Genomic DNA, 57,671 nt, shown 5'->3' on the forward strand with positions numbered 1-57,671 from the left:
TGTTCGACGCCGCGTCCGCCACCGACCAGGCGCTGTTCGTACCCGTGAAGCTCGACCTCGCCGCACTGCGTGCCGGCGGGCTGGTTCCGCCGCTGCTGAGCGGACTCGTCCGGGCCCCCGCCCGCCGCGCGGCCCGAGGTGGCTCGGCCCCGGCGGGCAAGCTCGCCCGGCAGCTGGCCGCGCTGACGGCGGACGAGCGGTCTGTGGCCGTGCTGGAGCTGGTCCGCAACCAGGTCGCGGCCGTGCTCGGCTTCGCCGGGCCCGAGGCCGTCGATCCGGCGCGCTCGTTCAGTGAGGTCGGCTTCGACTCGCTGACAGCCGTCGAGCTGCGCAACCGGCTCGGTGCGACGACCGATGTACGGCTGCCCGCCACACTCGTCTTCGACTACCCGAACCCCGCGCTCCTGGCCGACTACCTCTGTGGTGAACTCCTGGGCGGGGCGGAAGCGGCGGCCACCGTGGCAGCCAGCACCGCCCGTGACGACGAGCCGATCGCGATCGTGGCGATGGCCTGCCGCTTCCCCGGCGACATCCGGTCCCCCGAAGATCTGTGGGGAGCCGTCCTGGCGGGCCGGGACGCCATCTCGGACATGCCGGACGACCGTGGCTGGGACGTCGAAGCCCTCTTCGACCCCGACCCCGACCGGCCCGGCACCAGCTACAGCAGGGCCGGCGGATTCCTGCACGACGCCCACCACTTTGACCCGACCTTCTTCGGGATCTCCCCGCGCGAGGCCCTCGCCACCGACCCTCAGCAGCGCCTCCTCCTCGAAACCTCCTGGGAGGCCTTCGAGCGCGCGGGCATCGACCCCGCGACCCTGCGCGGCAGCCGTACCGGCGTCTTCGCCGGTGTCATGTACAACGACTACGGCACTCTGCTGCACCGCGCCCCCGAGGGCCTCGAGGGCTATATGGGCACCTCCAGCTCGGGCAGCGTCGCCTCCGGCCGGGTCTCGTACTCCTTCGGTCTCGAAGGCCCGGCGGTCACCGTCGACACCGCCTGCTCGTCCTCCCTCGTCACCCTGCACCTCGCCGCGCAGGCGCTGCGCGGCGGTGAGTGCGATCTCGCGCTGGCCGGAGGCGTGACCGTGATGGCCACGCCCGGCACCTTCGTCGCGTTCAGCCGTCAGCGCGGCCTCGCGGGCGACGGCCGCTGCAAGCCCTTCGCCGCCGCCGCCGACGGCACCGCCTGGGGCGAGGGTGTCGGCATGCTGCTGGTGGAGCGGCTCTCCGACGCGCGGCGCAATGGCCATCCGGTGCTGGCGGTCGTCCGTGGCTCCGCCATCAATCAGGACGGTGCTTCGAATGGTCTGACGGCTCCGAACGGTCCGTCTCAGCAGCGGGTGATCCGTCAGGCGCTGGCCAACGCGGGTCTGTCGGCCGCCGAGGTGGATGTGGTGGAGGCGCACGGCACGGGTACCTCGCTGGGTGACCCGATCGAGGCGCAGGCGCTGCTCGCCACCTACGGCCAGGAGCACACCGAGGACTCCCCGCTGTGGCTGGGCTCCATCAAGTCCAACTTCGGTCACACGCAGGCGGCTGCCGGTGTCGCGGGCATCATCAAGATGGTCGAGGCGATGCGTCACGGTGTGCTGCCGAAGACGCTGCACGTGGACGAGCCGACTCCGCATGTCGACTGGTCGGCGGGAGCGGTCTCGCTGCTTGAGTCGGTGACCCCTTGGCCGGAGACCGGCCGCCCGCGCCGCGCCGCCATCTCCTCGTTCGGTATCTCCGGGACCAACGCGCACACGATCATCGAGCAGGCTCCGGAGCGGTCGGATTCGCGTCCGGTTCGGGTTCCGGTCCGGGTTCCCGCTGTGCTGCCGTATGTGCTCTCCGGGAAGTCGGCGGACGCGTTGCGTGGCCAGGCTGCCCGGCTGGTGTCCCATCTGGCGGATGCTCCTGAGGCGCGTGTCGATGATGTGGCGTACTCGCTCGCGACCCGGCGGGCCGCCTTCGACCACCGTGCGGTGGTCGTGGCGGGCGACCGGGACGAGCTGCTGAGCGGTCTGCGAGCACTGGCCGACGGCGACGCCCGGGCCCATCTCGCACAGGGCACGGTGAACTCCGGGAAGCTGGCGTTCCTGTTCACCGGGCAGGGGAGTCAGCGGCTGGGGATGGGCCGTGAGCTGTACGAGGTGTATCCGGTGTTCGCGGACGCGTTGGACGCGGTCTGCGCGCGTTTTGATGTGCCGTTGAAGGAAGCGCTGTTCGGCGACGAGAGCGGTGCTCTCGATGAGACGGCGGTGACGCAGCCGGCGTTGTTCGCTGTTGAGGTGGCGTTGTTCCGGCTGCTGGAGAGCTGGGGTGTGAAGCCGGACTTCCTGTCCGGTCATTCGATCGGTGAGATCGCCGCTGCTCATGTGGCGGGTGTGTTCTCGCTGGAGGACGCCTGCACCCTGGTGGCGGCTCGTGGGCGTTTGATGCAGGCGCTGCCCACGGGGGGCGTGATGATCGCGGTCCAGGCCTCGGAGGAGGAGATCCTCCCGCTGTTGACCGATCGCGTGAGCATCGCGGCGATCAACGGCCCGACGTCGGTGGTGATCGCGGGTGACGAGAGCGCCGCTCTCGCTGTGGTCGAGGAGTTCCCGGATCGTAAGTCGAAGCGTCTTACGGTGAGTCACGCGTTCCACTCGCCGCACATGGACGGCATGCTGGAGGCGTTCCGTACGGCCATCGAGAACCTTTCGTACGGCGACCCGAAGATCCCGGTCGTCTCCAACCTCACCGGCACCCTCGTCACGGACGACATGTCGACCGCCGACTTCTGGGTACGCCACGTCCGCGAGGCCGTCCGTTTCCTGGACGGTGTCCGTGCGCTGGAGGCCGCCGGAGTCACCTCGTACATGGAACTCGGCCCGGACGGGACCCTGTCCGCCCTCGCTCAGGGCTGTGTCGAAGGCGGTGACGCAGTCTTCGCACCCGTGCTCCGCAAGAGCCGCCCCGAGGCGGAGACGGTGACCACGGCTCTCGCGCGGGCGCATGCCCAGGGCGTGACCGTCGACTGGGCCGCGTACTTCGCGGGCACCGGCGCGCAGCGCGTCGACCTGCCCACGTACGCCTTCCAGCACGAGCGGTACTGGATCGATGTGCCCGTGGCCCCGGTCGGCGATGTGTCGTCCGCCGGGCTCGGTGAGGCGGGGCACCCGCTGTTGGGCGCGGATGTCGAGCTGCCCGACTCTGAGGGCGCTCTGTTCGCCGGGCGGCTCTCGCTGGCCACCCACCCCTGGCTCGCGGATCACGCGGTCGCGGGCGCGGTCCTGCTGCCCGGAACCGCCTTCGTTGAGCTGGCGCTGCACGCCGGAAGGCGGGTCGGCAGCACCCTGCTGGAAGAGCTGACGCTCGAAGCGCCGATGGTGCTGCCGGAGAGGGGCGCGCTTCAGTTGCGGCTCTCCGTGGCCGCGCCCGACGAGTCGGGACTCCGCGCCCTCCAGGTGCACTCGCGCCCGGAGGCGGGGAACGACGGGGACACGCCCTGGACGCGGCACGCGAGCGGAGTGCTCGGCACGGCGGAGACGCCGGCCGCCGCAGCGCTGGAGAGCTGGCCGCCCGCCGACGCCGAGCCGCTCGACGCGGACGGTCTGTACGACCGGTTCGCCGATGCCGGGTTCGCCTACGGCCCCGCGTTCCGCAATCTGCGCGCCGCCTGGCGGCGCGGCGACGAGCTGTTCGCCGAACTGCTGCTGCCCGAGGGCCCGCGCGCCGAGGCCGCCGCCTTCGGTGTGCACCCGGCGCTGCTGGACGCCGGTCTCCACGGCATCGCGCTCGGCTCCCTCCTCACCGGCGACGGCGAAGGGGACGGCGAAACCGCCCCGATCCGGCTGCCGTTCGCCTTCAGCGGCGTCACCCTGCACTCCGTCGGCGCGGGCTCGCTGCGCGTACGACTGGCCCCCGCCGGGCCGGGCGCGGTGTCCCTCGCCGCCTTCGACGAGCAGGGCGCGCCTGTGGTGTCGGTCGCATCGCTGCTGCTGCGGGCGCTCGACCCGGCGCGGCTGCGGTCGGAGCGGCCGGTCTTCCACGAGTCGCTCTTCCGGCTCGAATGGCCCGCGCTGACCGTCGGCGCTCCCGCCGGGACGGGCCGTTGGGCCGTCGTCGGGGCCGATGTGCTCGGTATGGAGGCCGTCCTGCGGTCGGCGGGTGTCACCGCCGACGTGTACGCGGACCTCGATGCGCTCGGCGGAGTGGTGGCGGCGGGCAAGCCGCTGCCCGACACCGTGCTCGTCTCGTACGCGTCGACCGATCAGGAGAGCCAGACCACCGCCGCCGAGGCCGCCCGTCGGGCGACCCAGGAAGCGCTGGAACTCGTACAGAACTGGCTGGCCGACGAGACGTTCACCGGTGCCCGGCTCACGGTCGTCACCCGGGGCGCGGTCGAGGCCCGGCCGGGCGAGGGCGTACCGGACCTGGCACACGCCCCGGTGTGGGGCCTGCTGCGGTCCGCGCAGTCGGAGAACCCCGGCCGGCTGACGCTGCTCGACCTCGACCTTGACCTCGACGCGAGCCACGACGGCGACAAGGAGCGGCTCGCCCCGCTGCTGATCGCGGCCGTCGCCAGCGGCGAGCCGCAGCTCGCTCTCCGCGACGGAGTCGCGCACACGGCCAGACTGGCCCGGGTGCCGGCGGTCCCGGCGGTTCCGCCGGTGGCGGGCGAGGAGCGTGCCCGCACCGAGGGGCCCGCCTTTGTCCCGGAGGGAACCGTGCTCGTCACCGGCGGTACCGGGGCGCTCGGCGGTCTGCTGGCCCGGCATCTGGTGGCCGAGCGGGGGGTGCGGCATCTGCTGCTCACCAGCCGGCGCGGGGCCGCGGCGGACGGTGTCGCCGAACTCGTCGCCGAACTCGCCGAACTGGGCGCGCGGACGACGGTCGCCGCGTGCGACGCGGCCGACCGGGAGGCGCTGGCCGCGCTGCTGGCGGCCATACCGCGGGAGCGTCCGCTCACCGCCGTCATCCACGCGGCGGGCCGGGTCGACGACGGACTGCTGCCGTCGCTGACGCCGGAGCGGCTCGACACGGTGATGCGGCCCAAGGCCGAGGCCGCGCTGCATCTGCACGAGCTGACCCAGGGACTCGACCTGGCCGCGTTCGTCCTGTTCTCCTCGGCGGCCGGCACGCTCGGCAACCCGGGGCAGGCCAACTACGCGGCGGCCAACGCCGCTCTGGACGCCCTGGCCCAGCAGCGCCGGGCGGCGGGACTGCCCGCCGTGTCGCTGGCGTGGGGGCTGTGGGCCCAGGCGAGCGCGATGACCGGGGAACTCTCGGACGCCGACATCCAGCGGATGGCGCGCGCCGGACTGGCCCCGCTCTCCGCCGCCGAGGGGCTGGCGCTCTTCGACACGGCGTGCGCGCTCGCCGCGCAGGGTTCCGCCGACGGCCCGGACACCGGGGACACCGGGGGCGGCGTCTATGTCGCCATGCGGCTCGACACCGCTCCGCTGCGCGCCCAGGCGGAAGCCGGAGCGCTGCCCGCGGTCTTCCGGGGGCTGGTGCGCGGTGTGCCGCGCAGGGCGGCGGCGCACCGGGCCGCCGACCCGGCGGCGTCCGCCGCCGCGCGACGGCTCGCGGGACTGGCCGGGCTGCCGGAGGACGAGCAGGAGCGGCTGCTGCTCGATGTGGTGCGCGCTCAGGTCGCCGCGGTGCTCGCCTACCCGTCGCCGGAAGCGGTGGGGGAGTCCCAGGAGTTCCTGGAACTCGGCCTGGACTCGCTGACGGCCGTCGAGCTGCGGAACCAGCTCAACGCGGCGACCGGTCTGCGGCTGCCCGCCACCCTGCTCTTCGACCACCCGACGCCCCTGCTGGCCGCCCGCCGGATCCGTGCCGAGCTGCTGGGATCCGCCGACGGCTCGGCCGGAGCGGCCGGGGTGCCCGGCGGTACGGCGGACGGTGGCGGTGACGGTACGGAGGCGTCCGGGGGAGTCTTCGGGGCGATGCTTCAGGAGGCCGGCGCTCAGGGCGCTTCCGGCCAGTTCATGGAGCTGCTGATGGGGGCCTCGCGCTTCCGGCCGTCGTTCGCCTCGGCGGCCGAGCTGCGCAAGGCACCCAGCCTGGTGCGGCTGTCGCGCGGGGAGACCGGTCCCGGTCTGGTCTGCTTCTCCTCCATTCTGTCGATCTCGGGCCCGCACCAGTACGCGCGTTTCGCCTCCGCCTTCCGGGGCCGGCGGGATGTCCGGGCGCTGGCCGCCCCCGGTTTCCTCCGCGGCGAGCAGCTGCCCTCGACCGCCGAAGCGGTGATCGAGGCCCAGGCCGATGCGGTGCTGCGGTACGCGGACGGCGCTCCGTTCGTACTGCTCGGACACTCGTCGGGCGGCATGCTCGCCCACGCGGTGGCCGGGAGGCTGGAGAGCGAGGGAGTGTTCCCCGAGGCCGTGGTGATGATCGACATCTACTCGCACGACGATGACGCCATCATCGGCATTCAGCCCGGTCTCTCCGAGGGGATGGACGACCGCCAGGACAGCTATGTGCCGGTCGACGACTCCCGGCTGCTGGCGATGGGCGCGTACTTCCGGCTCTTCGGCGGCTGGAAGCCGACGGCGGTGAAGACGCCGACCCTGCTGGTCCGGGCCGGTGAGCGGTTCTTCGACTGGTCGCGGGGGACGGACGGCGACTGGCGTTCGTACTGGGAGCTGGAGCACACCGCCGTGGATGTGCCGGGCAATCACTTCACCATGATGGAGGAGCACGCCCCGACGACGGCGCGCGCGGTGACGGACTGGCTCGACGCCGGGCGCTGACAAGCGGAGGGCCCGGCCCCACCACTGAGGTGGGGCCGGGCCCTTGCCGGCGGAGGCCCGCCGTCGCGTACCGCGTCGCGAAACGCCCTTCGCGTACGGGCGGATCCGTCAGCGGGTGCGCCGCTCGCGCTCCCGGGCCCGCTTCTTCGGCAGACCCACGGTGACGACCTCGAAGCTGTCCTTGGTGAGATCGAGACGGTGGAAGAGATTGTCGGGCCCGGTCACACAGACGGTGCCCACCCCGAGTTCCTTGAGTGTGCGGACCACGCTCGGCCAGTGGATCGGCCGGTCGAAGGTGTCCAGCATCATCGTGCGCATCCCGGCGGCGTCCCGGACGACCGTGCCGTCCTGGTCGGTCACCACCGGCAGGGCGGGGTCGGCCAGTCGGTACGAGGCGAACACCTCCTCCTCGGCCTTGCGGCGCAGCGCGGCGAACGCGGCCGCGTGGACGGGAGGCCGCATCGAGTACATGGAGTAGCCGCCCGCCGCGCTGATGCTCGCCTTGAGCCCGTCGAGTTCCCCCTCCCGCACGGAGAGCATGTGGAACCCGGCGTCGAGCCGGCCGGAGATGTCGTACCAGACGCCCCGGTCGTCGAATCCGGCCAGGATCTCGTCCAGCCTCTCCTGCGGGGTGCGGACGAAGGAGTGGGTGACGACGTCCTGGTACGCCTCGGTGAAGTACTCCTCCTCGCAGCGGGCCAGCTCGGCCGTGAGCCGCACGACGTCCGCGAAGGGGAGGGAGCCGACGAACGCGGCGGCCGCCTTCTGGCCGAAGCTCGGTCCGGTGCAGACGGTGGGGGAGACGCCGAGGGTGTCGAGCGCCCGGTCCGCCATCGCCATGGAGTTCACCAGGAAGGCGATCTGCGAATGGACCGAGTAGTCGTCCTCGGCCGTCCTGAACCGGTCGAAAACCGAATGACCGAGCGCCTCGTCGGCTTCCGCGAGGCGCTTCCGCGCATAGGGATCGAGCAAGAGGAACTTCCCCACCTCCGAGAACGTGGAGGGGCCCATTCCCGGGAAAACGATCGCGGTCCCGGTGCGCGCGGCCTGGGAACCGGCGGAAGTGGCTGATCCGGGAGAATCGGGCGCGGGAATCTGCTCGGAATTGGTCATGATCCGTGAATACCTTTGCTTCCGGGATTGCTCCGGCAGCCGCCTGCCGGTGTCGCTGACGAGAAAGGGCCCTGCATTCGGCCGCTTCGCGGGTGCGCGTGCGGTCGGACACAAGGCCGGAAAGGGGAGTCGATGGTGTGGGGGCACGGTGGCGGCGGCCGTCGCGCGCCCTCGGGAAGTGGTGCGGCCGACACATGGCGAAGATTGGCGGAGGAGGGAACGAAAGTGGTTCGGATCCTGTCTAGCACGTGGGAAGGCGGATGATCCCGAGACGCATGGAAATCTGGGGGCGGTGATCCGATCGATAGGGGTTATTAGGGGTTTTCGGAGAATGATTCATACGGCACTGGTCTTTCGTTGGGAACTATTACGGAGAACTGGTGTTGCGATTTTGTCGAACATTCCCATAACATCGACGCGTGATCGCGCCGAATTATTATTCGCAAGAAAAAGAAGCGTCGGCGGGTCGTGTCCCCGAGGTCTTTCCGGTTGATCCGGGAACACTGCGATGGATGGTGGTCGGAGCCACCGGCATGCTCGGCGGCGAGGTGTCCGCCCAGCTCGCCGCCCACGGGGCCGACATCGTGCGGACCGGCAGGGCCGATCTCGACCTCACCGATCCGCGGGCGGTGGCCTCGGCCGTCGCCGACGGCGGCCCCGACGTGGTCGTCAACTGCGCCGCCTGGACCGCGGTCGACCTCGCCGAGACCGAGGAGGCGGCGGCCCACCGGGTCAACGGTGACGGCCCGCGCCATCTCGCCCGCGCCTGCGCCGCCACTGGCAGCAGACTCCTCCATGTCTCCACCGACTATGTCTTCGGCGGCGCACCGGCCGACTCCGGCCGCCCCTACGCCGAGGACGCGGAACCCGGCCCGCGCACCGCGTACGGGCGCACCAAGCTCGCGGGCGAGCGCGCCGTGCTCTCCGTGCTGCCGGAGACCGCCGCCGTGGTGCGCACCGCCTGGCTGTACGGGCGCGGTGAGGGCGGCTTCGTCCACACCATGGCGCGGCTCGCGCGGGAGCCGGGCCGCACGGTGGAGGTGGTCGACGACCAGTACGGACAGCCCAGCTGGGCACCCGATGTCGCCGGCCGGCTCATCGCGCTCGGCACCCTGCCGCCGGAGCGCGCCCACGGGGTCTTCCACGCCACCGGCGGTGGCCGGACCACCTGGCACGCACTGGCCCGTGAGGTGTTCCGGCTGGCCGGGCAGGACCCGGACCGGGTGCGGGCCATCGACAGTTCCGCGCTGCGGCGGGCCGCGGTCCGCCCGGCGTGGAGCGTCCTGGGCCACGAGCGGTGGGCCGCCGCCGGGCTCCCCGCGCCGCGCCACTGGCGCGAGGTCCTCGCCGGAGCCCTCGCCGGGCCCGCTCCGTCCGCCCTGCTCACACCGTTCACCCCGCTCACCCCGTCCACCGCTCACTCCGCTTAACCGAAAGGCTGCCGAAGGGTGAAATCCCTGTCGATCGAGGGCGCCTGGCTGTACGAGCCCACCCTCCACACCGACGACCGCGGCTCATTCCTGGAGGTGTTCCAGCGCGACGCCTTCCAGCTCGCCACCGGCCGCCGTCTTGAACTCGCCCAGGTCAACTGCTCCGTCTCCCGCCGGGGCGTCATCCGGGGCATCCACTTCGCCGATCTGCCGCCCGGCCAGGCGAAGTACGTCACCTGCCTCCGGGGGGCGGTGCGCGACGTGCTGGTCGACCTGCGCCCCGGCTCCCCCACCTACCGCACCTGGGAAGCGGTCGAACTGGACGATCTGTCCCGGCGGTCGGTCTTCCTCTCCGAGGGGCTCGGCCACGCCTTCCAGGCCGTCACCGACGAAGCGACTGTCATGTATCTGACCACCGCCGGCTATCGCCCGGCCCATGAGCACGGCATCGACCCGCTCGACCCCGAACTGGGCATCGAATGGCTCCCGGACACCGCACCCGTGCTGTCCGGCAAGGACACCTCGGCCCCCAGCCTGGCCGAGGCCGAGGCCAGGGGCCTGCTGCCCGCGTACGAGGACTGCCTGCGGTATCTGTCCTCGCTCGCCCACCCGTTCAGCGAGGAGACCCGGTGAAGGCACTCGTCCTGTCGGGGGGATCCGGCACCCGCCTGCGCCCCCTGACCCACACCTCGGCCAAACAACTGGTCCCGGTGGCCAACAAACCCATCCTCTTCTACGTACTCGAAGGGATCGCCGACGCGGGCGTCACCGACGTCGGCATCGTCGTGGGCGACACCGCCGAGGAGATCAGGGCCGCCGTCGGCGACGGCTCCCGCTTTGGCATCAGCGTCACCTACATACCGCAGCACCAGCCGCTCGGCCTGGCCCACGCGGTCCGCACCGCCCGCGCCTGGCTCGGCGAGGACGACTTCGTGATGTACCTCGGCGACAACTTCCTCCTCGGCGGGATCAGCGCGCAGCTGGAGGAGTTCCGGATCCGCAGACCCGCCGCGCAGATCATGCTCACCAGAGTGCCCAACCCGTCGGCGTTCGGCGTCGCCACCCTCGACGACACCGGCCGGGTGCGGGTGCTGGAGGAGAAGCCGGAGTTCCCCAAGAGCGATCTGGCCCTGGTCGGCGTCTACTTCTTCACCCCCGTCGTCCACGCGGCCGTCGACGCCATCCAGCCCTCCGCACGCGGCGAACTGGAGATCACCGACGCCATCCAGTGGCTGCTCGACCAGAATCTCCCCGTCACCTCCTCCACCGTCGACGGCTACTGGAAGGACACCGGCAACGCCACCGACATGCTGGAGGTCAACCGCTCGGTCCTGGAGAGCCTCGCCCCGCGCTGCGAGGGCGCCGTCGACGACGAGAGCGAACTGGTCGGCCGGGTCGTGATCGAGAAGGGCGCCGTCATCGTCCGCTCCCGGATCGTGGGCCCCGCCGTCGTCGGCGGGGGCACCCGTGTCGAGGGCTCCTACATCGGCCCCTTCACCTCCGTCGGCGAGGACTGCACGATCGCCGACAGCGAGATCGAGTACTCCATCGTGCTGGCCGGCACCGCCATCGACGGCGTGCGCCGCATCGAGGCGTCCATGATCGGCCGTCAGGTGCGGGTCACCCCCGCCCCCCGATCCCCCCAGGCCCACCGACTGATTCTCGGCGACCACAGCAAGGTGCAGATCCGATCGTGAACCTCCTCATCACCGGAGCCGCCGGGTTCATCGGCTCCCACCTCGTGCGTACCGTCCTCGGCCCGGACAGGCCCCTGGGCGACGACGTCCGCGTCACCGTCCTGGACAAACTCACCTACGCGGGCGACCGCGCCGCCCTCGCACCCGTCGAGGACGCACCCGGGTTCTCCTTCGTGCACGGCGACATCACCGACGCGCCCCTCGTGAACCGGCTGATGGCGGCCCACGACGCCGTCGTCCACCTCGCCGCCGAATCGCACGTCGACCGCTCCATCGAAGGCGCGGACCCCTTCGTGCACACCAATGTGGTCGGCACCCACACCCTGCTGGAGGCCGCGCTGCGCCACGGCACCGGACCCTTCGTCCAGGTGTCGACCGACGAGGTGTACGGCTCGGTCCCCACGGGCTCCTCCGTGGAGACCGACCGGCTCGACCCCAGCTCGCCCTACTCGGCGTCCAAGGCCGCCGGCGACCTCCTCGCCCTCGCCCACCACCGCACCCACGGCCTCGATGTGCGCGTGACCCGCTGCTCCAACAACTACGGTCCCCACCAGCACCCGGAGAAGCTGATACCGCTCTTCGTGACCCGGCTGCTGGCCGGCGGGACCGTGCCGCTCTACGGCGACGGGGACAACGTCCGCGACTGGCTCCACGTCGACGACCACTGCCGGGGCCTGCTGGCCGTCCTCACCGGCGGCCGGGCGGGCGAGACGTACAACATCGGCGGCGGCACCGAACTGACCAACAGGGAGCTGACCGGGCTGCTGCTGGAGGCCTGCGGGGCCGGCTGGGACCGGGTCGAGCACGTCACCGACCGCAAGGGGCACGACCGCCGCTACTCCGTCGACTGGACGAAGATCCACGACGAACTCGGCTACTCGCCCGCGCGCGACTTCGCCGAGGGGCTCGCCGAGACCGTCGACTGGTACCGGACCCACCCGCGGTCGGCAGCGGCAGCGACGGCGACGGCGACGGCGACGGTGACTGGACCGGGGCTGTCGCGCGTATGACATGTGAGTGCCCCCCGCACTCCGCCGGGGAGACCGCCCCCGACGACATCGGACTGATCCAGGTCCGGCAGCCGTCGGTACGCAGCAGCTACCGCATGATCTGCCTCCCGAGCAGGCGGAACTCGGCCTCCGACTATCTCGCCATGTCGGATCTGCTGCTGCCGACGGTGGAACTGCTCGTCGTCCGGTACCCGGAGCCCGCCGGCGACGAGCATCCGCCCGCGGACCCCGCGGAACTCGTCGACAAGATCTTCCGGGCGGTGGAAGGCTGGTCGGACCTTCCCCTCGCCCTCTTCGGCCACGGCTTCGGCGCGGACCTCGCCCACGGGCTCGCCCAGCGGCTGGAACGCGAGACCGACGCCGGACCGCTGACCCTCTTCGTCTCCGGCCGCACCGGCCCCTGCCACCGGGGGCCCCTCGGCCCGCCCTCCCTCGGCTGCCGCGTCGTCGCCATCGCGGGCCGCCACGACCCGTGCGCCCCGCTGCCCGGCGTACGCGACTGGCGGCGCGCCACCTCCGGCCGGTTCGACCTGGAAGTCCTCCCCGGCGGTCGCGACTATCTCTGCTCCCACCGCCGCGAGGTCGTCAACCTCGTGCACGACCAGCTGATCTCCCTGCACGGCACCGACCCCGACCTCGACCGGCCCCGGCAGGCCCCCACCGATCTCCGCCGGACCGGCCCGCCGCCGAAGCGGGGGGCCTAGGGGCAGAACAGGGGTGTCAGCCCCTTCGCCCCACTGCCTAGCGTGCCCTGTGGAGACCCGTGCCCACGGACGGCACCGACCGAATCTCCCCACCTTGTGAAGCTCGCGAATCCCGCGATCCACCCCTGAACGGGCCCGGACACACCGCCCGCACCGCATCGCACGGCGCGGCCACACCGGCTCCGGCCACGTTCGGCCCAGAGGAAGGACAGAGTGCGACCGATGACCGCGAAGATCTTTGCAGCCGACTCGGTACGGCCCGTCGACGAATTCGAGAAGGACGCCCTCCGTATCGCCGAAGTGCTCCGCGAACGCGGCGTCAACCCCGGCGACCGGGTCATGCTCAAAGCGGGCAACTCGGCGGCGTACGTCTGCGTCCTGTACGCCCTGATGCACGCGGGGGCCTCCATCGTCCTCGTCGACCAGCAGGAGACCACGGAGGAGACCCGCCGCATCGCGCTGCGCACCGGAGTCAAAGCCACCTTCGTCGACGACGAGACCCCCGTCGACGAAGCGGCCGATCCCACCCATCTGTACGAACTGATGGTCGCCGCCGCCGGCCGCCCGGCCCCGGAGGGCGACCTGTCCTTCGAGGACTGGGGCGAGCTGCCCGACGGCCTCATCATGTGGACATCGGGCTCCACCGGATCCCCCAAGGGCGTGGTGAAGTCCGGCGCCAAGTTCCTGCGCAATCTGCGCCGCAACGCCGACCAGGTCGGCCACCGGCCCGACGACGTCCTGATGCCGCTGCTCCCCTTCGCCCATCAGTACGGCCTGTCGATGGTGCTCATCGCCTGGCTCACCCGCTGCTCCCTGGTGATCGCCCCCTACCGGCGGCTCGACCGGGCGCTGCGGATGGCCCGCGACTGCGGGGCCACCGTCCTGGACGCCACCCCCTCCAGCTACCGCAGCATCCTCAGCCTGGCGAGCAGGAAGCGCGCCCTGCGCGCCCATCTCACCGGCGTCCGGATGTTCTGCGTCGGCGCGGCGCCGCTGGACGGACCGCTGGTGGAGAGCTACGTCCAGGAGTTCGGCCTGCCGCTGCTGGACAGCTACGGCTCCACCGAGCTGGGCAATGTCGCCTTCGCCACCCTGGAGAACCCCGTCTCCTGCGGCCGTGCCATGGAGGGCATCCGGATCCGGATCGTCGACGAGGACGGCCACGAGCTGCCCGCCGGAGTGACCGGCGAGATCGAGGTCGACACCCCCGACCAGCTGGAGGGCCAGATGGCCGAGGACGGCTCCGTCGTGCCCACCCCCGGCGGGCCGCAGCTCACCGGCGACCTCGGCCACCTCGATCAGGGGGGCAACCTCCATGTCCTGGGGCGGAAGTTCGCCGTCCACCGCATGGGCTACACGCTCTACCCCGAACTCATCGAGCGGAAGGCGGCGGCGGCCGGCTGCCCCACCCGGATCGTGCCCGTCCCCGACCAGCTGCGCGGTTCCCAGCTGGTCTTCTTCGTCGAGGACGAGGAACAGCGCGACGCCGCCCACTGGCGCGAGCGGCTGTGCGCGCTGCTGCCCGCCTACGAGCAGCCCAACCGGGTCGTCGTCCTGGAGAACTTCCCGCTCAACCGGAACGGCAAGCCGGACAAGAAGCAGCTGGCCCGGATGGCCGCCGAGTAGCTCCCGCCCCGGTACGCCGACGGCGCTCCCGCCCGACCCGGGCGGAAGCGCCGCAGGCTTAACCGGTCAGGCGTCGTAGGGCAACTCGACCGGAGCCAGCGCGTCGAAGAGATCCCCGGGACCCGGATTGTCCGGATGCGTCGCCCCGCCCAGCTGGTCCAGCACCCCCCACACCGCGTTCAGCGCCGTCGTCACCGCGCCCTCCGCGAACCCCGCCGTCCACGACACATCGTCGCCGCAGAGGAAGAAACCGCGCTCGGCCCCGGGCAGCCCGCGCTGCATGAACTGGGTGAACAGCCGCCGCTGATAGCGGTACTGCCCCGGCAGATTGGACTTGAACGCGCCCATGAAGTGCGGCTCGTTCTCCCAGGTGATGGTGAGCGGCTCACCCACCACGTGCGAGCGGATGTCCACCCCCGGATAGATCGCCGCCAGCTTCTCCAGCAGCACCCCCAGCCGCTCGGCCGCGCTCAGCGTCGCCATCTTCGCCGAGTCGTCGTTCCAGGTGTACGACAGACACATCACCCCGGGCCGGTCCGGCCCGTCGTCGAAGAGATACACCCCCCGGGGCATCCGGTCCGTGAGGGTCATACTCATCACCGGACGGCCGGTGCGCGGATCCGGGTCCAGCCAGAACGGCCGGTCGGCGAGGACGAACAGCTTGGACGCCCCCATGTAGTGAGTGCGCTCCACCGCCGTCCACAGCGGCGCGGACAGCAGCGAGGGATCGCACTCCACCCGGTTCAGCAGCGTCCACACATGCGGGGTGTAGACCACCGAGGCGAACCGGTCCCGCCGCCCCTCGGCGTCGGTGACGACGAAGCCCTCGCCGTCCCGGGCGACCCCCCGCACCCGGGGCCGGGGCGAACCGCTGTGCAGGGAGGAGAGCGAGGTGCCCGCCGGCCAGTGCGCGCAGCTCTCGGCCCGGTGCTCCCACAGCCCGCGCGGCAGCCGCTGCGAGCCGCCGGCGATGGCCACATGGTTGTCGTCCGCCTCCGTGTAGACCACCCGCAGAATCTCCAGCAGCGAGTTGGGGAAGTCGGTGTCCCAGCCGCCCGCGCCGAATCCCACCTGACCGAAGATCTCCCGGTGCCGGAAGGACTGGAAGGACGAGCTGGTCGCCAGGAACCCGTAGAAGGACTGGTCGTCGAACTCCCGGACCAGCCGGTTCCAGACGAGTTTCAGCGTCTCGACGTCCCGCCGCTGGATGGCGTCCCGCACGGTGGCCAGCTCGGCCCGCTCCCGCAGTGCCTTCTCCCAGGCGACGGCCACCTCCTGATAGACGTCCGGCAGCTCCCCCGCCGTCCGGGCCGTGTGCCGCTCGCCGCCCAGATCGATCAGCGTGCTCGGGGTGCTCGGGGCCAGCGGGTTGGGGAAGGGGCTCGTCGCGAGGCCCAGCAGCTCGATGTAGTGGAACAGCGAGCGGGCGGAGACCGGGAAACGCATCGCCCCCATCTCCGCCACGCACTCCGGCCGGCCGGGAAAAGGCACCGAGCGCATCCGCCCGCCCAGCTGCTCCGCCTCGTAGACGACCGGACGCAGCCCCAGCCGCATCAGCTCATGGGCGGCGGTCATCCCCGCCATCCCGCCGCCGACCACCGCCACCGGCGTTCCGGCGCGCTCCGGCGGAAGGACGCCGAGACCGGCGGGGTGGCGCAGCCAGCCGTCGTACGAGAACGGGAAGTCCGGCACGAGCATGGTGATGGGGTCCGGGCCGGCTGACGTCAGCATGAATACCTCTCGGGCCGTTCGGCATTGTTTCCAGGGAACCGGAGACATTCCGCGCGGAGCCGGAAATCACAGTTCTGCCGGTAATTCCACGCTATTCAGGGGCACTTGCCCGAACAACCCCTAGTCACCCTGGTAACGGCCAGTGTCCGAACGGCCCTAGGGCGTGTCTGATGGATCTTGCTGAGCGCGCGTGCCCCGGCACCGCGCTCCCCCTGGGCCTTCGGCCCGGGGAGTACCCCCACGCCGGAGGCCGCGGGGGAGATCCACGGCACCAGACCCCGCTCACTGATCCAGCCCGATCCATCAGATACGCCCCCCGGCGTCACGCCCCGATGGGCGGCAGCGTGATCACTGTGACGATGATGCCCCGGTCGGAGAGCCAGCGGCCGGCGAATTCATCCACCATCCGTCCGTCGGGACCGCGCTCGGGACGGAGAATGCGCGCGGTGAAGGAGCCGTGCGAGAAGCCGCCGGCGTCGTTCTTCCCCCGGCTCTCCTCAAGAAAGGAGAGCCGGGCCTCGCCGAAGTCCAGCTCGGTGCCCAGCAGCGGATACCACGTCTTGTACACCGCCTCCTTCGCACTGAACAGCAGCCGGTCCCGGCACACCCGCGCACCCGCGCCGGAACGCGCCCAGGCCAGCTCGCTCGGCAGTGCGATCGACTCCAGGACCCCCTCGGGCAGCGGCCGGTCGGGCTCGGCGTCGATGCCGATCATCGCCAGATCCGAGTCGCGCGCGAGCACGGCGGCCCGGTACCCCGCGCAGTGCGTCATGCTGCCGACGACCCCGGCCGGCCACTGGGGCGCGTTACGCTTACCCGGCAGCACGGGGACGGGCGGCAGCCCCAGCGCCGCCATCGCCCGCCGGGCACACGCCCGTACGGTGGTGAACTCCTCGCGGCGGATCTCCACGGCCCGGGCGATCAGCGCCGCCTCCTCCGGGTAGAGCGTCCCGGAGCCGTCCGGCCCGAAGGCCTCGCTCGCGACCGCCCCCTCGGGCAGCAGCACCTCTATCACGACTGTCCTCCCAGTGGTCCGGTCCCGACGCCGCTCTCCTGCTCCGGGGTGTACGGGAGTATCTGCCGCAGCAGGCCCCGGGGATGCCCGCGCTTGCGCCACTCGCGGGGGTAGCCGATCGACACCTCCTCGAACCGCACCCCGTCGTACCAGGTGGTCCTCGGGATGTGGAGATGTCCGTACACCACGGCGGCCGTGGTGAATCTTCGGTGCCAGTCGGCGGTCAGCACCGTGCCGCACCACTGGGCGAACTCCGGGTGCCACAGCACATCGGTGGGTTCCCGCACCAGCGGCCAGTGGTTGATCAGCACCAGCGGCACGGCCGGGTCGTGCTCCACCAGCCGCCGCCGGGTCAGGGCCACCCGGGCCCGGCACCAGTCGTCGCGGGTCGGATGCGGATCGGGGTGCAGCAGAAACTCGTCCGTGCAGACCACGCCCGCCTCGTGCGCCCGGGCCAGCGACTCCTCCTTGGTGGCCGTGCCCGCCACCCGGAACGTGTAGTCGTACAGCAGGAAGAGGGGGGCCACCGCGACCGGCCCGCCGGGTCCCTGCCACACCGGCCAGGGATCCTCCGGGGTGAGCACGCCCAACCGTCGGCACAGCTCCACCAGATGCCGGTAGCGCTCCTCGCCGCGCAGTTGCACCGCGTCCTCGCGGGGGGTCCACAGCTCATGGTTGCCCGGGACCCAGATCACCTTCGCGAACCGCGAGGCCAGCAGGGTCAGCGCCCACTCGATGTCCTCGGTCATCTCGCCGACGTCGCCGGCCACGATCAGCCAGTCGTCGGGGTGGGAGGGGCGCAGCGACTCGGTGATGGGCCGGTTGTCGGGCATGCCGACATGCAGATCGCTCACGGCCAGCAGCCGGGGTCCGGCTTCCGGGGGCGAGGTGGGCGTGGCCGGGGCGGCGGGGTCAGGCGGTGTGTGCGACATCGGTATCCAAACTGACGGGCAGATCCTGGCGATGACTAATGTTGATCTTCCGGTAGACGCGGGTCAGATGCTGTTCCACGGTACTGATCGTGATGAAGAGCCTGGCACTGATCTCCCGGTTGGTGTAGCCGTGCGCGGCCAGGGCCGCCACCTTGCGCTCCGCCTCGGTCAGCGAGGAGGTGGTCCCCGAGTGCGTCCGCGCGGCGGTACGCGGCGGAGCGGCGGGGGAGTCGTGGGGCGCCGGGGCCGAAGACCGGGGCCGGCACAGCTCCTTCGCGCCGCAGCCCTCGGCGATCCGCCACGCCCTGCGGGTGTGCAGCTTGCTCTGCGCCGTCTCCCCCAGCTCCTGGCAGACCTCGCCGAGATCGGTGAGCGCCAGCGCCAGTCCGTGCCAGTCGCCGGCCTCCTGGAGCAGTGAGACCGCCTCGCCGAGCAGGTCCGGACGCTCGGCGGGCGGGCGGGCCGCCGCGAGCACCCGCAGCGCCAGCCCCCGCACCCGCCCTCCGGCGTCCCCGGCGAGCTGCTCCCTGGCGAATCGTTCCGCCGAGGGGCGGTCGCCCAGCGCCAGCCAGGCCTCCGCGACGCCGAGCCGCCAGGGGGCCAGCCCCGAGCGGTCCAGGTTCCAGCGCCGCATCAGCTCGCCGCAGTTCATGAAGTCGGTGAGCGCCGCGTGATGCCGGTCGACGGCCAGCTGGTGACGGCCGCGCGCGTACAGATAGTGCAGCCCGTACCGCGTCATGAACATGGCCTCGGGCACCGGCCGGTCCACCAGCTCCGCCGCCGTCTCGTGGTCGCCCATCGCGGTCCGGGTCTCGATGAGGGCGGACAGCGGCATCCCGATGCACACCCCCCAGCCGTGCGGCGGCAGCTGCTCCAGCGCCTCCTCGGCCAGCGTCCGGGCCTCCGTGAGACAGCCCCGGCGCAGGGACATGTGCGCGCGCACCGCCCGCAGCACCGCCGACCAGCCCGGGGCCCCGTGGTCCGCCGCCTCCGCGACCAGCTGGTCCGCCCAGCGGGTCGCCCGGTCCAGCTGGTCCGCGTACATGAGCGCCACCAGCCCCGCCCACATCCCGACGACGGTCTCGCACCGCACCCGGGTGCCGGCCAGCAGCCGTTCGGCGCTGTCGGCGAACTCGGCGTCGGCCGAACCCCGCGCACCGCCGTCGGGGACCGCGGCCAGCACCCCGTGCAGCGCCTCGGTCCCGGTCAGCCGGGTCTCCTCGGACACCGTGGCCGCCGTCCCCGGCGGGCGCTCGGGGCCACGGCTCGCGAGGGCGGGCAGATCCCCGATCCGCTCCAGCGTCCCCGGATAGGTGCTCGACAGAATCAGCCACAGCCGCCGCAGCTCCACGGCGACCGCCGCGTCGGGGGAGTCCGGCAGTACGCCGAGGAGCTGGCGGGTCGCCTCCGCCGCGTCGTCCACCCAGCCGTTCCACAGCAGATCGGAGACGAGCCGCAGAGTGTCTGCGGGCGGCAGCAGGCCCGCTCGCACGGCCCCGGTCAGCGACCGCAGCTGCTGGGCCCACGCGGAGGGTTTCACCCGCCAGAGGAATCTGGCGAGGGTGGCCCGGGTCCGCATCCGCTCCGCCTCGTCGGCGCAGCGGCTCTCGGCCATCCGCAGACAGCGGACCGCGAACACCATCCGCCGGGTGGCGAGCGCCGCGTGGGCGGCCTCGCTCAGCACCCGGGGGACCCACGGCTCGTGAGGGGCCGCCTCCTCATGGCTGAGCAGCTGGACGGCGACCCTCAGCGGGGCCGCCCCGTCCTCGTGCAACAGCCGGGCCGCCCGCCGCCGGAGCCGGACCGCCTCCTCCTCGGGGAGGCTCTCGGCCACGGCGGCCCGCACACCGGCGTGCCGGAAACGGGGGCCGTCCAGGACGCCCGCCTCGCCGAGCGCGGTCACCACGCGCGCCGCCGTCCGCTCCTCGGTCCCCACCAGCCGGGCGAGCAGCGACAGGGATCCCGCGCCGCCGAGCAGGGCGATGCCCTGCGCGACCCGCAGACCCTCGGCGTCGGCGCGGTGGACGCAGATCAGCGCGCTGCGCAGAAAGCGCTCACCCGCGTGGGGGGCCGCCCGGTCGGCGGCGTCCATCCGCTCGGCGGCCGGGCGCGGGCCCGCCTCCGCCTCGCCCGCCGGTGTCCGCCCGGCGTGCCGGTCCGCCAGGACGGCCCGGACGAGCAGGGGGTTGCCGCCGGTCGCCGCGTACAGCGACTCGGCCGTCAGGGGCCGCTCCTCGGGCCCGGCACCGGACCCTGTCTCGGTGCCGGTGCCGGTGCCGGTGCCGGTGCCGGTCTCGGGCCGGCCGGCGAGCAGCAGGGCCACGCCCTCGACGCTCAGCATGCCCAGTCGAAGATGTAACCCCCGCAGTCGGTGCGGCAGTTCGTCCAGGACGGCGGGGGCCCCGCCGTCCGGGTCGGGGCCGCGCGTCACCACCAGCGACAGGGCCCCGGCCCCCCGCGCCGGGGCCCGCCGCAGCGCGTACGCGAGACACTCCAGGGACTCCGGGTCGGCGTACTGCGCGTCGTCGACGGTGATCAGGAGCGGGCCCCGGGCCCGGAGCCCGGCGAGGCGCGCGTGGAAGGACCGCAGGATCTCGTCGGTCACCGGCCCCGCCCGGTGCGCCGCCGGATCGGGGCGCGGCGCGAGAGCGGGGGCGGGGGAGTGCCCGGGCTCCGGCACATCGCGCAGCAGCTGCTCCACCACGCCGAACGGTATGGATCGCTCCGCCGGTGAGGCGAGGGCGCTGAGCGGCCCCGGCCCGGTCCGGTCGGCCCCCGGCCGCTCCGGGTGCTCCAGCGCGCATTGGAGGAGTGCGGTCTTGCCCGAGGCCACCGGTCCGCTGATGACCGCGATCCGGCCGGCCCCGGAGGCCCGGCCGCCCAGGGCCCCGCCGGATGGGTCGCCGGACAGGAAGGAGGTCAATTTCCCGATCTGTTCGTCCCGTTCGACCAACATGCTTGCCAAGCTCCCCCAATGCGATATGAAATGGCGCACAGCCGGTTGGGAATTCCACACCGATGCGACCGCTCTCCCCGTGCCCGCCCATCCGGGGAGGACTGTCGACACCCAGGGCGTGCGGACAGCGGCGCGCTCGCTCCGGGTGAATGACTCCCCGGCCCTTCCCGATCGGCGGATCGATTCGAACTGTATCAACGACCCGGGGACTCAATGTGTTCCTGTCGTTACAGGACGCACCTATGTGATTCGGGGACAAAAGAGCCGAACAAGCCTCGGAACGGAGCGCTCCTCTTAGGGGTGGTTAGGCGAAGGCTAGGGGTTGGTGGCGGTGGAAACCCCATTCCGCCGCTCGTTTCAATGGCCGGGTACGGGCATTGACGGCGCATGGACCGAGAAGGGTGCCCGCGTCTCGACGCCCCACGCCGACACCGCCCGGTGTGTTGAACCGGGCCGCTGTATCCCATGGAAGGCACTGATCTCATCGTGACCGTTCATCCCACGTCGGTGGCGCCACCCCTGCCGCCGACGGAAACCGACCGGACGCTCCACTTCGCGGGACCCGCGACCTTCGGCCGGGTGCCGAGACTCGACCAGGTGGAGAAGGCCGACATCGCCGTCGTCGGCGTCCCGTTCGACAGCGGTGTGACCTACCGCCCCGGCGCCCGCTTCGGCGGAAACGCCATCCGGGAGGCCTCTCGCACCCTGCGGCCCTACAACCCGGCCCAGGACGTCTACCCCTTCCACTACAGCCAGGTCGCCGACGCCGGGGACATCAGCGCCAACCCCTTCGACCTCAACGACGCCATGGAGACCATCGAGGCCGGCGCCGACGAACTCCTCTCCGGCGGGGCCCGTCTGATGACGCTGGGCGGCGACCACACCATCGCGCTGCCGATGCTGCGCGCCGTCGCCCGCAAGCACGGTCCGGTCGCCGTTCTGCACTTCGACGCCCACCTGGACACCTGGGACAACTACTTCGGGCAGCAGTACACCCACGGCATGCCCTTCCGCCGGGCCGTGGAGGAGGGGATCCTCGACACCTCCGCGCTCTCCCACGTGGGCACCCGGGGCCCGATCTACGGGAAGCAGGACCTCGACGACGACGCCAAACTCGGCTTCGGCATCGTCACTTCCGCCGATGTGATGCGGCGCGGAGTGGACGAGGTGATCGAGCAGCTGAAGGAGCGCATCGGCAAGCGCCCCCTGTACATCTCCATTGACATCGATGTCCTGGACCCGGCGCACGCCCCCGGCACCGGCACCCCCGAGGCCGGCGGCCTCACCTCCCGCGAACTCCTGGAGATCGTGCGCGGACTCGCCGACTGCCGGCTCGTCTCCGCCGACATCGTCGAGGTGGCCCCCGCGTACGACCACGCGGACATCACCTCCGTCGCCGCGTCCCACGCGGCCTACGAACTGATCACCATCATGTCCAAGCAGATGGCCCCCGCCCGCTGGGGCGGCACGGGCTGACCCCCGGGCCGGGTCGCGGTGCGAAGGGCCCCGGCCCGGCCTAGCCTGAGGTGGAAGTGTCGTCCTCGAAGGGCGGGAGGCCTGCCGTGGGATGCTCGCAGAAGCGCTGGCGCAGAGCGTGCGTGGCCCTGGCGACCGCCGGGATGCTGGTCGCGCCGGTCTCCGCCGGGGGCGCGTACGCCGTACCCGCCCCGGAGCCGGTCCGCTCCGCACAGTCACCGTCCGCCTCCGACGCCGACTCCGGCTTTCCCGAACTCGGCCCGGCCGTCGCCGCCCGCCTGGACGAGGCGATCCGGGGAGTGATGACCGAGACCGGGGTCCCCGGGGTGATCGTCGGACTGTCGGCCCCCGGCAAGGGGGAGTACGTACAGGCCTTCGGCGTCGCCGACAAGACCGACGACGCGCCCATGGAGACCGATCTGAACATGCGGATCGGCAGCGAGACCAAGACCTTCACCGTCACCGCCCTGCTCGAACTGGTCGACCAGGGCGAAGTCGGCCTCGACGACCCGATCGGCGACTATGTCCTGGGCGTCCCCAACGGGGACCGGATCACCCTGCGCGACCTCGCCGGCATGCGGAGCGGACTGTTCAACTACTCCGAGGACGACGCTTTCTTCAAGGCCCTGACCTCGGATCCCGAACGGCCCTTCACCCCCGAAGAGTTGCTCGACTACTCCTTCAAGCACCCGATCCAGTTCCAGCCGGGCGAGAAGTTCGACTACTCCAACACCAACCTCATCCTGCTCGGCCTCGTCATCGAGAAGGCCGGCGGACTGCCGCTCGGCGAATTCATCCAGCAGAACGTCCTGGAGCCCGCCGGGCTCTCCCGCACCCTCTTCCCCACCGGCGCGGAGTTCCCCAGCCCGCACGCCCACGGCTACACCGACCAGACCGCCAACGGCGAGATCGAGGACGCCACGGACTGGGACCCCTCCTGGGGCTGGGCCGCCGGCGCGATGATCTCCGACCTCCCCGATCTGCGCAGCTGGGCGAAGACCGTGGCCACCGGCACCCTGCTGACCCCCGAGACCCAGGCCGAGCGCCTCAAGACCGGCCCCACCGCCATCCCCGGAACGGGATACGGCCTCGGCATCTTCAACGTCCAGGGCTGGATCGGCCACAACGGCTCACTGCCCGGCTACGAGTGCCTGGTCATCCATCTGCCCGAGCCCGGGGCGACACTCGTCGTCCTCCTCAACACCGACATCCTCCACGACGGGACCGAACCCAGCACACTCTTCGGCCGGGCCATCACCGAAATCGTCACCCCCGACCACGTCTTCAACCTCCCGGTCCCGGAGCCCTCGTCCGCCACCCCCTCCGGCTGACCGCCGGCGGCCGGGGCGCTCGGCGAGGAAACCCAATTCCTTGTCAAGCGAAGGGAGTTACCCGATCATGGTGTGATGAAGATTCTCATCATCGGCGGCTCGGTGTTCCTGGGACGGGCCTTCGTGCAGGAGGCAATCGCCCGAGGCCATTCCTTATCCTTATTCAACCGGGGGAAATCCGGACCCGATGTCGAAGGGGCGGAGAATCTCCGGGGCGACCGGGAGAGCGCCGACGATCTGGAGGCCCTCGCCGCCGCCGGGCCGTGGGACGCGGTGATCGACACCAGCGGTTTCCACCCCCGTACCGTCGGACAATCGGCCCGGGCCCTCAGCGGCCGGGCCGGAACATATCTGTTCGTATCGTCCTTCCACATCTACGCGGACTGGCCCGCAGGGCCCATCGACGAAAGCTCGGACCGCCTCGACTGCCCGCCGGACGCGGCCGTCGACGAAGTGCCCGGCAACGCGCTCAAGGCCGGATGCGAGCGGGCCGTCGAGAAGTACTTCGCGGGCGACGCCCTCATCCTCAACCCCGGACTGATCGTGGGCCCCCGCGAGACCCCCGGACGGCTGCTGTGGTGGCTGGAGCGCATGGCCCGCGGCGGCGAGGTCCTCGCGCCGGGCCGGGCCGGGCAGCCGGTCCAGCTCATCGACGCCCGGGACATCGCGGTGTTCGGCCTCGACCTGCTGGAGGCGGGCGAAGCCGGGCGTTACCTGGTCACCGGCCCCCAGGGCACCACGACCCTCGGCGAACTGCTGGAGCTGTGCGCGCGGGTGACCGGAGCCGGGGCGCGACCGGTGTGGGTCCCGGAGGACTTCCTCGCGGACCAGGGCGTGGGCCCCTGGACCGAACTGCCCCTCTGGGCACTGGAGCAGCCCGCCATGGCGGGCGCCTGGGCGGCCTCCCCCGCCAGGGCCGTCGCCGCCGGACTGCGCGCCCGCCCGCTCGCCGAGACGGTCGCGGACACCTGGGAGTGGCTGCGCGGACGCGGCCCGTCCGAGACCCCCTACCGGCAGGGCGACATCGTGCTCGGGATCGACCCGGAGAAGGAGCGCGCGGTCCTCGGCGCGTGGCGGGCGAAGGCGGCCCGCTGATGACCGGCGAAGGGCCCGGCGCGCCGCGCGCCCTGTACGACTGGTTCGCCGCGTCGGTACGGGAGCACGGCGAACGCGTCGCCCTGGAGACCGGCGGCGAGCGGCTGACCTACCGTGAACTGGACGCCCTGTCCGCTGCCCTGGCGGCGGAGATCCTGGCCGCCCGCGGCGGCCGTGCCCCGCGCCGGGTGGGCCTGACGACCGCCTCCGGCCCGCTGACGTACGCGGGGTGCCTGGCGGCCCTGCGCCTGGGCGCGGCCGTGGTCCCGCTCAACCACTCCTTCCCCGCCGTCCGGCTGGCCGCCATCGCGAGGGCCGCCGGTCCGGAGCTGTATCTGACCGACCGGGCCCCGGAGCCGGAGGGACCGGATGTGCCGGTCCTGCTGCTGTCCGAAGACCTCCTGGCGCGGCTGCGCGGGGGCGGGGCGGCGAAGGACGCGCCGCCCCGGGTCCCGACGCCCCCGGCGGACATCGCGTATCTGCTGTTCACCTCGGGATCCACCGGCACCCCCAAGGGCGTGCCCGTCACCCACCGCGGCATCGACGCCTTCCTGCGGTACGTCATCGACCGCTACGCGCTCGGGCCCGGCTGCCGGATGGCCCAGAACAGCGGCCTGGCCTTCGACGCGTCCGTCCTCGAACTGTTCGGCGCGTGGGGCTCGGGGGCCACCCTGGTCGTGCCGCCCCGGAGCGAACTGCCCAAGCCGGCCCGGTTCGTGTCCCGCGAGGCGATCACCCACTGGTTCTCCGTGCCGTCCGTGATCACGATGGCCGATCTGACCGGAGGTCTCGCCCCCGGCTCGATGCCGTCGCTGCGCTGGAGCCTGTTCGGCGGCGAGCAGCTGACGGTGCAGCAGGCCAGGGCCTGGCGCACGGCCGCGCCGCGGAGCGTGGTGGAGAATGTGTACGGGCCGACCGAGCTGACCATCCTCTCGACGCAGTACCGGCTGCCGGACCGGGTGGAGGACTGGCCGCGCACGGTCAACGGCACCCTTCCCATCGGTCCGGTCTACCCCCATCTCGACCATCAGGTCGTGGACGAGGAGGGCAACCCCTCCGACGTCGGCGAGCTGCGGCTGCGCGGCGTACAGCGGTTCGGCGGATACCTCGACGGGAGCGACAACCGGGGACGGTTCCTGGACGCCTCGGGGCGTCCCGTGGAGACCGGCGAAGGGTATGTCCCGGACGAGAAGCACTGGTACCGCACCGGAGATCTGGTCCAGGTGCTGGAGGGCGGGGTCCTGGTGCACCTGGGGCGGCTCGACCAGCAGGTCAAGATCATGGGCCAGCGGATGGAGATCGGCGAGATCGAGGCGGTGCTGCGCGAGCAGGACGACATCGGCCAGGTCGCGGTCGTGGCCCTGCGCGGCGAGGACGGACAGACGCGGCTGGAGGCCGTGTACACGGGAACCGCCCGCCCGGCCGCGCGGCTGCGACAGGTGCTCCTGGAACGCCTGCCGCGCTACATGGTGCCGCACCGGTTCACCCACCGGACCGAGCCGCTGCCGATGAATCACAACGGCAAGCTGGACCGCCGGGTACTGGCGGAGCGGCTCACCGAGGCCCGGGAGTGATCCCGGGGTGATTCCGGGCGGGCCGGCGCGGGGCCGGCGGTCCTGTCACCGGTGGCCCTCCAGCAGCACGGCGAGGGTCTTCCAGAGCAGCGGCCAGTCCTGGGCGAAGTACATGTGCCCGCCCGGCACCTCCACCACGGCGGCTTCCGACGCGGTGTGCTCCGCCCAGCGCGCCGCGTCCTCACGGCGCACCAGTTCGTCCTCGGCGCCCCGCAGGATGCTCATCGGCACGGTCAGCGGAGCGCCGGGCGAGGGGACGTAGCCGTCCTGGATCTCCAGGTCGGCGCGGAGCGCGGGCAGCAGCAGCTCGCGCAGCTCCGGCTCGTGCCAGGCCTCGTGGTCGTACCCCACCAGGCCGCGCAGCCGGGCGACGAACGCGTCGTCGTCGAGCGCCGCGCCGTCCATCCGGGGGCGGCTCGCGCCGGGGGCCGCCGCCCCGCTGACCACCAGGTGCTCGGGCGGCCGCGCTCCGTCGGCGGCGAGCAACCGGACCGTCTCGTAGGCGAGCAGCGCGCCGAAGCTGTGCCCGAAGACGGCGTACGGGCCGTCCCCCGCCGCCTCGCGGATCTGGTCGGCGCAGACGCGGGCGGCGTCCGCCATGGTGGCGCAGGGCTCGTCGACGAACCATTCGTCCCGTCCCGGCAGTTGGACCGGGACGATGCGGAAGGGCAGACCGGGCTGGTTCTGCCAGGGCCGGAAGACTCCGGCCCCGCCTCCGGCGTAGGGCAGACACATCACGGCGAGCGTCATCGTGGACTCCAGGGGAGCGCGGGGGAGGGGAGAGGGGGTCCGGGGCGTCGGTCCGGCCCGGCGGCCGGAGCCGACGGGAGGCCGGCGGAGGTCAGCGGCGGGCCCGGCCGGCCCAGTGGCCCAGCGCCCGGGCGCGGCGTGCGCCGCGCCGCGCAGCGGCCGGACCGTCGGCCGATGACTGGCCCGGTCCCGGTTCCGGTTCCGTACCGGCAAGGGGTCCGGCGAGGTCGAGGCTCTCCAGGAAACCGGTCAGTCCGCGCACCGTGGTGTGCCGGAACAGGTCGGCCGCGTGCAGCGAGGGATGGCGGGACCGCAGCAGGGTCAGCATCCGCAGTATCCCGGAGGACGAGCCGCCGAGTTCGAAGAAGGTGGCTCCGGTGTCGGCGACCGGTTCGCCCAGGATCCGCTCCCACACGGCCAGGACCGCGGCGGCCGTCGTCCCGGGCAGCGCGGAGGGCGCGGAGTCCACCGCCCCGGCGCTCGCGGCGGCCCAGCCGGCCAGGACGCGCCGGTCGAGCTTGCCGTTGGGCGAGCGGGGCAGATCGGCCACGCCGTGCCAGGCGGTGGGCAGCATGGCCCCGGTGAGCCAGTCCGCCGCCCCGCGCCGCAGCTCCGCCGCGACCGCTGCGGGCAGCGGACCCGCACCGTGGTCCTCGTCGAGCACCAGGAAGGCGATGACGCCGGTGTGGTCCGGCAGCGGGGCGACGGCGGCGTCCCGGACGCCGGGACGCCGACGCAGCGCGGTCTCGATCTCCCCGGTCTCGACGCGCTGCCCGAGGATCTTGACCTGTTCGTCGGCGCGGTGCAGGAAGGCGAGGCCGGTGCCGGGGGTGAGGGAGACCACGTCGCCGCTGCGGTACCCGGCGCGGCCGTCGGCCCCGGGCGGCACGGGGAAGCGCTCGGCGGTCAGCTCCGGACGCCGCCAGTAGCCGTCGCCCACACCGGTGCCGGAGATCAGCAGTTCGCCGGGGCAGCCCGGCGGCAGGTCCCGGCCGTCCGCGTCCACCACCCGGCAGCGCACGCCCGGCAGCGGCAGGCCGATGTGCACCGGCGCGCCGGGGACCACCCGCCACAGCGTGGTGTACACGGTGGCCTCGGTCGGTCCGTAGCCGTTCAGGACCGGACCGGGTACGAGCCCGGCGAGGTCGTCGGCGAGGTCGCCGGCGAGCGGCTCGCCCCCGACCAGGAGTCCGCCGAGCCGGGAGAGGAAGGCGCGGCCCCCGGGGGAGGCGGTGAGCAGCCGGGCGGCGGACGGGGTGCACTGGTAGAACGCGCCGTCGGGGTCCGGCACGTCCTGGAGCACCGTGCGATGGCTGGTCAGACGCAGGACGCGGCCGGCGGTCAGCGGCCAGACCAGCTCGATGAGGCTGATGTCGAAGGACGCGCCGGTGCCCGCCAGGACGACGGTGGGGCCCCGGTCCAGCTCGGCGTCGAAGGCCGCGAACAGGGCGCACAGATTGTCGTGGCGGACGACGGCCCCCTTGGGGCGGCCGGTGGATCCGGAGGTGTACATGATGTACGCGGGGGCGTCGGCGGCGACTTCCGGCCAGTTCGCCGGTTCCGGTGAGGAGGCGTCCGGGGGCAGCGTCGGCAGTCCCGGCAGCAGGGGAGCCCCGGCGATCAGCGCGGCGGGCTCGGCGTCCCGCAGGACGTAGCGCAGCCGTTCGGCGGGATGGTGGGGGTCCAGCGGGACATAGGCCGCGCCCGCCCACCATGCGGCCAGGATCGCGACGACCAGGTCCGGCGAGCGGTCCAGATGGATGCCGACCCGGTCGCCCGGGCGCACGCCCGCCTCGATGAGGGCCGCGGCCAGCCCCCGGGCGCGGCCGGTCACGGTGGCGCGGTCCAGCTCCTCGCCGCCGCCGCGCACGGCGGGGGCCGCCGGGGAGCGCTCCGCCCGGCGCCGGACGAGGTGGTGCACCGGTACGCCGGCGGCGGGGAGCGGAGGGCCGGTCAGCGCCGCGAGTTCGGCGCGTTCCCGGACGCTGAGGAGGTCGTGTGCGATCAGCGGCCGGGCTTCCGGGTCGGCCAGCGCTTCGAGGGCGGCGACGAGGTGCTCCAGGAAGCCTTCCGCGGTGCGGGCGTCGATGGCCGCGCGGGGGTGGGCGACGACCAGGCGCTCCCCGCCGTCGGGGGCGTGCAGCAGGGTGACGCTCAGGTCGTACTCGACCTGGTCCGACTCGGGCGGTTCCAGCCGCCACCGCAGACCCGAGGCGTCGACGGTCTCGGTGTACAGCTCGCCCTGGGTGCAGAGCAGTTGGGTGAGGGGTTTGCGGTCGGGGTGCCGGGGCGCGCCGGTCACGGTCAGAATGTCCTCGAGCGGCAGTTCCGCGTGCTCCACCGCGTCGAAGAGCGCCTCCAGGGTGCGGTCGAGCAGATCCTGTGTGGTGGCCCCGGCGAGGCCGACGCGCACCGGGACGGTGTTCTGCAGACAGCCGACGACCGAGACGCCCAGGGTGTCCCGCTCGGCTCCGCTGACCGTGGCGAGGACCACGTCGTCGGTGCGGCCGTACCATCCCGCCACCCAGGCCAGGGCGCTCATCACCTGGGTGAACGGGCTCGCCCCGGTCTCGGCGGCGCGGCGGCGCATCCGGTCCACGAGGGCGGCGGGCAGCTGTGCGGCGACCGACGCGCGGTCGCGGCCGGCCCCGGGCGTCAGCTGCGGCAGGGAGCAGTCCTCCGGCGCTCCCGCGAGCGTGTCCTTCCAGAACCGCCGCAGCGTGTCGAGGCGTTCGGCGGAGGGGACGCCCTCCGGCGGCCGGGCGTCGGCGAGCGCGCCCGGACCCAGCCCGTGGGCGGTGGTCAGCGAGGACAGCAGGGCCGGGGCGGAACCGTCGTCGAAGACGCCGTGGTGCACGGCGAAGAGCAGCTGCGCCCGGTCGGCGCGGTGCAGGACGGCGATCCGGCACAGCGGTGCGCCGGAGTGGTCGAAAGGAGCGCCGAGCGCCGCCGCCCGGCGGTCGACGGCCCGGCGCGCCTCCTCCTCGTCCTCGGGCAGGGGGTGCGCGGTGAGCGGCACCTCGGACACCTCGTGGACGCGCTGGAGGAGTCCCTCGGGTTCCATGTGCAGGGAGACCCGCAGCGCCGGCTGGGCGCGCAGCACGGCGCGCACGGCGGTGAGCAGCCGTTCGGCGTCCACCGTGCCCGAGACGGCCAGGCGGTGCACGATGGCGGGCCGGGGCTGTTGCATGTCGAGTACGAAGAAGCGCAGCTGCCCGGGGGTCGCAGGTTTCTGCATTCGGCATCCTTTTCCGGTCCACCTCGTGTTCCGCACCGCGGAAGGTCTCGGGCGCCGTGCGGCTGATCTCCGAATTTCCGGATCCTAGGCGAGCCCGCGAGAGTGCGTCAAGGTCTTGCAAGATGCATCGAAAGTCATTGTGGAGCGGAATTAAACATATCACTCCGAGTTTTATTTCACGGGGTGACTTCGAAGGCGTGGAAAGAGTCGAAGTGGAATTCTACAGGCATTTTGGACTGCCCGTTCCAAACTTTTTGCTGATCTTCCGGAAGGTCGATGACATATGTGCTGAATGGTGGCATTGGGGCTCACTCTCGCCCCTTTCGCCCCTCCGAGAAGGTGTTGACAGTCCCAGTCTGATGCGGAGAGGATCTTTTCTGGCTGCGCGGCCCATCAGGCTGCCGTAATGATGAAAACTATTATTGGGGGGCGTTTTCATGTCGACGGAAGGCTTATTCGGGAGAGCCGAGGACGGGTCCGCGGCGAGCGGGTCGGCAGAGGGAATCGCTGCGGTCTGGAAGGAAATACTCGGCGCTGACGCCGATGTGGACGCAGGATTTATCGCCAATGGCGGTGACTCCCTCAAAGCGGTCCTGCTCGCCGACCGGATATTCACATTGACCGGCCAGGAGATCGACTACCTGGAAATCCTGGACGCCCCGGACGCGGCCACTCTCGCACAGGCCGTTCCCCACGGCCGTGAGTAGCGGCACGGCGGACCGGGACGCGGCGTTACCGCCGCTCACCCCGGGCCAGTGCGACCTCTACGCGGCCGACCGCGCCGCCGAGGACCCCGCCACGTACAACTCCGCGCTGTTCCTGCGCGTCGACGGCCCGCTCGACGAGAACCTCCTGCGCACCCGGCTGGCCGGGCTGCTCGCCGCCCACCCCTTACTGGGCGCGCGGGTGACACAGCACCGGGACCGGCTGGTGTTCGCCCCGGCCCGCCGCCCCCCGAAGCTGTTCGTCGCCGACGCCCCGGTCGACCCGGACGGGCCGCTCGCCCGGGCCCGTCTGCGCCGGGAGGCGCTGCGCCCGTTCGACCTCGACGAGGGCCCGCTGCTGCGCGTCGTCCTGGCCCGGCACGGCCCCCGGACGGCGCATCTGTGCCTGATCGCCCATCATCTGGTCGTGGACGAGACGTCCATGGCCCTGCTCGCGCAGTGGCTGCTCGGCGACGCGCCCGGCCTCCCGGCCGAATCCTTCGACCGGTGGTCCCGCGCCACTCACGAACCGCCGCCCGAGCGGCTGGAGCGAGCCGCCGCCCTCGCCCGCGACCTCGCCCCCCGAGTCTCCGCCGCACTGGACTGGGCCCGCACGCCCGGGTCCCGAACCCCCGGGACCCCCGCCGCCCCACCGGCCCCGGCCGGCTCCTCCGGCGACGCGGTGCCCCTGCTGATCCCCGACGCGGTGTGGGACGCCGCGGGCGAACTGGCGGCCGGACTCGGCCTCACCCGCCACTCCCTGATGCTCGCCGCCGCCGGACTGGTCCTGAGCCGGAACAGCGCCACCGCGCGCCCCGTGCTCGGCACCACCGTCTCCCGCCGCACCCCCCGCCACGCGGGGGCCGTCGGCTACTTCAGCGCCACCGTGCCGCTGCGGCTGGACACCGGCGGCACCGGGACCGCCGCCGACTATCTGCGCCGGTCCCACCGGTCCGCCATGGCCGCCTACCGCGACGCCGACCTGCCGCTGTCGGCCGTGCTGCCCCCCGCCGACCGGGCCGGTCTGTCCCTGGTCGTCGTCCCCTGCCGGACCCTGCCCGACCTCGTCACACCCGAGCTGACGGCCCGTCCCCTGCCGGACCCCGGCTTCGGACCCGCCCAGTTCCCGCTCGCCCTCTACCTCCGCCAGGACCTCGGCGGCGAGCGGCGCGGCCTGCTGCGCCACCGGGCGGCCGAGGTCGACGTCGCCGCGGCCGCCCTCTTCTGCCGCCAACTGGAGACCGTCCTCACCGCCATGGCCGAGAACCCGAGCACCCCCCTCGCCCGCCTCTCCGCCACCCCCGCGACCGACGCCGCCGGACCACGGCCCGCCGGCCCCGCCCCGGAGGCCGCCGGAGACGCCGATGCCGGCGCCCGTGCCGACGCCGACCTCGTCTCGCTCTTCGCCGCGCGGGCCGCACGCCTGCCCGACCGCACCGCCGTCGGCTGCGAGGACCGGAGTCTGACCTACCGCGAACTCGACGAACGCGCCACCGCGCTCGCCCGGTCCCTGGCCGGGGCGGGCGTCCGCGCCGACGACCGGGTGGGCGTCTGCCTGCACCCGGGCACCGATCTGATCGTCGCCCTCCTGGCGGTGCTCAAGGCCGGGGCCGCCTATGTGCCCCTCAACCCGGACTACCCGCGCGACCGGCTGGCCTTCGTCGCGAAGGACACCGGACTCACCACCGTGGTGACCGACCGGGACCCGGAACTGCTGCCTCCGCACCTGACCCTGCTCCCCGCCGACGCCGTCCCCGCCGACCCCGGAATCCCGCTGCCCGGACCGGACCCGGAGCGGGTGGCGTACGTCATCCACACCTCCGGCTCGACCGGCACCCCCAAAGGGGTCCTGGTACGGCACCGCAATGTCGCCGCCCTGCTGGCCGCGACGGCCGGGCCGGATGGCTTCGGCCTCGGCGAGGAGGACGTCTGGTCCCTCTTCCACTCCTGCGCCTTCGACTTCTCCGTCTGGGAGATCTGGGGCTGTCTGCTGACCGGCGGCCGTCTGGTCGTCGTACCGCACGGGACCGCCCGCGACCCGGAGGGCTTCCACGCCCTCCTCGCCGCCGAACGCGTCACCGTGCTCAACCAGACGCCCTCCGCGTTCGCCCAGCTCCTCGCCGTGGACGCGAGCGCGCCGGCCCCGCTCGCGGTACGCCTGCTGATCTTCGGCGGCGAACCGCTCGACCCCCGGACGCTGCTGCCCTGGATGGACCGTCACCCGGAGCGCACCTGCCGGGTGGTCAACATGTACGGCATCACCGAGACCACCGTGCACTGCACCTGGCGCGAGCTGACCCGGGCGGACGCCCTCGCCGGGACCCGCTCGGTGGGACGCCCCCTGCCGGGGTGGCGGCTGTATGTGCTGGACGAGGAGGGCCGGCGGACGGCCACCGGAGTCCCCGGCGAGATCCATGTCGCGGGCGACGGCGTCACCGCCGGATACCTCAACCGGCCCGGACTCACCGCCGAACGCTTCCTTCCCGGAAGCTCCGCCGGACTCCCGGAAGAGGTCCTCTACCGCTCCGGCGACCGTGGCCGGATGCTGCCGGACGGCGAGGTGGAGCACCTGGGGCGGCTCGACGACCAGGTCAAGATCCGCGGCCACCGCATCGAACTCGGCGAGATCCGCGGCGCGCTCCTCACCCACCCCGCCGTCACCGCCGCCGCGGCGGTCGTCCGCGACGCCCACGACGCGGCCACCGCGCGGATCGACGCCTACCTGGTCCTCGCCGACACCGCGCCCGACGCCGCCGCGGGCCCCGCCGCGGGCCCCGCGGAACTGCGCCGGTGGCTCGCCGCCGCACTGCCCGCGCACATGCTGCCCGCGACGCTCACCCCGGTGCCCTCGCTGCCGCTGACCGCCAACGGGAAGCTCGACACGGCCCGGTTGCCCGAACCCGTGTACGGCCACGAGGCCGACCCGCCGGAGAAGAGCGCCGGCCCCGGCGGCGAAGCGCCCCCCGAGGATCCGGAGGACGCCGCCGGCCTGCTGGCCCAGGTGTGGCAGCGGCTCCTCGGCGTCCCGGTCGGCCGCGACGACAACTTCTTTGAACTGGGCGGCAACTCGCTGCTCGCGGTGCGGCTCAACACCCTCCAGCGCTCCACCGGCTTCCCGGGTTCCCAGCTCAAGCACATATTCCGCAACCCGACCCCGCGCCGCCTCGCGGCCGTCATCGGTCCGCCCTCCGACGGGCGCGCCCCCCAGGAGGAAGCGTGAGCGAGTACAGCAGGGACGAGGACCCCGGCACGGCCCCGGAGGAGGGAGACGTCGACGTCGCCGTCGTCGGCATGTCGCTGCGCGTGCCCGGCAGCGCGGACCCCCGCGCCTTCTGGACGGCGATCACCGACGGCGTCGTCTCCCTGCCGGCCGCCACCGCGCCCGGGGCCGGGCTGCGCGCGGGACAGCTCGACCGCTTCGACCGGTTCGACGCCGAACTGTTCGGCATGCCGCCCGCCCAGGCCGCCGCCACCGATCCCCAGCACCGGGTCCTCTCCGAACTGGCCTGGGAGGCCCTGGAGGACGCCGGGATCGACCCCGAACGCGCCGAGGGCCGCGTCGGAGTCTTCGTCGGCTGCGGCAGTGAGACGTACTACCGCGACCACGTCCTCAAGGACGAGAGGACCGTGCACGCCCTCGGGGCCGAACAGCTCGCCCTCGGCAACTCCCGCGACTTCCTCGCCACCGGCCTGGCCTACCGCCTCGGCCTGACCGGCCCCGCCATCACCGTGCAGACCGCCTGCTCCACCTCGCTCGTCGCCGTCCACCAGGCGATCCGCAGCCTGCTCACCCACGAGTGCGACATCGCGATAGCGGGCGGGGCCACGGTCCACCCGGAGGCCGAGCAGGGCTACGCGTTCACCGAGGGCGGCATCACCTCGCCCGACGGCCGGTGCCGCGCCTTCACCGAGGGCGCGTCCGGGACCGTGCCCTCCAGTGGCGCCGGCCTCGTGGTGCTGCGCCGGGCCGCCGACCTCCCCGGCACCGGCGAGAGCGCTCGCGCGCACCTGCTGGGCAGCGCCGTCAACAACGACGGGTCCGCCCGTATGAGCCTCACCGCGCCCAGCCCGCGGGGCCAGGCCGAGGTCCTGCGCGAGGCCCTGGACGTCGCCGGGCTGACACCCGGGGACGTCGGCTACGTCGAGACGCACGGCACCGGCACCGCCCTCGGCGACCAGGTCGAACTCGCCGCGCTCGCCGAGGTGTACGGGCAGCGCCCCGCCGGCTCCGTCCTGACCCTGGGGGCGGTGAAGGCGAACATCGGGCACTGCGACTCGGCGGCCGGTGTCATCGGCCTGATCAAGGCGGTCCTCGCGGTCGAGGCGGGCGTGCTGCCGCCGACCCCGGCCCAGCCCGGCGACGGCCCCGACGCACCGCTGGGCCACGCCTCCTTCGAACTGCCCCGCGCCGCCCGGCCCTGGCCCGCCGACCGGCCCCGGACCGCGGGGGTCAGCTCCTTCGGACTCGGCGGCACCAACTGCCACGTACTGCTGTCCGCGCCGCCCCGGGCCGAGGAGGACCGGGCCGGGGAAGACCGGGCCGGGCGGCGCGCGCCGGACCTCGCCGTGCTCTCCGCGGCCACCCCCGAAGCCCTGCGGGACAGAGCCCGCGACCTGGCGGCCTGGCTCGACGCCGAGGGCGCGGAAATCCCCGTGAGCGCGATCACCGGCACCCTGTGGCACCACCGCAGGGCCCTGCCCCAACGGTGGGCCGCCGCCCTGCCCGCCGACCCCGCCGAGGCCCGTGCCCGCCTCCGGGCCCAACTCGCCCCGGCGGCCCGGGACGGCGGTCGCCGCGCCGCGGCCGAGCCGTCGCTCGCCGTCGTACTGCCCGGCCAGGGCGTCGACCTCGCCGGCGCGGGAGCGGGCCTCGCCGCCGGGGACGAGCACTTCGCCGCCGACCTCGCCGACCTCGCCGCCGAGGTGCGCCGGGCCGGCGGACCCGACCTGGCCGACGCCCGGTCCTGGCCCGCCGGGGACCCGCGCCTGGCCGACACCGCCGTCGTCCAGCCCCTGCTGTTCGTCCTCGGACTGGCCGGACTGCGCCAGGCCGAGCGGCACGGCCTCACCCCGGGAGCGCTGCTCGGCCACAGTGTCGGCGAGCTGACCGCCGCCGCCCACGCGGGCGTCTTCTCCCTGCCCGACGCCGTGGCCGCCATCGTGCGCCGGGGCCGCCTCATGGCCGGTGCGGAGCCCGGCGCGATGACCGCGGTACGCGCCGGAGAGGACACCGCCGTACGGCTCGCGGCCGGCCTGGAGGTCGACGTGTGCGTGCTCAACGGGCCGGACAACACCGTCTGCGGCGGCCCCGAGGAGGCCCTGGCCGCCTTCGAGGAGCGCTGCGCCGAGGCCGGGATCCGCGCCACCCGTCTGCCGGTCACCCGCGCCCACCACTCCCGCTCGATGGCCCGCCCCGCGCGGGAGTTCGAGGCGTTCGTCGCCACCCTGCCCCTCTCGAAGCCCGCCGTGCCCATCGTCTCCGGGCTCACCGGAAAGCCGCTCACCGGGGACCAGGCGGTCGACCCCGCCCACTGGGGACGCCAGCTGAGCAACCCGGTCCGCTTCACGGACGCGGTCACCGCGCTGCTCGAAACCGCCCCGGACACGGTCCTCGGCCTGCACCGCGCCCACGCGGCCACCGCGGAGGTCCGCCGGGCCGCCCTCGCCGCGCGGCGCGAGGTCCTCGTCGTCGACGCGTCGGGACGCCAGGGCTCCGACGAGGCCGACGCGTGGCGTGACGCCCTGGCGGCACTGTGGACCGCGGGGCACACACCGCCCGGCCCGGCCCGGCCCGTACGCGCCGTGACGCTGCCGCCCTACCCCTTCGCCGACCACCGCCACTGGATCGCGGCCCCGACGGCCCCGGCCGGCCTCCCGGCCGTCGCGCCCCCGGAGGCTCCGGAGGCCCCGGCCACCCCCGAGTCCGGGACCGGTGCCGAGCCGCCCGGGGACGAGGCGTCGACGGCCGCCGCCGTCCGGGGCATCTGGCAGGACGCCTTCGGCGTCGCCGCGCTCCGCCCCGAGGACAACTTCTTCGACCTCGGCGGCACCTCCCTGCACGCCGCCCACCTGGTCAGCGTCGTCAACGACGCCCTCCTGGTGGAGGTCCGGCTCCAAGACCTGTACGAGAACTCCTCCCTCGCCGGGTTCACCGCCCGGGCCGAGGAACTCGCCGCGCAGCGCGACGACGAAGCCCTGCTGGGGCTGTTGGAGGAGATCGAGAACGAGAACGGACGGCACGCATGAGCGACCTCTCCGCGCGCCTCGACGCGCTGACCCCGGAACAGCGGCACCGGCTGAGCGCGGGACTGCGGGCCCGCCGCGCCGAACAGCTCAGCGCCCCGGCACAACCGCCCGAGCGGCTGCGCCGCAGCGTCTACTTCTTCGCCAGCGCCGACCACGCCTCCGCCGCCGACTACTACGCATTCGTCCTGGAGGCCGCCGCCGCCGCCGACGCCGCGGGCCAGCACGCCGTCTGGTTCCCCGAGCGCCACTTCGCCGACTTCGGCGGCTTCTCACCGAACCCGGCGGTGCTGGCCGCCGCGGTCGCCGCCCGCACCCGCACCGTCCGCATCCGCGCGAACAGCGTCGCCGCCCCCCTGCACCACGCGGCCCGCGTCGCCGAGGAGTGGGCGGTCGTGGACGGACTCTCCGGCGGCCGCGTCGGCCTCTCCTTCGGCAGCGGCTGGCACCCGGACGACTTCGCCCTGGCCCGTGCCGACTACCGGGAGCGGCGCGAGGTCACCGCCCGCACCATCGAGGACGTACGCGCCCTGTGGCGCGGCGAGACCCTGCCGTACCCCTCCACCTCGGGCACCACCACCGAGGCCGCGACCCGCCCCCGGCCCGTCCAGCCGGAACTGCCGGTATGGCTCACCGCCACCGGCACCCCCCAGACCTTCGTCACCGCGGCCAGGGCCGGATACGGAGTGACGACCGCGCTCCTCGGACAGACGCTGCCCGCCCTGCGGGAGAACATCGCCCGCTACCGGCAGGCATGGCGGGACGCCGGACACCCCGGCGAGGGCGACGTCGTGGTCATGGCGCACGCGTACGTCTCCGACCGGCCGGACCTGGAGGACTTCCTCCGCCCGGCCATGCACGCCTACCTGCGGTCCTTCCGCAGACAGACGGGGGACGGCGATGAACCCGTGCTCCTGGAGAACGCCTATCTGGGCTTCCTGACGGGCCCCTCGCTGCTCGGCACCCCGGCCAAGGCCCGAGCCGTCCTCGCCGACCTGGCCGAGGCGGGCGCCGACGAGGTCGGCTGCCTGATCGACTTCGGGCTCCCGGCCGCCGACGTCCTGGCGGCGCTGCCCGCCCTCTTCCATCTCGGCGCCCCGGCCGCGGAGAGGACCGCATGAGCACCCCCGCCGACCGCCGGCTGACGGACCGGCTCGCCCGGCTCAGCCCCGCCCAGCGCGCCGCGCTCACCGACCGGCTCGCCGCCCGCGGCGGCCCGGCGCTCCGCCCCAGGCCGGGACCGCGGGACCGGTTCCCGCTCGGCATGGACCAGGAACGCCTGTGGATCCTCGACCAGCTCGACCCGGGGACCACCACCTACACCCTCGGCTACGGGCTGCGCGTACTCGGAGCCTTCGACCCGGAGCTCCTCCAACGCGCCGCGGACCGCCTGGTCGCCCGCCACGACCTGCTGCGCTCCGGGGCCGAGTCCGAGGACGGCCGCCCCTGGCTGCGGGTGCACCCCGACCGGCGGGCGGACTTCGGCCACACCGACCTGACGGCGGGCGACACCGCCCCCGTCCCCGCCGACGAGACCGAGCGCCGCCGCCAGGAGTTCATCGCCGCGCAGGTCCGCCGCCCCTTCGACCTCGCCGCCGACCCGGTGCTGCGCCTCGCGGTGGCCAAGGTCGCCGAGAACGACCACCAGATCGTCGAGACCATGCCGCACTCCTTCGTCGACCAGTGGTCGTACGTGCGCCTCAACGAGGAACTCCTGGAGCACTACCGGGCCCTGGCCGAGGGGCGCGCGTCCCGGGTCGCCGAGATGCCGGTGCAGTTCGGTGACTGGGCGCACTGGCAGCGCGAACGCTTCGCGGGCCCGGAGGGCGACCGCCACCGGGCATTCTGGCGGACCTTCCTGGACGGCGTTCCCGACCACCTCGCCCTGCCCTACGACCACAGCCCCGACACCGCCGACCACACCGGCGAGCACCACACCTTCCTCCTCGACGGGGCCGTCGCCGCGGCCTTCTTCAGCCGCGCGCGCGAGGCCCGCACCACCCCGGCCACGGCGATGACCGCCGCGTACGCCGCCCTCCTGTACGAGCGCACCGGACAGCGCGACCTGGTGATCGGCGTCCCCACCGCCACCCGGAGCGAGCCGGGGGCGGCACCGCTGATCGGGTTTCTGCTGACCAGCATCCCGGTGCGGATCCGGCTCCCCGAACACCCGACCCCGCAGGACGTGCTCGCGGCCACGGCCGCTGCCGCCGCCGCCGTGGCCGACCACCGAGAAGTGCCCTTCGGGGAGATCGTCGAGGCCGTCGCCCCCGACCGCTCCGCCACCCGGTACCCGCTGCTCCAGACCATGCTGGTGCAGCTCGACCTCGACGACTCGCAGGCCCTGGAACTCCCCGGCGCGGAGGTGTACGCCAACGCCGTGCCCGAGGGCATCTCCACCATGGACCTGACCACCGCCTGGTGGCGCGCCGGGGAGGTCGTCTACGGGCGCATCGAGTACCGGACGGCGCTGTTCGAGCGCGCCACCGTCGCCGCCCTGGCCGACCGCCTCCTCCAGATCGTCGAGCAGTTCGCCCACCGCCCCGACGAGCCGCTGCGGCGGCCCGTCCCGCCGCCGCCCGTGCCCCCGGCCCCGCTCCTCGGCCACGGCCTCGAAGCGGCCCCCGCGACCGGCGGACCCGCCGCCGGGACGCTGGAGCGGGTCACCGACGCCTGGAGCGAGGTCCTCGGGGCCGAACCCGCCGGCTCCGACGCGGTGTTCTTCACCAGCGGCGGCACCTCGCTGCTCGCCGTCCGGCTCGCCCACCGGCTGCGCGGCGACGGCTTCGCCGTCACCCTCAAGGACGTCTTCACCCACCCCACCCCGGCCGGACTCGCCCGCGCCCTCCGCCGCGCCGCCCCGGCACAGGAGAGCGCGCCCGTCCCGCCGGCCGGGCCGCTCGGCCCGGAACAGGAGATGCTCCTCAGCCGCGGCCTGACCCGGGTGGAGGACTTCGCGCACAGCCACGTCCTCACCGCGGACGGCCCCCTGGACCCGGAACGCCTGCGGCGGGCCGTCCTGGAGACGGTGCGCGCCCACCCGGCGCTGACCACCGCCGTGCGCCCCGACGACGCCCTCGGCCACCGGCTCGTGCCCGGCGCGGACTGGCACTGGTCGGCGGAGCCCGCCGGAACCGACCCGGCGCGGGTGGTGGAGGCCCAGCGGGCCGTCTTCGACCGCGCCGCCGGGCCGCTGTTCGCCGTCAGCCATCTGCCCGGCGCGCCCGGCGAGGGGGACCGGGTCGTCCTCGGCGCGAACCACCTGGTCGTGGACGGCATGTCCTGGGGCGTCCTCGTCGCCGACCTGGCCGCCGCCTACCGGGGCCGCCCCCCGGCGGCCGAACGCGCCGGGTACGCCGAACACGCCGCCGTCGTCCGCGCCCTGGACCCCGCGCCGCACGCCGCGTACTGGCGGGCCCAGCTGGCCGGGGCCGGCCCCTTCCGCTGGCGGCTGGCGGGCCCCAACACCTACGCGGGGGAGCGGTCGCTGGAGGTGTCCGTACCGCTGCCGCCGGACGGCCACGCCACGCTGCGCGCCGCGGCCCTGGTCTCCGTCGCCCGCGCGCTGCGCCCCTGGGCCCCGCACGAGCAGCCCTCGGTGTGGCTGATCGGTCTGGGCCGCGACCCGCTGGCCGCGCTGCCCGACTGGGACCCGGAGCGGGCCGTCGGCTTCTACTCGGCCGCCCACCCCTTCCGGGTGCCGCTCACCGGCGGCCGGGCCGGGGACGACCTGCGGGCCACGGCCGCCGCGCTGCGCGCGATCCCCGACTCCGGCAAGACGTTCGGACTGCTGGGCTGTGCCGCCGACCCCGCCCTGCGCGCGGAGTTCGCCGCCGTCGAGCGCCCCCGGGTGATCGTGAACCACCTGGGCGAGCTGGCCGACCCCGCCGGCGGCTCGGCCGGCCCCTTCGTCTCCTCGGCGCAGACCGCCGCCACCGGCAACGCCGGGGTGGAGCGCGAGGTGGACGTCGACGTGGCGGTCGGAGTGCGCGACGGCCGCACCGTGCTGCGCTGGCTGTACAACCCCGAGGCCGTCGACGAGACCGCCGTCCGGGCCGCCGCCGAGACGGCGGCCCGCGAACTGAGCGGCCTGTTCGAGGAGGCGCCGGGGACCCGGGAGCCGGGGACCCAAGAACCGGACGGTGTTCCGGGTGTGACAGGAGTGACTGAGGAAACGATGGAACGTCTTTTCGCGCGGCTCAGCCGGGAGCGACGCGACCGCCGGGGGGAACAGGCATGACCGAGACCACCGCGACCGCCGGGCCGAGACGCCGCCCGCTCGTCGCCCTGCTGACGGCCCAGTACCTGTCGGCCTTCGGCAACGCCATCACGATCGTGACGGTCCCCCTGTACGTCCTGCACACCACCGGATCGACCGCCACCACCGGCCTCGCCGGCTTCATCGGAGCCCTGCCGCTCATCTTCGCGGGAGCCGTCGGCGGCGTGCTGGTCGACCGGTTCGGCGGACGCAGACTGAGCGTGCTGTCCGACCTCTTCGCGGGAATCCTGGTCCTGCTCATCCCGCTCCTGGACGCCACCACGGGACTGCCCATCCCGCTGCTGCTCGCCCTGCTCTTCGCCCGCACGGTCGTGGCGACCCCCGCCACCGCCGCCCGGATGACACTGCTCAAACCCGTCATCGAAGACGCCGGGGCCCGGCTGGAGAGCGTGAACTCCTGGTACCAGGCGGCCCCCCGGCTCGGCCTGGTGGCCGGCGCGCCGCTGGCCGGTGTGCTGATCGCGGCCAGCGGCTCGGCCGTCGGCATGTACGTCGACGCCGCCACCTTCCTCGTCGCCGCCGCGCTCGTCGCCTTCGCGGTACCGGTCGCCGAGCCCAGGAAGTCCCGCGCCGCCAAGACGGACGGCCCCGGCTTCATCGGCGAACTGCGCGAGGGCCTCGCGCTCATCAGGACCATGCCGGTGATCGGCGCGATGACCGCGTTCGTCGTCGTCACCAACTTCCTCGACGACGCCTTCACCCCGCTCTTCCTGCCGGTCTACGCCCAGGACGTGCTGCACAGCAGCGCGGCCCTGGGCTGGTTCCTCGGCGCGGTCGGCATCGGGGCCATCGTCGGGACCTTCCTCTACGGCCCCGCCAGCCGGAACATCCTCTCCAACCGCCGCTACACCCTCTTCGGCTGCTTCGCGGTGGTCGCCCTGCTGCGGATGTCGCTCTACTTCGAGCCCGGCGCCGTCGGGGTGACGGTGATCTGCTTCCTGGTCGGCGTGGCCGGCGGACCGCTCAACCCGATGCTCTCCACGGTCATGCTCGAACGCGTCCCCGAGGAGCTGCGCGGCCGGGTCTTCGGCCTCACCGGGGCCATGGCCCTCACCTCCGCCCCGCTCGGCGTGCTGACCGCCGGATGGCTGGTGGACCTGTCCGGGCTGCGCGTGCCGATGCTCTGCTTCTCCCTCGTCTACCTCGTCCTGATCGCCGTCAGCTGGCGGTGGCCCTCCCTGCGCGCCATGGACGAACGGCCCGGCGAGCCGGAGCGGGACACGAAGACCCCGCCCGACACGGACCCGGAGCCCAGCCCGGGCGAGGGGGCGACCGTCCGATGACCGGGACGCACCCGACCGCCGGCGCCCTCGAAGGGCGTACGGCCGTGATCACCGGGGCCGCGCGGGGAGCCGGGCGCGCCTGCGCGCTCGCCTTCGCCGCCCAGGGCGCCGACCTGGTCCTGCTCGACGTCGCCGCACCGGTGCCCGGCGTCCCCTACCCGATGGGCTCCCGGAGCCAGCTCGACCACACCGCCGACGTCTGCCGCCGCCACGGGGCCGACGTCCTCACCGCCGCCGTCGACGTCCGGGACCTGGCCGCCCTGACCGAGCTGCGCGAGCGGGCCCACGACCGCTTCGGCGCGCCCCACGTCCTCGTCAACAACGCGGGCATCGTGGCCCCCTCCGGGAAGCCGGTGCACGAGACGGCCGAGGCGGACTGGCAGCTCATGCTGGACGTCGACCTCGGCGGGGCCTGGCGCGCCACCAAGGTGTTCGCCCCCGCCATGGTCGAACGCCGCGCCGGGAGCATCGTCAACATCGCCTCCACCGCAGGCCTGGTGGGCTACCGCAACTTCGCCGGATACGTCGCGGCCAAGCACGGACTGGTCGGCCTGACCAGGGCCAGCGCCCTCGACTACGCCTCGTACGGGGTGCGCGTCAACGCGGTGTGCCCCGGCAACATCCGCGACGAACCCGCCATGGACGGCCGGATGCTCTCCGAGGTCGCCCGGGCGCTCGACATCCCCCTGGCCGGGCACGAGGAGCTGTTCACCGCCGACCAGCCGATGAACACCCTGGTCGACCCGGCCGACGTGGCGGCCGCCGCGCTCTGGCTCGCCGGCGACGCCTCCCGGCGCGTCACCGGCACCACCCTGACCGTCGACGCGGGCTACTCGGCCCGGTGACGCCCGTGGACACCGTGGACACCTCCCCCGAGCCCCCGGCCGAACGGCGCGCCGCCACCGCGACGGAACGCCAGTTCTGGTTCGCCGAACGGATCGCCCCCGGCGCCCCCGCCTGGCGGGTGCTCAGCACCGTACGCGTCGAAGGCCCCCCGGACCGGACGGCACTCGCCGCCGCCGCGGCGCGGGTGGTCGCCCGCCACCCCGCGCTGCGGTCGGTCTTCGCCCCCGAGAAGGGCGAGCTGTGGCGCACGACCGTGCCGCCCGTCCCGCCGCCGCTGCTGGAACTCCCCCCGGGCACCGGCTTCGACGCGGCTGCCCGCGAGCTGGCCGGGACCGGCCTCCTCGACCCCGCCGCCGGACGCCATGTGGTCCTCGCGCTCACCGAGGACCCCGGCCCCGCCCCCGGTGCCACCCTCTACGTCCTCACCCACCATCTGGTGTACGACGGACTCTCCCACGAGGTGTTCACCGCCGACCTCGCCCGCGCCCACGCCCTCGTCCTCGCCGGGGAACCCGGCCCCGCCCCGCTCGCGAGCCCGGCCGCCGAACCCCCGGACGCCGGACGCCGGGCCGAACTCGCCGCCCACTGGCGCAGCGCCCTCGACGGCCTGCCCGAGCTGCCGGGCGAGGGCGACGGGCCGACCCAGCGCGAACTGGCCCGTGCCGAGCCGCGCTCCCTGACCGTCCGATTCCCCGACGGGGCGGGCGCGGCGGCGCGCGAGGCGGGCCGCCGGCTGGCCTGCCCGCCGTTCGCCGTGCTGTTCACGGCGTACACCCAGGCCCTGTACGACCTGTGCGGGGCCGAGGACTTCTGCGTCGGCACCCCGGTGGCCACCCGGACCCCGGAGCTCACGGACGCGATCGGCTGTCTGCTGACCACACTGCCGGTCCGGATCCGGCGGCCCGCCGGGCCCGCCGCGTGCGAGCGCCTCTGGCAGACCTTCACCGAGGCCCTGTTCCACCTGGACCTGCCGCAGGACGAACTGATCCGCGCGGTGCGCACCCGCCCGGGGCGGCGGATGCCGCTGTACCAGGCCCTGTTCGCGTACGAGAGCTGGCAGCGCCCCGTCCACGACGCCGGCCCGGTGCGCCTGCGCACCGAACCCGTGGTGCCGCTCGGCGCGCAGGCCGAGATCCTGTTCCAGCTGAACGAGCTGCCCGGCCACCGGCTGGAGGGGGTGCTCCAGGCCCCCGCCGACGGGTTCTGGGCGGAGCGCCTGGCGGGCCTCGCGGACGCCGTCCCCCGCAGGCTCGCCCTGCTGACCGGGGCGGAGAAGCCCGCTTCGCCCCCTGCCGGACCGCTCCACCGCGCCACCACGACGAGCACCGAGGAGAACGCCCGATGACACGAGTGATGTGTCTGCCGTACGCCGGAGCGGGCGCGGGGGTCTACCGCCCCTGGAAGGAGCTGGCCACCGGCCGGGCGCGCGCCGTGCCCGTCCAGCTCCCGGGGCGGGAGGAGGAGTACTCCGCGCCCCGCTACACCTCCTTCCACCAGTGCGTCGCCGATGTCGCCCGCCGTGTCGCGGAAGCCGCCGCCGGGGAACCCTTCGTGATCTTCGGCCACAGCTTCGGCGCGCTGCTCGCCTTCGAGGCCGCCCGCCACCTTCACGAGACCGGGGGGCCGCTGCCCGGGCGGCTGATCGTCAGCGGGGCGCGCAGCCCCCGCCACCGCGGCTACACCGCCCTCAGCGAGGACGACGAGGAGGCCGTCGGCGCGCTGAAGAAGGACAGCCTGCGCGGCTTCGAAGCGCTCGACCACCCCGAGCTGCGCGCCCTGCTGCTGCCCACACTGCGCTCCGACATCCGGCTCCTGGAGCAGTACGGCGACTACCGGCCCCGGGAACTCGACCCCCTGCCGATCCCCCTCACCGCGCTGCGCGGGGCGGGGGACACCGTGGCCACCGCGGAGGGGGTCGCCGACTGGAAGACCTTCACCACCGCGGAGTACGCCGAGTTCGAGCTGCCCGGCGGCCATCTCTATCTGCTGGACTCCATGCCGGAACTGTGGCGCGTCATCGAGGAGCAGCTGTGACCCTGGCCCCCCTCCCCCCGAATCCGCCCGGGGCGGAGTACGGACAGGCCGGTCTCACCGGTCTGGGACTGGCCGAGCTGCACCGCGAGGATCCGGAACTCGCGGGCCTGCTCGACGCGGAGGTCCGCGACCAGGACACCACCCTGGCGATGATCGCGTCCGCCAGCATCGCCGCCCCCTCCGTCCTCGCCGCGGGCGGCTCCGCGCTGTCGAACGTCACCGCCGAGGGCTACCCCGGGGCCCGCTACCACCCCGGCGCGGCCAACTTCGACGCAGTCGAACGGCTCGCGGTGCAGCGCGCCAGGGCGCTGTTCAAGGCGGAGTACGCCAACGTCCAGCCGCACTCGTGCTCCTCGGCCAACCTCGCCGTGCTCGCCGCCCTCGTGCCGCCCGGCGGCACCCTCCTCGGCCTCGGCCTGGACGACGGCGGCCACCTCACCCACGGCTCCCCGGCCTCGGTCACCGGACGGCACTACCGGGCCGTGCACTACGGCCTCGGCGCGGACGGCCGGATCGACCACGGACAGGTCGCCGAACTCGCCGCCGAACACCGGCCCACCGTGCTGATCGCGGGTGCCAGCGCCTACCCCCGGACCCTCGACTTCGCCCGCTTCCGGGAGATCGCCGACTCGGTCGGCGCCTATCTCCTGGCCGACATCTCGCACATCGCCGGCCTGGTCGCCGCAGGCGAGCACCCCAGCCCCGTCGACCACGCGCACATCACCACCACCAGCACCTACAAGCAACTCGGCGGACCGCGCGGCGGACTCATCCTCAGCGGCCGGGACCACCGGGCCCCGGGCCCCGACGGGCGCACCCCGCTGGACCGGCTGATGCAGCGGGCCGTCTTCCCGCAGAACCAGGGCACCCCGGCCCCCGCCGCGATCGCCGCCAAGGCCCGCGCGTTCGCGCTCGCCGCCGAGCCCCGCTTCGCCCGCACCGCGCGCCTCACCGTCTCCGGGGCCCGCGCGCTCGCCGCCGAACTGGCGCGCCTGGGGCACCGGGTGCTCACCGGCGGGACCGACAACCACATGGTCCTCGTCGACCTCCGCGACAGCGGGCTCACCGGCGTCATCGCGGAACGCGTCCTGGAGGAGTGCGGAATCCTCGTCAACCGCAACCGCGTCCCGGGCGACACCCGGCCCCCTCTGGTCACCAGCGGCATCCGGCTGGGCTGCAACATCCTCGCCCAGCGCGGCATGGGACCGGAGCACATGCGCGAGTGCGCGGAACTGACGCACACCGTTCTGACCGCCGCCACGCCGCTGGGCGAGACCGAGTACCGCATCGACCCCCACGAGCGCACCCGCCTGCGCGAGCGGGTCCGGGCGCTGTGCGCCCGCCACCCCCTGCCGCACTCGACCGCCCGGGCCGAGGCCCACGGCGTCCTTCGGACAGGAGCGACCCTGTGAGACCCGACATCACCGCCACCACCGCCACCGACGCCCCGGCCGCCTGGCCCGCCGTCCTCGCCCCCGCGGACCGGCCGCGCCAGGCCGGCGTCGCCCCCCGCGCGACCGGCCTGGTCCAGGGCACCCTGACCGGCGTCGCGCCGCCCGAGGGCGGTACGGCCGCCCACGACCTGCTCACGGCCTGCTTCGCGGCGCTGCTCCACCGCCTCACCGGCCAGGAGCCGATCGCCCTCGCCACCCCCGGCGGCATCACCGGGTACACCGTCGGCGCGGACTCCACCGCGGCGGACCTCGCGGCCCGCGCCGCCCCCGTGACGCCCGCCGCCGACCTCGGCACGCCCCTGGCGGCGGTCGCCCACCGCCCCCGGCCGGGGGAGGATCCGCCCCACGAGCTGCACCTCGCCCTGGACCGGCGCGACGGGACCTGGGCCGCCGAACTGCGCTACGACGAGAGACTGTTCACGGCGGACACCGCCCACCGCTTCCTGTCCTGCCTGCGCACTCTGACCGCGAGCGCCCTCCGCGCCCCGCGCACCCCCGTCTCCCGGCTCGCCCTGCTCACCGCCGAACAGACCCACCGCGTCCTGACCGAGTGGAACGACACGGCGGCGGAGCTGCCGTACGGCCCCTGCCTCCACACGGCGTTCGAGGAGCGGGCCGCGTCCGACCCCGGCGCGCCCGCCGTCGTCCACGCCGCGCGCACCTGGACGTACGGAGAGATCGACGCCGGCGCCGACCGGCTCGCCCGCCGGCTCCGGGAGGGAGGCGTGGGCCCCGGCACCCGGGTCGGGCTGTGCCTGGAGCGCTCCGCCACCCTGCTCGCCGCCGTGCTGGGCATCCTCAAGGCCGGCGGAGCCTATGTGCCCCTCGACCCCGACTACCCCGCCCAGCGGCTGGCCGCGATGCTGGACGGTACCTCCTGCGCCGCCGTGGTCACGGACCGGACCGGGGCCGCCGCGCTGCCCGCCCCGCCCCCCGGCGTCGAACGGCCGGTCGTCGCCGTCGACGGACTCCTCGACGGGCTCCTCGACGGTGCCGCGCCGGACCTCGCGGCACGGCCGGGGACCGACCCCGTCCGGACCGCGGGCCCGGACGACCTGTGCTACGTCATCCACACCTCCGGCTCGACGGGACTCCCCAAACCCATCGCCCTGCGCCACCGAGGAGTGGTGAACAATCTGGCGGACCTCAACTCCCGCTTCGCCGTCAGCCCCTCGGACCGCGTCCTCGCCCTGTCCTCCCCGAGCTTCGACATGTCGGTCTACGAATTCCTCGGCATCACCTCGGCCGGCGGAACCGTCGTGGTGCCCGAGACGGACCGCGCCAAGGACGTGGCGCACTGGGCGCACCTCTTCGCACAGCACGAGGTCACCGTCTGGAACTCCGCCCCCGCCCTGCTGGAACTGCTCACGGAACACCTGGAGCGCACCGGCGGCACGCACCTGGACCGGCTGCGGCTGGTCATGCTCGGCGGCGACTGGGTCCCGGTCTCCCTGCCCGGACGGGTGCGGGCACTCGCCCCCCAGGCCCGCTTCATCGCCCTCGGCGGGGCCACCGAGGCCTCGATCCACTCCACGATCCACGAAGTCGTGGAGACCGACCCCGTCCGGACGAGCGTCCCCTACGGCCGGCCCATGGCCAACCAGCGCGTCTACGTCCTGGACGAGGCGCTCCAGCCGGTCCCGCCCGGCGTCGTCGGCGAACTCCATCTGGCCGGCACCGGCCTGGCCCGCGGCTATCTGGAACGCCCCGACCTCACCGCGGAACGCTTCCTGGACTGGTCGTACGGCGAGGTGCGCGACCGCGTCTACCGGACCGGGGACCTCGCCCGCTGGCGTCCGGACGGCGTTCTGGAACTCCTCGGCCGCAAGGACTTCCAGGTCAAGCTGAACGGCCTGCGCGTCGAGCTGGGGGAGGTGGAAGCCGTGCTGCGCGCCCACCCCGAGGTGAAGGACGCCGTCGTCACCTCCTGGGAGGACCCCTCGGGGGCCCGCCGGCTGGCCGCCCACGCCGTCCCCCTCCCCGGCCGGGGACCACGCCCCGAGGCGCTGCGCGCGCACCTGGCCAGAACACTGCCCTCCTTCATGGTTCCGGCGGCCGTCCTCGTCCTGGACGAGCTGCCCCTCAGCGCCAACGGCAAGCTCGACCGCAAGGCCCTCGCCGCCCCGCCCCCCGGACCGGACGCTTCCGAGTCCGGCCCGGCGGGCGTCGAGGCCCCGGTCGGCGACTGGGAGGAGCACATCGCGGCGGTCTGGCAGGACGTCCTGGGCACCGGCCCGGTCGGCCGCGACGCCGACTTCTTCGCGCTCGGCGGCGACTCCATGTCCGCGCTGCGCTGCCTGGCCCGCATCGACGACGGCCTGCGCTGGCCCGAGCTGTTCCGCCACCCCACGGTCCGCCGGCTCGCCGCCCACCTCTCCGCCGCCGGCCGCACACCGCGGAACCGCGGGCCTCTCGGCCGGTCACGCTGAACGCGGGCAGGGAGCCGGGAACCCGGGGCCGGGACGTACTCCCGCGGGCTGCTGCGCCTATGCTCCGGGCATGTCCAGCAACCCCATACCCGAACTGGTGATCGCATCCGGCGGCACCAGGGCCCGCTTCGACGGTCTGCGCCTCTCCGTGGAGCGCGACCGCACGCTCTGGAACATCCCGGTGGAGGCGATCCGCTCGGCGGAGCTGGGCGACGGCAGCACGGTACGCGTCGAGCTGAGCGGGGACGCGTCCGGCGCGCGGCCCGGACCGGGTGTGCCCCTCTCCCTGCCGGCCGCCAATGTGATCGCCGCCAAGAGGTTCCGCGACCGGCTGCTGGACGTGCTGGCCACCGTCGAGCCCGCCGAGGACGGCCACTCCCTGGTGGTGGGGGAGAGCCTGCCCAGATTCCGGCACCGCTTCCTGACGGCCGAGTACCGGCGGAAACGGATCGCCGCCGGTGTGCTCCTGCTCTGGCTCGTGATCATTGTGTCCATCGCCGGCCCCGGAGCCCTGGCCTTCGTCTCCTGGCTGACGCCGACAGGCGTGTTCATGACCGGCGTCGCGGTGAACCTCCGTATCCGGCCGATGCTGACCCTTCGCCGCCGGGGTGTCACCGTCACGGGCCGGGTCGTCGGCTCGCGCTCGGCCGGTTCCAAGGGCAGCGTCCAGCGCTACCCGCTGCTGACCTTCACCGCACTGGACGGAACGGTCCACGAACGGGTCAGATCCGTGGTGTCGGTCTGGGCGACCCCCTCGGAAGAGCCCATGGACGTCACCTACGACCCGGAGAACCCCGCTCTGGCCACCCGGCCGAAGACCCTCAGCCACTCTTTCAACACCGTGGTGATGATGACCGCGGGCGTCCTGCTCACCGCCCTCGGCCTCTTCGTCCTGTTCCTCCTGGCCACCTCCTGACCCGGCATCGGCCCTCAAGGGCATGGGGAGGGCCGACCGGGCGGACACGACTCGTTGTAAAATAGAAAAACTGCCCTTGACCTGCAAAAACGCAGGCAGGGAGCCTAGATCCAGGAGTACCGCCGTGCTGCGCACCATGTTCAAGTCCAAGACCTTGCGTCTGGACATTTGTGCAGGTCAGAGCGATGCTTCCCGAGTCCAGGTCAGCAAATGGTCAGCATGGGACCCGATCGCGTCCCGCTGATGCCGGCCTCAGGGCGTACCGCGGGAGGTTGACCGGATGGCCTCCCGGCCGTACAGGGAGGGTCCCTTCGTGGTCCGACAGCTTGCCCGTGGCATGGGCACCTTCTTCAAGACCTGCAACTGCACCAAGCCGACACGTTGCCCGCACCACTACTCGATCCGCTACCGGAATGCCCTCGGCAAGCAGAGCGAGGAAGGCGGGTACAGCACCCAGGACGACGCCAAGGAGCGCCTGACGGCGCTCTACATGGAGAGAAAGAAGACAGCCCCCACCGTCGCTGAGGCGCGTCGCGAACTGGGACAGAAGACGGTCAAGGAGTACGCGGAGGAATGGTTGCCGCGCCAGCGGAAGATGACTGGCTACTCGACGGCCCAGCATGTGGGGAGCTACTTCAAGGTCCACATAAATCCAGCCCTGGGATCCCGAAAACTGATCTCGGTCACGCCTGCTGTGGTCGAACGATTCCTTGACGATCTTGAATTGAATGAAGTGGGTCACGGTCATCAGGTGAATATCTACCGCGCATTGAAGACCCTCCTTCGTGACGCATACAGCAAGGGGGCCATGGCCGATGACCCCGTCAAGGGCGTACAGGACCCGGAGTACGTCCGCAAAGTAGTCGCCATCCCAACGCTGGAATACATAACCAAGGCTCTGTCCGTGGCGGATGCAGATCTTGCCTTGGAAGTTGCTCTGATGGCCGGGTGCGGCCTTCGGAACGGTGAAGCTCGGGCGATCAACCTGAACAACATCGTGGCCGACGACGTCTATCGCGTTCACGAGCAGATTCACTCGAACCTGAATCGACCGGCCAAGCTGAAGCACCGAAAGACTGGGGAGTTCCGGGAAGTTCCACTCCCGCGAACTGTGCGCGAGGCGATTGAGCGCTTCGAGAGAGAGCGCGGTGCGACGAGTGACGGGTATTTGCTCACCGGGCCGAGCGGGTTCTACACGGAGCCGATGGAGCGCCGTCGGGTGCAGAAGCTCTTCAAAAACCTGCCGCCGAGCCCCGGTGTCGGAATGTATGGTTTCCGGCACTTCTTCGCATCCAACTCATTGAGCAACGGAATACCGATCACTGACGTGGCGGAGTGGATGGGCCATAAGTCCATTGAAGAGACCTATCGAACCTACCGCCACCTGATGCCCGGCAGCATCACGAAGGCAGCGCGCATTCTCGACGCCGGCCTCTGGGAGGCCGCTTGAGCCTGAAGCGTTGATGCCAGCAGGTTCTTCGTCTGCTGGTGCCATACCAGCTGCGATGCGCTGACCAGCGGGAATGCGCGATCTGGCTGGTTTCGAACCAGTGTTGGCCCGGTAATGGTCCGGATCTTGATCGCCTGGTTGGCCAATGGCTGTGTGACCGCCTGCTTCAGCTGTTGGTGGTCCGGCCGGGGCTCAGCCCCCGGTCGCCGGCGACCCCGGATGTAGCCGCCACCGGCGAGGTGCCAGCGCGGGGGTGTACGAGAACAGCTGGGCAGTGCCGGGCGATTTCGCGCGAGCACGGGAGAGCCTGGACTGAGCAGAGGCTCTGGGGAACACCCCCGCCTGCGCGGGGACCACGGATTTTCACGCCGTGAAAATCCAGAGGCAGGGGGAACACCCCCGCCTGCGCGGGGACCACCAGATGGACGAGCTGGCCGGGACCGAGCTGAAAGGAACACCCCCGCCTGCGCGGGGACCACCCTGTAGCGCAGGTGGCGGAGGACGACGCTGAGGGAACACCCCCGCCTGCGCGGGGACCACTCGTGCAGCTCGTCCACCAGACCCGCGTGCAGGGGAACACCCCCGCCTGCGCGGGGACCACCGCACCTCGCCAGCGGTGACCGCGACCGCGGAGGGAACACCCCTGCCTGCGCGGGGACCACGCCGGCCGGGAGCTGCGGGGGTTCGCCGTCCAGGGAACACCCCCGCCTGCGCGGGGACCACCTGGTGTACCAGTGATGGGTGACGTCGGTCCCGGGAACACCCCCGCCTGCGCGGGGACCACGAAGCCAGCGGTCCTCTACCTGGGAGAACCAGGGGAACACCCCCGCCTGCGCGGGGACCACAAGACCGCACACGCACATCGCCGGGCCCGGGCGGGAACACCCCCGCCTGCGCGGGGACCACCTGCGTCGGCTGCTGCTGCGAGGCGGCGGCGTGGGAACACCCCCGCCTGCGCGGGGACCACCACGCCAGGGGAACGGGCTCCAGCACGAGGACGGGAACACCCCCGCCTGCGCGGGGACCACGGGTTCCTCGTTCGGCGGTGCTGCTGGCCGCAGGGAACACCCCCGCCTGCGCGGGGACCACGACTACAGACTCACCCGGTTCGGGGCCTACCAGGGGAACACCCCCGCCTGCGCGGGGACCACTCCGTCTCCTTGGACAGCGTCCCCTGGAGGCTGGGAACACCCCCGCCTGCGCGGGGACCACTGGACCCAGGAAGGCCGCGAGCTGACCCACCTGGGAACACCCCCGCCTGCGCGGGGACCACACTGATCCGGTCGGGTTGATCTGCTGCGGCAGGGGAACACCCCCGCCTGCGCGGGGACCACGGTCGATGAGGTCGGGGGTGGGGACCCGGCGGCGGGAACACCCCCGCCTGCGCGGGGACCACTTGGCAGCGTGGTCGGCGAGGTCGGCGCGGTGGGGAACACCCCCGCCTGCGCGGGGACCACCTCCTCACGTCGGGTGCATCACAGCCTCGCCGGGGAACACCCCCGCCTGCGCGGGGACCACGCCCCGGACGGTGGAGCGGGGTGGGGTCAGAGGGGAACACCCCCGCCTGCGCGGGGACCACTGAGCAGCCCCGCCGACACTCTCCGCGCTGCCGGGAACACCCCCGCCTGCGCGGGGACCACGCACTCGCAGCCCGACTCGCCGACGTCGCGGAGGGAACACCCCCGCCTGCGCGGGGACCACTCCGGCTCGGGCGGGGCCTTGCGGCCGAGGAAGGGAACACCCCCGCCTGCGCGGGGACCACGGTGCGAAGCCGGGCGACCGCGACTGGGAGATGGGAACACCCCCGCCTGCGCGGGGACCACAAGAGCGAGCGCACGGTGCAGCGGGCTATCGAGGGAACACCCCCGCCTGCGCGGGGACCACGGCCAAGGTCTCCAGGGGCCCGCGGGTTCTGAGGGAACACCCCCGCCTGCGCGGGGACCACCGCCTCGCTGTCGAGCTGCGCGTTCGCGATGCGGGAACACCCCCGCCTGCGCGGGGACCACCACAACCCCCGAAACCCTTTGTGCTGGCGGGAGGGAACACCCCCGCCTGCGCGGGGACCACGCCAGGTTCAGGTCGTCCGCGACCGCGGGCGCGGGAACACCCCCGCCTGCGCGGGGACCACAGGTTCACCGCACCTCGGTCCGGATGGGGCGAGGGAACACCCCCGCCTGCGCGGGGACCACCCCGCTGACGAACGACGAAGCCCCCGACCACCGGGAACACCCCCGCCTGCGCGGGGACCACTGGCCGACCGTGCGCTGCCGGTAGCCGCCCGGGGGAACACCCCCGCCTGCGCGGGGACCACTGGGACCTCAACCGCGATCAGAGGGGCACCATGGGAACACCCCCGCCTGCGCGGGGACCACGGGCGACCCAGCTCTCCTGGCACGCAGGGATCGGGAACACCCCCGCCTGCGCGGGGACCACACTTGCCCACCTGCGGCTTTATGACGCGCAGGGGCTGCTTTTACTTACTTCTACAGATCTCGACATAACGCCCATTTCGTCTCCTTCTGCGTGGATTGCCTCAGGCTCATCTCTACCGTCCACCGAATCTCCGTCGTTTGGCGGCGTTACTCCACCCCGGACGCGGGTTCTGAAGTGTTCGGGTTTCTTCTTGTGGGGCTGTGGGATTTGGGCGTTGGATCAAGGTGAGGCCTTCGTGGTCAACAGGACGCCAGGCGTGGTCGTGTGTGTGGAAGGTGAAGCCCTGCTCGTTGTTGGTCTGGTGGACCAGAAGGGCACGGCCTTGGTCCGCGTATTGGCGAACTTCTGCCCAGAGAGCTTCGCGTACGCGAGCCGATGGGGCACCCACGAAAACGCCGGCGGAGATCTCCAGGAGCCAGCGGGTGAGAAAGCCACGCAGTCCGGAGGGGCAGTTGGCGAGGATGATGACGGTCACCAGATCGACTCGTCCCCGTAGTTGCGGCCGCTTGGGACGTGCGTGTCGCTGTCCGACTGCAAGGTCATCCGGTCCTGTCCCTCTGCCGTTTCGCGAGTACCGTCGTAAGAAAGAAGGTGCTTTATGTCACGCACACACCGGTCGAGCAGTCCCGTTTCGTTGATGCGGTCTCGCAGAGCCCGGCGGGTGCGGGATGCGATGTCTTCCTCGCCCTCGGCCGCGGCGTCGAACGCCGCCGGAATCGCGACGTCTGTCTTGTACAGGTCGGCCACGTCCATGACGAAGGAGCGCTCGTTCCCGGAGTGGACAAAACCCAGAGCGGGTGAGCAGCCCAGTGCGGAGATGACCGCGTGGGCGATTCCGTACATGCACTGCCCGGCAGCTGTGATGCCTTGGTTGGGGGCGTCGCCGGCGGAGAAGTCGTCGCGGTTGTATTCGCGGCGCTTCCAGGGAACACCCGTTCGTGCTGATTCGCGGCGGTAACAGTCTTTGAGGCGGCTGCCCTCCATGCCGAGGAGCTCCTGCCTCGTCTTGCCGGCGGGGTCCTCGTCGGGAAATCGCAGGGAGTACATCGCGCGGGCGACGTTCAGGCGGCTGCGACGGTTTGCCCATGCCATGGCCTGCGCCTCGGCCAGCCCTGAAGAGCGGTTCAGAGCCCTTCCGCCGGCGTAGAAGCGCACTCCGTGCTCGCCCACCCATACCACTGCGGCACCGCACTCTCCGAGGACGAGCATCGCCTGATGGGTGACGCGTGTGCCAGGGCCGAGGAGAAGGGTTCCGATGGTCGCGGACGGGATGTGCCTCACTCCGTCCGCGTCCGTCGCGGTGATGGCGTTGTCCTCACGGTGCACGGTGCACCGTTCCAGGTAGACGAATGACACGCGGTCACCGACTCGGGTGAGTTCACGTGGAGACAGGGCACCCCGGCGGCTGACGGTGCTCACTTTCCCCCCACGGGGGCCAGGGTCATCAGACCGCAGCCGTAGGCCTTTGCCTTGCCCAGACCCTGGGCGAGGGTACGACGGAGCAGAACGGGATCGGTGATCCTCAGCCGGCCGTCGAAGGTGACCCGGGTGAAGCGAACATCCTGCATGGGCTGATTCGCGGGATTACGACGAAACTGGAGTGGGTGATGGTCCCGCACGATCAACTCGTGCTCGTCGCCGTACTCGGTCAGCTGACGGTCAGCCGGCTTCCGGACGACTTCGAAGCCTGCTTGCTCCTGCCGCTTGAGCAGCCACCCCAACTGGTGGCGTGGTCCGACGTGCGCGGCCCGCTTGGTGGGAGCGCCTGCCTTGTCTCCTGGTCTGCGGATGTTGTGGACCGGGTTCGCCGTGAGCCTGAAATTCCAGGTATCTCCCTCGCGGAGGGCATCGAGGAACTCGCCGTAACTGAAGGTGCTCCAGCCCGGTGTCTCCAGCGCGGGCCAGCCGGCCTGCTCGACCAGATGGGTCAGATCGGGGAGGCCCGGACTGACGATGAAGAGCTTCGGCCTGTCCTGGGGATCGTGATCGACACGCCACAGGACGCGTGGTCCCTGGCCCTCTCGGGACGGTAGCTCAGGGAATGCCATGTTCACGGCTCCGTGCATGAGGTGCGGTGAGCCGAGCAGCCGACGGGCCTCAAACCGACCAGTGTTGACGCGGAATTGTGTCAGGTACATCAGCTGGTCCTCGGGGGAGCGGTCCTCACGGGCTTGAGACCGGTCGTTGGTTCGTGGGGTGGTGCCGCGGGTGTGGGGGAGGCTGGGCGGGGTGGGGTGGTGATGTGGCTGGTATGGACGCCGCGCAGTCCATACAGGCGATGCCGCGGATTGAAACTCAACGGGACGTCCCGAATGGAGATGTGCGGATCCTCGCCGACTGGGCTGTCGATCAATATGTCCAGGTCCTTCACCGCGTTCACCCGGCCCCGCCGGCGGCGTACGTACCAGTCCGACGCCTGCCACGGGGTGCTTCGCAGAGCGTCGTCCAGTGAGGCGTTCTCAGGAGGGCCCATGGTGATGGGCTGCGACGGAGGACAGGAACGACGGCCCAGGAAGGGGAGGAACCCGGGCTCCAGCAGCGCGTCGTACAGCTCTTGAACCAGCCTGCTGTCGCCTTCCACGCCTGCCACGAAGATGGCGTCCGCGAGGTAGAACCGCTCAGACAGAGGCATCGCCTTGCCCGAGTCGGCGTGGTGAGCGGTCTGGAAGTCCCGCAGCCGTGAGCCCGGCTGGTCGATTCTCACGCCGTATCGCAACGCTGCCAGGTCTGAGACGTCCGACTCCCGGGTGCGGCCCTGCGCGGCGGCCAGCAGACCCAGCACACCGCTCTTCGTCGGCGCGTTCTCCGTGCTGCGCCGGGTGAAGCGGGCCGAGGAGCCCCATGACTGGAGAGGGCCGGCGAGCCGCAGCAGCAGCACGCTCATGCGCTGGACACCAGGCTCTGTGCGACGGCGTCCTCCACGCCCTTCACCAACTGGGCAAGCGTCACCTCGGCACCGAGATCAGCGAGCGCGTCAGTCTCCGCGCCCACTCGGAAGACCCAACTCCGCGACGGATCCTCCACCCCGTACTGTCGCTCCAGATGGGGGATGTACCGGGCGAGCCGATCGCAGCTCGATTCGAGGAACCCGCCTTCCTTGCCCTGCCTCACCGGTTCCTCGAATGCGCCGACGAAGCTGATGGGCCGGCGTGTGCGGAGCTTGACGATCACGACGGCAGGAAGGGTGTGGT

Annotated in this window: 36 protein-coding genes and 1 CRISPR repeat array (1 of these 37 running past the window's edge); of the genes, 24 read left to right on the plus strand and 12 right to left on the minus strand. The window is 72.9% G+C overall.

The window, feature by feature from the left end; genetic code table 11:
- Positions 1–6,731: SDR family NAD(P)-dependent oxidoreductase (locus tag ABD371_RS33540; RefSeq protein ID WP_381735370.1), on the plus strand; the 6,731-nt coding region annotated here is incomplete at its 5' end.
- A 108-nt stretch (positions 6,732–6,839) separates the two neighbouring features.
- On the opposite strand, the gene ABD371_RS33545 is transcribed toward ABD371_RS33540, so the two are convergent.
- Positions 6,840–7,844 (minus strand): ACP S-malonyltransferase, encoded by a 1,005-nt coding sequence (locus ABD371_RS33545; protein WP_425575833.1) that lies wholly within the window; start codon positions 7,842–7,844, stop codon positions 6,840–6,842.
- 512 nt (positions 7,845–8,356) lie between these two features.
- Here ABD371_RS33545 and rfbD point away from each other — a divergent pair.
- The 6 genes from rfbD to ABD371_RS33575 all read left to right on the plus strand — a co-directional run bounded on the left by rfbD (position 8,357) and on the right by ABD371_RS33575 (position 14,311).
- Entirely contained in the window at positions 8,357–9,274 is a 918-nt protein-coding gene (gene rfbD, locus ABD371_RS33550) for a dTDP-4-dehydrorhamnose reductase (RefSeq protein ID WP_344485729.1), read from the plus strand.
- A gap of 18 nt (positions 9,275–9,292) precedes the next feature.
- On the plus strand, positions 9,293–9,907 hold the full coding sequence (locus tag ABD371_RS33555) for a dTDP-4-dehydrorhamnose 3,5-epimerase family protein (protein WP_344485732.1): 615 nt from the start codon (positions 9,293–9,295) through the stop codon (positions 9,905–9,907).
- Positions 9,904–10,971: a glucose-1-phosphate thymidylyltransferase gene (locus tag ABD371_RS33560; protein ID WP_344485735.1), complete on the plus strand. Its 1,068-nt coding sequence runs from the start codon at positions 9,904–9,906 to the stop codon at positions 10,969–10,971. Before ABD371_RS33555 ends, ABD371_RS33560 begins: the two co-directional genes overlap by 4 nt.
- Entirely contained in the window at positions 10,968–11,981 is a 1,014-nt protein-coding gene (gene rfbB, locus ABD371_RS33565; protein ID WP_344485738.1) for a dTDP-glucose 4,6-dehydratase, read from the plus strand. Before ABD371_RS33560 ends, rfbB begins: the two co-directional genes overlap by 4 nt.
- The gene (locus ABD371_RS33570) at positions 11,978–12,685 is read left to right on the plus strand and encodes a thioesterase II family protein (protein ID WP_344485741.1); all 708 of its coding nucleotides are present in this window, start codon (positions 11,978–11,980) and stop codon (positions 12,683–12,685) included. The genes rfbB and ABD371_RS33570 overlap by 4 nt, the downstream gene beginning before the upstream one ends.
- 222 nt (positions 12,686–12,907) lie before the next feature.
- Positions 12,908–14,311 carry a class I adenylate-forming enzyme family protein gene (locus tag ABD371_RS33575; RefSeq protein WP_344485744.1) on the plus strand — a complete coding sequence of 468 codons (1,404 nt, stop codon included), beginning with the start codon at positions 12,908–12,910 and terminating at the stop codon, positions 14,309–14,311.
- 66 nt (positions 14,312–14,377) lie between these two features.
- On the opposite strand, the gene ABD371_RS33580 is transcribed toward ABD371_RS33575, so the two are convergent.
- The 4 genes from ABD371_RS33580 to ABD371_RS33595 form a co-directional block, all read right to left on the minus strand.
- A complete protein-coding gene (locus ABD371_RS33580; protein WP_344485747.1) occupies positions 14,378–16,042 on the minus strand; it encodes a flavin monoamine oxidase family protein in 1,665 nt (554 codons plus the stop codon).
- Between the two features lie 322 nt (positions 16,043–16,364).
- Positions 16,365–17,057 carry a 4'-phosphopantetheinyl transferase family protein gene (locus tag ABD371_RS33585; RefSeq protein ID WP_344485750.1) on the minus strand — a complete coding sequence of 231 codons (693 nt, stop codon included), beginning with the start codon at positions 17,055–17,057 and terminating at the stop codon, positions 16,365–16,367.
- The gene (locus ABD371_RS33590) at positions 17,054–17,989 is read right to left on the minus strand and encodes a metallophosphoesterase family protein (protein WP_344485753.1); all 936 of its coding nucleotides are present in this window, start codon (positions 17,987–17,989) and stop codon (positions 17,054–17,056) included. The genes ABD371_RS33585 and ABD371_RS33590 overlap by 4 nt, the downstream gene beginning before the upstream one ends.
- Entirely contained in the window at positions 17,970–20,945 is a 2,976-nt protein-coding gene (locus ABD371_RS33595) for a helix-turn-helix transcriptional regulator (protein WP_344485756.1), read from the minus strand. The genes ABD371_RS33590 and ABD371_RS33595 overlap by 20 nt, the downstream gene beginning before the upstream one ends.
- 465 nt (positions 20,946–21,410) lie before the next feature.
- On the opposite strand from ABD371_RS33595, the gene speB reads away from it, so the two are divergent.
- The 4 genes from speB to ABD371_RS33615 all read left to right on the plus strand — a co-directional run bounded on the left by speB (position 21,411) and on the right by ABD371_RS33615 (position 26,421).
- On the plus strand, positions 21,411–22,421 hold the full coding sequence (gene speB, locus ABD371_RS33600) for an agmatinase (protein ID WP_344485759.1): 1,011 nt from the start codon (positions 21,411–21,413) through the stop codon (positions 22,419–22,421).
- A gap of 143 nt (positions 22,422–22,564) precedes the next feature.
- A complete protein-coding gene (locus tag ABD371_RS33605; protein ID WP_344485849.1) occupies positions 22,565–23,752 on the plus strand; it encodes a serine hydrolase domain-containing protein in 1,188 nt (395 codons plus the stop codon).
- 75 nt (positions 23,753–23,827) lie between these two features.
- Entirely contained in the window at positions 23,828–24,847 is a 1,020-nt protein-coding gene (locus tag ABD371_RS33610; protein WP_344485763.1) for an NAD-dependent epimerase/dehydratase family protein, read from the plus strand.
- Positions 24,847–26,421, plus strand: a complete 1,575-nt coding sequence (locus ABD371_RS33615) for an AMP-binding protein (RefSeq protein WP_344485766.1) — start codon at positions 24,847–24,849, stop codon at positions 26,419–26,421. The genes ABD371_RS33610 and ABD371_RS33615 overlap by 1 nt, the downstream gene beginning before the upstream one ends.
- Before the next feature lie 45 nt (positions 26,422–26,466).
- Here the strand turns inward: ABD371_RS33615 and ABD371_RS33620 are convergent, their stop codons facing one another.
- Both ABD371_RS33620 and ABD371_RS33625 read right to left on the minus strand, forming a co-directional pair.
- A complete protein-coding gene (locus tag ABD371_RS33620) occupies positions 26,467–27,171 on the minus strand; it encodes a thioesterase II family protein (protein ID WP_344485769.1) in 705 nt (234 codons plus the stop codon).
- A gap of 91 nt (positions 27,172–27,262) precedes the next feature.
- Positions 27,263–30,409, minus strand: coding sequence for a non-ribosomal peptide synthetase (locus ABD371_RS33625; RefSeq protein ID WP_344485772.1), 3,147 nt, complete (start codon positions 30,407–30,409; stop codon positions 27,263–27,265).
- Between the two features lie 437 nt (positions 30,410–30,846).
- On the opposite strand from ABD371_RS33625, the gene ABD371_RS33630 reads away from it, so the two are divergent.
- The 13 genes from ABD371_RS33630 (at position 30,847) to ABD371_RS33690 (ending at position 52,047) form a co-directional block, all read left to right on the plus strand.
- Complete coding sequence (locus ABD371_RS33630) at positions 30,847–31,116, plus strand: phosphopantetheine-binding protein (protein WP_344485775.1); 270 nt, start codon at positions 30,847–30,849, stop codon at positions 31,114–31,116.
- Positions 31,109–34,333 (plus strand): non-ribosomal peptide synthetase, encoded by a 3,225-nt coding sequence (locus tag ABD371_RS33635; RefSeq protein WP_344485778.1) that lies wholly within the window; start codon positions 31,109–31,111, stop codon positions 34,331–34,333. The genes ABD371_RS33630 and ABD371_RS33635 overlap by 8 nt, the downstream gene beginning before the upstream one ends.
- Positions 34,330–37,359, plus strand: coding sequence for a type I polyketide synthase (locus tag ABD371_RS33640; RefSeq protein WP_344485781.1), 3,030 nt, complete (start codon positions 34,330–34,332; stop codon positions 37,357–37,359). The genes ABD371_RS33635 and ABD371_RS33640 overlap by 4 nt, the downstream gene beginning before the upstream one ends.
- Positions 37,356–38,477 carry a MupA/Atu3671 family FMN-dependent luciferase-like monooxygenase gene (locus ABD371_RS33645; RefSeq protein WP_344485784.1) on the plus strand — a complete coding sequence of 374 codons (1,122 nt, stop codon included), beginning with the start codon at positions 37,356–37,358 and terminating at the stop codon, positions 38,475–38,477. Before ABD371_RS33640 ends, ABD371_RS33645 begins: the two co-directional genes overlap by 4 nt.
- Complete coding sequence (locus ABD371_RS33650) at positions 38,474–41,596, plus strand: condensation domain-containing protein (protein WP_344485787.1); 3,123 nt, start codon at positions 38,474–38,476, stop codon at positions 41,594–41,596. The genes ABD371_RS33645 and ABD371_RS33650 overlap by 4 nt, the downstream gene beginning before the upstream one ends.
- Positions 41,593–42,918: an MFS transporter gene (locus ABD371_RS33655; RefSeq protein ID WP_344485790.1), complete on the plus strand. Its 1,326-nt coding sequence runs from the start codon at positions 41,593–41,595 to the stop codon at positions 42,916–42,918. Before ABD371_RS33650 ends, ABD371_RS33655 begins: the two co-directional genes overlap by 4 nt.
- Positions 42,915–43,763, plus strand: a complete 849-nt coding sequence (locus ABD371_RS33660) for an SDR family oxidoreductase (protein ID WP_344485793.1) — start codon at positions 42,915–42,917, stop codon at positions 43,761–43,763. Before ABD371_RS33655 ends, ABD371_RS33660 begins: the two co-directional genes overlap by 4 nt.
- Positions 43,760–45,109 (plus strand): condensation domain-containing protein, encoded by a 1,350-nt coding sequence (locus ABD371_RS33665; protein WP_344485796.1) that lies wholly within the window; start codon positions 43,760–43,762, stop codon positions 45,107–45,109. The genes ABD371_RS33660 and ABD371_RS33665 overlap by 4 nt, the downstream gene beginning before the upstream one ends.
- The gene (locus ABD371_RS33670) at positions 45,106–45,798 is read left to right on the plus strand and encodes a thioesterase II family protein (RefSeq protein ID WP_344485799.1); all 693 of its coding nucleotides are present in this window, start codon (positions 45,106–45,108) and stop codon (positions 45,796–45,798) included. Before ABD371_RS33665 ends, ABD371_RS33670 begins: the two co-directional genes overlap by 4 nt.
- A gap of 2 nt (positions 45,799–45,800) precedes the next feature.
- Positions 45,801–47,210 (plus strand): serine hydroxymethyltransferase, encoded by a 1,410-nt coding sequence (locus ABD371_RS33675; RefSeq protein WP_425575834.1) that lies wholly within the window; start codon positions 45,801–45,803, stop codon positions 47,208–47,210.
- Positions 47,207–49,681 carry a non-ribosomal peptide synthetase gene (locus ABD371_RS33680; RefSeq protein WP_344485802.1) on the plus strand — a complete coding sequence of 825 codons (2,475 nt, stop codon included), beginning with the start codon at positions 47,207–47,209 and terminating at the stop codon, positions 49,679–49,681. Before ABD371_RS33675 ends, ABD371_RS33680 begins: the two co-directional genes overlap by 4 nt.
- A 70-nt stretch (positions 49,682–49,751) precedes the next feature.
- Complete coding sequence (locus ABD371_RS33685; protein WP_344485805.1) at positions 49,752–50,597, plus strand: DUF3592 domain-containing protein; 846 nt, start codon at positions 49,752–49,754, stop codon at positions 50,595–50,597.
- Positions 50,598–50,910: 313 nt separating this feature from the next.
- On the plus strand, positions 50,911–52,047 hold the full coding sequence (locus ABD371_RS33690) for a tyrosine-type recombinase/integrase (protein ID WP_344485808.1): 1,137 nt from the start codon (positions 50,911–50,913) through the stop codon (positions 52,045–52,047).
- A 328-nt stretch (positions 52,048–52,375) separates the two neighbouring features.
- Positions 52,376–54,480: direct repeats of the CRISPR family, unit length 29 nt; unit sequence GGGAACACCCCCGCCTGCGCGGGGACCAC.
- A gap of 112 nt (positions 54,481–54,592) precedes the next feature.
- On the opposite strand, the gene cas2e is transcribed toward ABD371_RS33690, so the two are convergent.
- The 5 genes in view from cas2e to cas7e are tightly spaced (each overlapping or abutting the next) and all read right to left on the minus strand, a layout consistent with a single transcriptional unit that may run on beyond the window.
- A complete protein-coding gene (gene cas2e, locus ABD371_RS33695) occupies positions 54,593–54,955 on the minus strand; it encodes a type I-E CRISPR-associated endoribonuclease Cas2e (RefSeq protein ID WP_344485810.1) in 363 nt (120 codons plus the stop codon).
- Positions 54,952–55,899: a type I-E CRISPR-associated endonuclease Cas1e gene (gene cas1e / locus ABD371_RS33700; RefSeq protein ID WP_344485814.1), complete on the minus strand. Its 948-nt coding sequence runs from the start codon at positions 55,897–55,899 to the stop codon at positions 54,952–54,954. The genes cas2e and cas1e overlap by 4 nt, the downstream gene beginning before the upstream one ends.
- Positions 55,896–56,618, minus strand: coding sequence for a type I-E CRISPR-associated protein Cas6/Cse3/CasE (cas6e, locus tag ABD371_RS33705; RefSeq protein ID WP_344485817.1), 723 nt, complete (start codon positions 56,616–56,618; stop codon positions 55,896–55,898). Before cas6e ends, cas1e begins: the two co-directional genes overlap by 4 nt.
- Positions 56,618–57,364 carry a type I-E CRISPR-associated protein Cas5/CasD gene (gene cas5e, locus ABD371_RS33710; RefSeq protein ID WP_344485820.1) on the minus strand — a complete coding sequence of 249 codons (747 nt, stop codon included), beginning with the start codon at positions 57,362–57,364 and terminating at the stop codon, positions 56,618–56,620. The genes cas6e and cas5e overlap by 1 nt, the downstream gene beginning before the upstream one ends.
- Positions 57,361–57,671 carry the 3' portion of a type I-E CRISPR-associated protein Cas7/Cse4/CasC gene (gene cas7e, locus ABD371_RS33715; RefSeq protein ID WP_344485823.1) on the minus strand. It continues 898 nt past the right edge of the window, so the window shows 311 of its 1,209 coding nt (coding positions 899–1,209); its start codon lies off the right edge, out of view; it ends in the stop codon at positions 57,361–57,363. The genes cas5e and cas7e overlap by 4 nt, the downstream gene beginning before the upstream one ends.

Source organism: Streptomyces amakusaensis (assembly GCF_039532665.1).
Taxonomy (GTDB): domain Bacteria; phylum Actinomycetota; class Actinomycetes; order Streptomycetales; family Streptomycetaceae; genus Streptomyces; species Streptomyces amakusaensis.

Coding starts and splice junctions, on each gene's coding strand:
- ABD371_RS33545 (WP_425575833.1), bottom strand. CDS start 7,844: ATGACCAATTCCGAGCAGATTCCCGCGCCCGATTCTCCCGGATCAGCC.
- rfbD (WP_344485729.1), top strand. CDS start 8,357: ATGGTGGTCGGAGCCACCGGCATGCTCGGCGGCGAGGTGTCCGCCCAG.
- ABD371_RS33570 (WP_344485741.1), top strand. CDS start 11,978: ATGACATGTGAGTGCCCCCCGCACTCCGCCGGGGAGACCGCCCCCGAC.
- ABD371_RS33575 (WP_344485744.1), top strand. CDS start 12,908: ATGACCGCGAAGATCTTTGCAGCCGACTCGGTACGGCCCGTCGACGAA.
- ABD371_RS33580 (WP_344485747.1), bottom strand. CDS start 16,042: ATGCTGACGTCAGCCGGCCCGGACCCCATCACCATGCTCGTGCCGGAC.
- ABD371_RS33590 (WP_344485753.1), bottom strand. CDS start 17,989: ATGTCGCACACACCGCCTGACCCCGCCGCCCCGGCCACGCCCACCTCG.
- ABD371_RS33595 (WP_344485756.1), bottom strand. CDS start 20,945: ATGTTGGTCGAACGGGACGAACAGATCGGGAAATTGACCTCCTTCCTG.
- speB (WP_344485759.1), top strand. CDS start 21,411: ATGGAAGGCACTGATCTCATCGTGACCGTTCATCCCACGTCGGTGGCG.
- ABD371_RS33605 (WP_344485849.1), top strand. CDS start 22,565: ATGCTGGTCGCGCCGGTCTCCGCCGGGGGCGCGTACGCCGTACCCGCC.
- ABD371_RS33610 (WP_344485763.1), top strand. CDS start 23,828: ATGAAGATTCTCATCATCGGCGGCTCGGTGTTCCTGGGACGGGCCTTC.
- ABD371_RS33615 (WP_344485766.1), top strand. CDS start 24,847: ATGACCGGCGAAGGGCCCGGCGCGCCGCGCGCCCTGTACGACTGGTTC.
- ABD371_RS33620 (WP_344485769.1), bottom strand. CDS start 27,171: ATGACGCTCGCCGTGATGTGTCTGCCCTACGCCGGAGGCGGGGCCGGA.
- ABD371_RS33625 (WP_344485772.1), bottom strand. CDS start 30,409: ATGCAGAAACCTGCGACCCCCGGGCAGCTGCGCTTCTTCGTACTCGAC.
- ABD371_RS33630 (WP_344485775.1), top strand. CDS start 30,847: ATGTCGACGGAAGGCTTATTCGGGAGAGCCGAGGACGGGTCCGCGGCG.
- ABD371_RS33645 (WP_344485784.1), top strand. CDS start 37,356: ATGAGCGACCTCTCCGCGCGCCTCGACGCGCTGACCCCGGAACAGCGG.
- ABD371_RS33650 (WP_344485787.1), top strand. CDS start 38,474: ATGAGCACCCCCGCCGACCGCCGGCTGACGGACCGGCTCGCCCGGCTC.
- ABD371_RS33655 (WP_344485790.1), top strand. CDS start 41,593: ATGACCGAGACCACCGCGACCGCCGGGCCGAGACGCCGCCCGCTCGTC.
- ABD371_RS33660 (WP_344485793.1), top strand. CDS start 42,915: ATGACCGGGACGCACCCGACCGCCGGCGCCCTCGAAGGGCGTACGGCC.
- ABD371_RS33670 (WP_344485799.1), top strand. CDS start 45,106: ATGACACGAGTGATGTGTCTGCCGTACGCCGGAGCGGGCGCGGGGGTC.
- ABD371_RS33685 (WP_344485805.1), top strand. CDS start 49,752: ATGTCCAGCAACCCCATACCCGAACTGGTGATCGCATCCGGCGGCACC.
- cas6e (WP_344485817.1), bottom strand. CDS start 56,618: ATGTACCTGACACAATTCCGCGTCAACACTGGTCGGTTTGAGGCCCGT.
- cas5e (WP_344485820.1), bottom strand. CDS start 57,364: ATGAGCGTGCTGCTGCTGCGGCTCGCCGGCCCTCTCCAGTCATGGGGC.